This is a genomic window from Actinopolyspora lacussalsi subsp. righensis (assembly GCF_900116555.1).
Classification (GTDB): domain Bacteria; phylum Actinomycetota; class Actinomycetes; order Mycobacteriales; family Pseudonocardiaceae; genus Actinopolyspora; species Actinopolyspora lacussalsi.
The window spans coordinates 1-57671 of record NZ_FPAT01000005.1 but is presented as its reverse complement, the minus strand read 5'-3'; the positions used below and the strand labels follow the sequence as shown (position 1 = coordinate 57671).

The 57671-nt window shown below is 67.2% G+C and carries 46 protein-coding genes, 1 tRNA gene and 1 pseudogene; 34 read left to right on the top strand and 14 right to left on the bottom strand.

Annotation, left to right across the window (positions count from 1 at the left end; all coding sequences use genetic code 11):
* Positions 1-219: 219 nt before the first annotated feature.
* A pseudogene (locus BM394_RS23925) lies at positions 220-525 on the top strand (hypothetical protein); the annotation flags it as partial.
* A gap of 74 nt (positions 526-599) precedes the next feature.
* Here the strand turns inward: BM394_RS23925 and BM394_RS10680 are convergent.
* Together BM394_RS10680 and BM394_RS10675 are read right to left on the bottom strand one after the other, a co-directional pair.
* Positions 600-1100 carry a SixA phosphatase family protein gene (locus BM394_RS10680; RefSeq protein ID WP_092977336.1) on the bottom strand — a complete coding sequence of 167 codons (501 nt, stop codon included), beginning with the start codon at positions 1098-1100 and terminating at the stop codon, positions 600-602.
* 94 nt (positions 1101-1194) lie between these two features.
* On the bottom strand, positions 1195-1587 hold the full coding sequence (locus BM394_RS10675) for a DUF2237 family protein (RefSeq protein ID WP_092924897.1): 393 nt from the start codon (positions 1585-1587) through the stop codon (positions 1195-1197).
* A gap of 258 nt (positions 1588-1845) precedes the next feature.
* Here BM394_RS10675 and BM394_RS10670 point away from each other — a divergent pair, with 258 nt between their 5' ends.
* The 4 genes from BM394_RS10670 (at position 1846) to BM394_RS10655 (ending at position 6665) form a co-directional block, all read left to right on the top strand.
* Positions 1846-3288, top strand: a complete 1443-nt coding sequence (locus tag BM394_RS10670) for a GH25 family lysozyme (protein WP_092977781.1) — start codon at positions 1846-1848, stop codon at positions 3286-3288.
* A 318-nt stretch (positions 3289-3606) separates the two neighbouring features.
* Complete coding sequence (locus BM394_RS10665) at positions 3607-4845, top strand: glycosyltransferase family 4 protein (protein WP_092977334.1); 1239 nt, start codon at positions 3607-3609, stop codon at positions 4843-4845.
* Positions 4846-4849: 4 nt separating this feature from the next.
* Positions 4850-5572 carry a class I SAM-dependent methyltransferase gene (locus BM394_RS10660; RefSeq protein WP_092977332.1) on the top strand — a complete coding sequence of 241 codons (723 nt, stop codon included), beginning with the start codon at positions 4850-4852 and terminating at the stop codon, positions 5570-5572.
* The gene (locus tag BM394_RS10655) at positions 5565-6665 is read left to right on the top strand and encodes a prenyltransferase (protein ID WP_092977329.1); all 1101 of its coding nucleotides are present in this window, start codon (positions 5565-5567) and stop codon (positions 6663-6665) included. The genes BM394_RS10660 and BM394_RS10655 overlap by 8 nt, the downstream gene beginning before the upstream one ends.
* Here BM394_RS10655 and BM394_RS10650 read toward each other — a convergent pair.
* Positions 6621-7259, bottom strand: a complete 639-nt coding sequence (locus BM394_RS10650; RefSeq protein ID WP_092977327.1) for a class I SAM-dependent methyltransferase — start codon at positions 7257-7259, stop codon at positions 6621-6623. The genes BM394_RS10655 and BM394_RS10650 overlap by 45 nt on opposite strands.
* A gap of 304 nt (positions 7260-7563) precedes the next feature.
* On the opposite strand from BM394_RS10650, the gene BM394_RS10645 reads away from it, so the two are divergent.
* The 4 genes from BM394_RS10645 to BM394_RS10625 all read left to right on the top strand — a co-directional run bounded on the left by BM394_RS10645 (position 7564) and on the right by BM394_RS10625 (position 18627).
* Positions 7564-8118, top strand: coding sequence for a GNAT family N-acetyltransferase (locus BM394_RS10645; protein WP_092977325.1), 555 nt, complete (start codon positions 7564-7566; stop codon positions 8116-8118).
* Positions 8119-8765: 647 nt separating this feature from the next.
* Complete coding sequence (locus BM394_RS10635) at positions 8766-10535, top strand: fatty acyl-AMP ligase (RefSeq protein ID WP_092977321.1); 1770 nt, start codon at positions 8766-8768, stop codon at positions 10533-10535.
* Positions 10528-17049, top strand: a complete 6522-nt coding sequence (locus BM394_RS10630; RefSeq protein ID WP_092977319.1) for a type I polyketide synthase — start codon at positions 10528-10530, stop codon at positions 17047-17049. The genes BM394_RS10635 and BM394_RS10630 overlap by 8 nt, the downstream gene beginning before the upstream one ends.
* A gap of 3 nt (positions 17050-17052) precedes the next feature.
* Positions 17053-18627 (top strand): acyl-CoA carboxylase subunit beta, encoded by a 1575-nt coding sequence (locus tag BM394_RS10625; protein WP_092977317.1) that lies wholly within the window; start codon positions 17053-17055, stop codon positions 18625-18627.
* A gap of 195 nt (positions 18628-18822) precedes the next feature.
* Here BM394_RS10625 and BM394_RS10620 read toward each other — a convergent pair whose 3' ends face one another.
* On the bottom strand, positions 18823-20055 hold the full coding sequence (locus tag BM394_RS10620) for a PucR-like N-terminal domain-containing protein (protein WP_092977315.1): 1233 nt from the start codon (positions 20053-20055) through the stop codon (positions 18823-18825).
* 461 nt (positions 20056-20516) lie between these two features.
* Here BM394_RS10620 and BM394_RS10615 point away from each other — a divergent pair, with 461 nt between their 5' ends.
* Positions 20517-20888 (top strand): cupin domain-containing protein, encoded by a 372-nt coding sequence (locus BM394_RS10615; RefSeq protein ID WP_092977313.1) that lies wholly within the window; start codon positions 20517-20519, stop codon positions 20886-20888.
* Between the two features lie 50 nt (positions 20889-20938).
* Here the strand turns inward: BM394_RS10615 and BM394_RS10610 are convergent, their stop codons facing one another.
* From BM394_RS10610 to BM394_RS10600, 3 genes are read right to left on the bottom strand one after another with little or no spacing between them, the layout of a single operon-like run.
* Positions 20939-21514 (bottom strand): YdeI/OmpD-associated family protein, encoded by a 576-nt coding sequence (locus tag BM394_RS10610; RefSeq protein ID WP_245780101.1) that lies wholly within the window; start codon positions 21512-21514, stop codon positions 20939-20941.
* Between the two features lie 31 nt (positions 21515-21545).
* Positions 21546-21836 carry a DUF397 domain-containing protein gene (locus BM394_RS10605; RefSeq protein ID WP_092977309.1) on the bottom strand — a complete coding sequence of 97 codons (291 nt, stop codon included), beginning with the start codon at positions 21834-21836 and terminating at the stop codon, positions 21546-21548.
* Positions 21823-22539, bottom strand: coding sequence for a DUF5753 domain-containing protein (locus BM394_RS10600; RefSeq protein WP_217643448.1), 717 nt, complete (start codon positions 22537-22539; stop codon positions 21823-21825). Before BM394_RS10600 ends, BM394_RS10605 begins: the two co-directional genes overlap by 14 nt.
* 78 nt (positions 22540-22617) lie before the next feature.
* Between BM394_RS10600 and BM394_RS10595 the strand changes: the two genes are divergently transcribed.
* Positions 22618-22923 (top strand): hypothetical protein, encoded by a 306-nt coding sequence (locus BM394_RS10595; RefSeq protein WP_092977307.1) that lies wholly within the window; start codon positions 22618-22620, stop codon positions 22921-22923.
* 186 nt (positions 22924-23109) lie between these two features.
* Here the strand turns inward: BM394_RS10595 and BM394_RS10590 are convergent, their stop codons facing one another.
* A complete protein-coding gene (locus BM394_RS10590; RefSeq protein WP_092977779.1) occupies positions 23110-23532 on the bottom strand; it encodes a nuclear transport factor 2 family protein in 423 nt (140 codons plus the stop codon).
* Between the two features lie 99 nt (positions 23533-23631).
* The gene (locus BM394_RS10585) at positions 23632-24054 is read right to left on the bottom strand and encodes a class I SAM-dependent methyltransferase (protein ID WP_092977305.1); all 423 of its coding nucleotides are present in this window, start codon (positions 24052-24054) and stop codon (positions 23632-23634) included.
* A 209-nt stretch (positions 24055-24263) separates the two neighbouring features.
* On the opposite strand from BM394_RS10585, the gene BM394_RS10580 reads away from it, so the two are divergent.
* Both BM394_RS10580 and BM394_RS22390 read left to right on the top strand, forming a co-directional pair.
* Positions 24264-24983 carry a GNAT family N-acetyltransferase gene (locus BM394_RS10580; protein ID WP_092977303.1) on the top strand — a complete coding sequence of 240 codons (720 nt, stop codon included), beginning with the start codon at positions 24264-24266 and terminating at the stop codon, positions 24981-24983.
* A 117-nt stretch (positions 24984-25100) separates the two neighbouring features.
* Complete coding sequence (locus tag BM394_RS22390) at positions 25101-25574, top strand: hypothetical protein (protein WP_139235196.1); 474 nt, start codon at positions 25101-25103, stop codon at positions 25572-25574.
* A 385-nt stretch (positions 25575-25959) separates the two neighbouring features.
* Here the strand turns inward: BM394_RS22390 and BM394_RS10575 are convergent, their stop codons facing one another.
* Entirely contained in the window at positions 25960-27213 is a 1254-nt protein-coding gene (locus BM394_RS10575) for a sensor domain-containing diguanylate cyclase (protein WP_175530054.1), read from the bottom strand.
* 169 nt (positions 27214-27382) lie between these two features.
* Between BM394_RS10575 and BM394_RS10570 the strand changes: the two genes are divergently transcribed.
* Complete coding sequence (locus BM394_RS10570; protein WP_092977301.1) at positions 27383-27760, top strand: hypothetical protein; 378 nt, start codon at positions 27383-27385, stop codon at positions 27758-27760.
* A gap of 197 nt (positions 27761-27957) precedes the next feature.
* Here BM394_RS10570 and BM394_RS10560 read toward each other — a convergent pair.
* Positions 27958-28034 (bottom strand) — tRNA-Pro (locus BM394_RS10560).
* A 120-nt stretch (positions 28035-28154) separates the two neighbouring features.
* Here BM394_RS10560 and BM394_RS10555 point away from each other — a divergent pair.
* From BM394_RS10555 to BM394_RS10545, 3 genes are all read left to right on the top strand, one after another.
* Positions 28155-28541: a DUF5313 family protein gene (locus BM394_RS10555; protein ID WP_092977775.1), complete on the top strand. Its 387-nt coding sequence runs from the start codon at positions 28155-28157 to the stop codon at positions 28539-28541.
* Between the two features lie 184 nt (positions 28542-28725).
* Positions 28726-30048, top strand: coding sequence for an aspartate aminotransferase family protein (locus BM394_RS10550; protein WP_092977297.1), 1323 nt, complete (start codon positions 28726-28728; stop codon positions 30046-30048).
* Positions 30049-30351: 303 nt separating this feature from the next.
* Positions 30352-30912 (top strand): methyltransferase domain-containing protein, encoded by a 561-nt coding sequence (locus BM394_RS10545; protein WP_092977773.1) that lies wholly within the window; start codon positions 30352-30354, stop codon positions 30910-30912.
* Positions 30913-30950: 38 nt separating this feature from the next.
* Here BM394_RS10545 and BM394_RS10540 read toward each other — a convergent pair whose 3' ends face one another.
* Positions 30951-32486, bottom strand: coding sequence for an ArnT family glycosyltransferase (locus BM394_RS10540; RefSeq protein WP_245780100.1), 1536 nt, complete (start codon positions 32484-32486; stop codon positions 30951-30953).
* Positions 32487-32669: 183 nt separating this feature from the next.
* Between BM394_RS10540 and BM394_RS10535 the strand changes: the two genes are divergently transcribed.
* From BM394_RS10535 to BM394_RS10460, 15 genes are all read left to right on the top strand, one after another.
* On the top strand, positions 32670-33290 hold the full coding sequence (locus BM394_RS10535; protein WP_092977768.1) for a TetR/AcrR family transcriptional regulator: 621 nt from the start codon (positions 32670-32672) through the stop codon (positions 33288-33290).
* A gap of 802 nt (positions 33291-34092) precedes the next feature.
* Positions 34093-36009: a 2-oxoacid:acceptor oxidoreductase subunit alpha gene (locus tag BM394_RS10525; protein ID WP_092977293.1), complete on the top strand. Its 1917-nt coding sequence runs from the start codon at positions 34093-34095 to the stop codon at positions 36007-36009.
* A gap of 23 nt (positions 36010-36032) precedes the next feature.
* On the top strand, positions 36033-37067 hold the full coding sequence (locus BM394_RS10520) for a thiamine pyrophosphate-dependent enzyme (protein WP_092977766.1): 1035 nt from the start codon (positions 36033-36035) through the stop codon (positions 37065-37067).
* Between the two features lie 90 nt (positions 37068-37157).
* Positions 37158-37898 carry a polysaccharide deacetylase family protein gene (locus BM394_RS10515; protein ID WP_217643442.1) on the top strand — a complete coding sequence of 247 codons (741 nt, stop codon included), beginning with the start codon at positions 37158-37160 and terminating at the stop codon, positions 37896-37898.
* 104 nt (positions 37899-38002) lie between these two features.
* Positions 38003-39427: a nucleotide sugar dehydrogenase gene (locus BM394_RS10510; RefSeq protein ID WP_175530053.1), complete on the top strand. Its 1425-nt coding sequence runs from the start codon at positions 38003-38005 to the stop codon at positions 39425-39427.
* 11 nt (positions 39428-39438) lie between these two features.
* Positions 39439-40794: a carboxylate--amine ligase gene (locus BM394_RS10505; protein WP_217643441.1), complete on the top strand. Its 1356-nt coding sequence runs from the start codon at positions 39439-39441 to the stop codon at positions 40792-40794.
* A gap of 12 nt (positions 40795-40806) precedes the next feature.
* Positions 40807-42036 (top strand): NAD(P)-binding domain-containing protein, encoded by a 1230-nt coding sequence (locus BM394_RS10500; RefSeq protein WP_092977291.1) that lies wholly within the window; start codon positions 40807-40809, stop codon positions 42034-42036.
* Complete coding sequence (locus BM394_RS10495; protein WP_092977289.1) at positions 42033-43487, top strand: sugar transferase; 1455 nt, start codon at positions 42033-42035, stop codon at positions 43485-43487. Before BM394_RS10500 ends, BM394_RS10495 begins: the two co-directional genes overlap by 4 nt.
* Positions 43487-44638: a glycosyltransferase gene (locus BM394_RS10490; RefSeq protein WP_245780099.1), complete on the top strand. Its 1152-nt coding sequence runs from the start codon at positions 43487-43489 to the stop codon at positions 44636-44638. The genes BM394_RS10495 and BM394_RS10490 overlap by 1 nt, the downstream gene beginning before the upstream one ends.
* Positions 44635-45639 (top strand): NAD-dependent epimerase/dehydratase family protein, encoded by a 1005-nt coding sequence (locus BM394_RS10485; RefSeq protein WP_092977285.1) that lies wholly within the window; start codon positions 44635-44637, stop codon positions 45637-45639. Before BM394_RS10490 ends, BM394_RS10485 begins: the two co-directional genes overlap by 4 nt.
* Positions 45640-45660: 21 nt before the next feature.
* Positions 45661-46809, top strand: a complete 1149-nt coding sequence (locus BM394_RS10480) for a glycosyl hydrolase family 18 protein (RefSeq protein WP_092977760.1) — start codon at positions 45661-45663, stop codon at positions 46807-46809.
* 42 nt (positions 46810-46851) lie between these two features.
* Positions 46852-48264, top strand: coding sequence for a glycosyltransferase family 2 protein (locus BM394_RS10475; protein WP_092977283.1), 1413 nt, complete (start codon positions 46852-46854; stop codon positions 48262-48264).
* Between the two features lie 137 nt (positions 48265-48401).
* A complete protein-coding gene (locus tag BM394_RS10470) occupies positions 48402-49088 on the top strand; it encodes a response regulator transcription factor (RefSeq protein ID WP_092977281.1) in 687 nt (228 codons plus the stop codon).
* A gap of 5 nt (positions 49089-49093) precedes the next feature.
* Positions 49094-50224, top strand: a complete 1131-nt coding sequence (locus tag BM394_RS10465; protein ID WP_092977279.1) for a glycosyltransferase family 4 protein — start codon at positions 49094-49096, stop codon at positions 50222-50224.
* Positions 50225-50489: 265 nt separating this feature from the next.
* Positions 50490-51158 (top strand): LuxR C-terminal-related transcriptional regulator, encoded by a 669-nt coding sequence (locus BM394_RS10460; RefSeq protein ID WP_092977277.1) that lies wholly within the window; start codon positions 50490-50492, stop codon positions 51156-51158.
* Between the two features lie 98 nt (positions 51159-51256).
* On the opposite strand, the gene BM394_RS10455 is transcribed toward BM394_RS10460, so the two are convergent.
* Both BM394_RS10455 and BM394_RS10450 read right to left on the bottom strand, forming a co-directional pair.
* A complete protein-coding gene (locus BM394_RS10455; protein ID WP_092977275.1) occupies positions 51257-52327 on the bottom strand; it encodes an aldose 1-epimerase family protein in 1071 nt (356 codons plus the stop codon).
* 120 nt (positions 52328-52447) lie between these two features.
* Entirely contained in the window at positions 52448-54304 is a 1857-nt protein-coding gene (locus tag BM394_RS10450; protein WP_092977273.1) for a glycoside hydrolase family 2 protein, read from the bottom strand.
* 1208 nt (positions 54305-55512) lie between these two features.
* On the opposite strand from BM394_RS10450, the gene BM394_RS10445 reads away from it, so the two are divergent.
* Both BM394_RS10445 and BM394_RS10440 read left to right on the top strand, forming a co-directional pair.
* Positions 55513-57210: a glycine/sarcosine N-methyltransferase gene (locus BM394_RS10445; RefSeq protein WP_092925115.1), complete on the top strand. Its 1698-nt coding sequence runs from the start codon at positions 55513-55515 to the stop codon at positions 57208-57210.
* Positions 57211-57276: 66 nt separating this feature from the next.
* On the top strand, positions 57277-57671 hold a 395-nt coding region (locus BM394_RS10440), incomplete at its 3' end, for an S-adenosylmethionine synthetase N-terminal domain-containing protein (protein ID WP_281246436.1).

Sequence of the window (57671 nt, the reverse complement as noted above, 5' to 3'; positions counted from 1 at the left end):
AACTCGCCGGACCGGACGCCTGACGGCGGGCTCCGGAACGCGTTGCGGCCAGCCGCGCACTCAATACTCCAGCGTCACTTTGTGATCTTGCTGGTGAGAGGGGTGGTGAGATGGGGGCTGCCACCGCGTGATCACGAGTGTGTGACGACGCATGAGCACGTGGTGGCCGTGGGCCACACGGTAGCCCCGGCCCGCGGTAGCGCGGTATTCGAGTCGATGATGGACCGAGTGGCCGGGTGTTTTCGCCGAGTGGGAACTCGGAGCACGGCCCGAGCGTTGGTGTCCGGGCTGGTAGCGCCGATCGAACGCAAGACCTGTTGGCAGCTGGCCGAACAGGCCGGGTATGCCCGTCCCGAACGGATGCAGCGGCAGTACTCCGGCACCGCCGGGCGCATCGAGAACTGCCAGGTCGGGGTATTTGCCACCAACCCCGAACTCGCCCAGCAGATGATCGCTCGCGCCCGGCAGGCCGGCCTGGCGTTTTCCCGGGTGACCGCCGACGAGGTCTACGGACAAAGCCCCAGCTTCGGGGCTGGGTGGCCGAGCACGACATCGGCTGTATCACGAACTATCGCTGGAGTACTAGTCGTACCGGTCGTTCAGGACGTTTCCGACGGGCGCGGTGTGACGTGCGACTCCAGCGAGGCCCACCCGGCGTCGGCATCGCTCCACCCTCCGGGGGCGCTCAGCACCGCGATTCCCGAGGTCTTCAGCTCCACGCTCGTGCCGGTCAACAGTGTGACCAGCTCCTCCAGCCCCGGATTGTGCGCGATCAGCAGCACGGTGCGGTCCTCGTCGGGGAGCTCGCGGACCAGGGCGAGCAGCTCGCCGATGTCCGCCCCGTACAGTCTCGGCTCGTGCTCGACCCGCGCGGCCGCGGCGAGTTCGGGAAGCAGCAGCTCCCCGGTCTCTCGAGCCCGGACGGCGGTGGAACAGCGGACGAGGTCGACAGGACCTTCGTGCTCGCGCAGCCATCGGCCCGCCGACGGGGCTTCGCGTCGGCCCCGAGCGGCGAGTGGCCGATCGTGGTCGGCCACCTCGGCGGTGCGGTCCGACTTGGCGTGCCGGACTGTGACGAGTCGGCGTTGTCGGTCCCGCATCGCCGTACTCCTTCCTCGGTCGAAAGGCCCGTGGCAGAGCCCGCTCGAGTGCTCGACCGGCCAAGGCCCTCGGGAGACGTATACCCGGTGGGCCTCAGCTCAACGCGCTCGGGTCGGCCGGGACATCCACCCCGTGTTCGCGTAGTACGTCCAGGGAGACGACCTCGACGGCACGCTCGTGCGTGGCGGCCAGCACCACCGGAGGGGCCACTCCCGCGTGGTATGCCTCGAGCCAGCGGGAGGCGCAGACACACCAGCGGTCCCCGGCCTGCAGACCGGGAAAACCGAACTGGGGCAGCGCGGCCGTGAGATCGTTGCCCGACTCGCGTTGCTGCTCCAGGAATTCGTTGGTGACCACCGCGCACACCGAGTGGTTTCCGGTGTCCTCCGGGCCGGACGCGCAGCAGCCGTCGCGGTGGAAACCGGTAAGCGGATCGGTGCCGCACTCTTCGAGAGGCTCGCCGAGGACGTTGCGCTCGTTGCTCATACCCCCAGCATGGCAGCCACTGCGACACGGATCACCGCCCGCTTCGACGGCCGCGGTGGAAGGTATAGGGTCGATGTGGTGTGGTTCGGACCTCTGTTGCCTTACTTCGTGGGGGTCGATTCCGACGCTTCGGGGCGATGTCGACACGCTGAGTGACTTATTGGCCCTCTGAGTACTACCTACGAGGGCAATCTAGGTAGTCGTGTACGTGTTTTCCGGTGGTTACGTGCACGCTCAGTGCTGGGAGTCTGGGGACTCGTGAATACCCCCGGCCAACACAACCCCGAAGAAGAACCCCGTGAACCGGTCGGCTCTTCCGAGTCGGCAGACGCCAGCGAGCGTCGAGCGAACCCGGAGCGGCCCTCGAACGCACCGGGTGCTTCCAACGGTTGGCGGCGTAGCGCGCGCGGAACCGAACAGTTCGCGCGTGACACCGCCTACCGGCTGCGCCCCGTCGCGCGTCGAACCACGGATCGGATCATCCGGTGGTTGCGGCAAGTGCTGGCCGCACTGGCGACGCTGACCCAACGTGTGGTGCGCTGGGCCGCTCCTTACGCGCGGCGCGCGCACGCGTGGCTGATCCCCGCCATCGAGGGGGTGCAACGCCGAATCGATCCAGTCGTGCGGCGCGTGCGGCAGCGGCTTTCGCCGGTGATCGAACCGGTCCGGCAGCGGCTGGCCCCCATCGCACACCGGATCCGCGACGAGTTGCGTCCCCGCGTCGCCAAGCTGCGCGCGAGGTTGCCGGAGAGCTCCGGCCGCCACCGGGCGCAGCTGCGCAGCCGTTCGGTGCAGCTGACCGCGGCTGCGGCGGCCTTCGGCGTGCTGGCGATCCTCGTCGGCACCGCGGGACCCGACACCGGCGAGCGGACCACCCCGGCGGCCCACACGGTCGAGCTGCGTTCCCCCGACCAGGCGCAGTCCGACCAGGGCGGAACCCAACAGGACTCCTCCTCGGAGCAGGACTCCGCTTCGGACCAGGAGCGGGCCCAGGCGCGGGCCGAGAACCCCGACTCGGACAGCGCCCCCGAGGCCAAGAGCTCCCCCGCGAAGCCCGCCGTCGACATTCCGCCGAACGCGCACGGCATCGACGTTTCCAACCACAACGGCCCCATCCAGTGGAACGAGGTGGCCGCCTCCGGTGAGCACTACGCCTTCGTGCTGGCGACCGATGGCGGAAACTTCACCAACCCGATGTTCGACCAGCAGTTCAATGGCGCCAAGAACGCCGGAATGCTCGCCGGTGCCTACCACTTCGGCAGGCCCACCGGCTCCGCTGTCGGACAGGCCGATCGGTTGCTGAATACGATGGGCTCGACCGACGACGGAAAGACCCTTCCGCCGGTGCTGGACCTGGAGGTCTCGCCCAACGGAGGCGGCTGCTACGGCAAGACTTCCGGCCAGCTGCACTCCTGGACCCAGAGCTTCCTCGACAGGGTGAAGTCCAAGACCGGCGAGGACGCCATCGTCTACGCCAGCCCGTCGTTCTGGAGCAGCTGCATGGCGGGCTCGCAGGCATTCTCGGAAAACCCGCTGTGGTTGGCCTCCTACGGGGTCCCGCAGCCGAGCCTGTTCGGTGGGTGGGACGCCTACTCGTTCTGGCAGTACACCAACAAGGGCAGCATCCCCGGTATCACCGGTCCGGTGGACAGGAACCTGTTCCAGGGCAGCGGTTCCGACCTGCTCGAACTCGCCCGGTGAGTACGACCGTCCGCTGAGCGACACGGTGCGGTCGACAACAGAACGATCGTGACAACAGCGCGGTAGCGACAACAGGGGCGTCCACCCGGGTGGACGCCCCTGTTTCGTGTTCGGTGGGGGCGAGACCGGTCGGCACCACTCGGTCTCCCGTTGTCCGGTGGTGCGCTCCGCCGTGTGCAGCTGTTCCGATGTGCTGCGCCCGCTGCGGCCAGGAGGGTGCTCGGCTCGAGTTACTACCGGGTAAGCTTACGCGGAGCCGGAACCGAAACATGTCTCAGCCTGCTCGTTCCGCGATGTTCCGGATGCGTGAGGTGAATCGTGCGAATTGCGCTGCTTTCCTATCGAAGCAAGCCGCACAGCGGCGGGCAGGGTATCTATGTTCGTCACCTCAGCAGTGGACTCGCCGAACTCGGACACGAGGTCGAGGTCCTGTCGGGACAGCCGTATCCGGAACTGGACGAGGGAGTGCGGCTGACCCGGGTTCCCAGCCTCGACCTGTACCGGGAGTCCGACCCGTTCCGAACCCCGCACCCCCGTGAGTTGCGCGGCCCGCTCGACCTGGCCGAACTGGGGATCATGTGGTCGGCGGGCTTTCCCGAACCGTTGACGTTCAGCCTGCGTGCCGCACGGATACTGCGCTCCAGGGCGGGCGAGTTCGACGTCGTGCACGACAACCAGTCCCTCGGTTACGGCCTGCTCAACCTGCGCCGCTCCGGGATTCCGCTGGTGGCCACCGTGCACCACCCCATCACCCACGACCGGCGTGTCGAACTGGCGGCCGCCCGGGGGTGGCGCAAGCTCGGGGTTCGACGCTGGTACGGCTTCCTGCGGATGCAGCGCCGAGTGGCCCGCCGCGTACCGCGAGTGCTGACCGTCTCGGAGTCCTCAGCCGAGGACATCGTGCGCGACTTCGCCGTGGACCGGGCGAACCTGCGGGTCGTGCCGCTCGGGGTGGACCCCGAGGTTTTCCGCCCACCTCATCGCCCCAGGGTTCCGGGTCGAATCGTGGCCATGGCCAGCGCGGACACCCCGATGAAGGGCATCGGCACGCTGCTGGAGGCAGTGGCGAAACTGCGCACCGAGCGCGCCGTGGAACTGGTGCTGGTCGCCAAACCCACCAAGGGTGGGCCCACCGAGCGGTTGATCGAGGAACTGGCCATCGGTGACGTGGTCCGAACGGTCAGCGGACTCACCGATGAGCGGCTCGCCGAGCTGTTCGGCTCCGCCGAGATCGCCTGCGTTCCGTCGCTGTACGAGGGTTTCTCGTTGCCGACGGTGGAGGCCATGGCCTGCGGTACCCCGCTGATCGCGAGCCGGGCGGGTGCGATTCCCGAGGTGGTGGGGCCCGACGGAACCACCGCCGAACTCGTGCCGCCCGGCGACGCGGAAGCACTCACCGCCGGGTTGGGCACGCTGCTGGCCGATCCCAGCCGCAGGACCGCGCTGGGCGAAGCGGGCAGACAGCGGGTTCTCACCCGCTACAGCTGGTCGTCGGTGGCCGCCGCCACGGTCGACTGCTACGCCGAGGCGATCGAAGCAAGCAGAAAAGGGCGGTGAAGCGTTGCTGACGGTGGATTTCGACACGCTCGGAGTGCGACAGGGCCAGCGAGTGCTGGATCTGGGTTGTGGTGCCGGTCGGCACGCGTTCGAACTCTATCGGCGCGGGCTGGACGTGGTTGCCTTCGACCACGACGAATCCGATCTGGCCGACGTGGCCGCGATGTTCGGCGCCATGGAGCAGGCGGGCGAGGTTCCCGCCACGGGGGCTGCCACCACCGTGCAGGGCGACGCGCTCGACCTGCCGTTTCCGGACGAATCCTTCGATCACGTCATCGCCTCGGAGATCCTCGAGCACATTCCCGAGGACGACAAGGCGATGCACGAGGTGGTGCGGGTCCTCAAACCGGGTGGGCGCGTCTCCGTCACCGTTCCCAACCGGTTCCCGGAACGGGTCTGCTGGGCACTGTCCGAGGAGTACCACCGCGTCGAGGGCGGCCACGTTCGTATCTACCAGCGACAGCAGTTGTTCGGCAGGCTGCGCTCGGCCGGGCTGCGACCGGTTCACCACCACTACGCCCATGCGCTGCACTCGCCGTACTGGTGGCTGAAGTGCGCGGTGGGGGTCGATCGTGATCATCCGCTCACGCGGTTGTACCACCGGCTGCTGGTGTGGGACATGCTCCGGGCACCGTGGTTGACCCGGAGCCTGGAGCGCGCCCTCAACCCGGTGCTGGGCAAGAGCATCGTCACCTACCTCTACAAGCCCGGGGTGACAATTGCCTGAGGTCCCGGCGGTCGACGGAGTGCTGTCGGCGACCGAGGTGGCCACCACCGTCGAATCCGTCCGAGCCGTCCAGGAACCCTCCGGGGCGATCCCCTGGTACCCGGGTGGACATCTCGATCCGTGGGATCACGTCGAATCGGCCATGGCGCTGTCCGCGGGTGGTCACTTCGCCGCCGCCGAGCGGGCCTACGAGTGGTCGGCCCGCAACCAGCGTGCCGACGGATCCTGGCCCATGCGGTTCCGGAACGGCGGGATCGAGGACCACGGCGCGGACACCAACTTCTGCGCCTATCTCGCGGTCGGCGTCTGGCACCACTTCCTGATCACCGGTGATCGTGAGTTCGCGGCGCGGTTGTGGCCCACCGTACGAGCCGGGGTCGATCTCGTGCTCTCGGCCCAACTGCCCCGCGGCGAGATTCGCTGGGCGGTCGGCGTCGACGGGAGCACGCTACCGGAGTCGCTGCTCACCGGGTGTTCCAGTATTCACCACAGCCTGCGCTGCGCGTTGGCGCTGGCCGAGTCGATGGGCAGTCCCCAGCCGAGCTGGGAGATCGCGTTGGGACGGTTGGGCCACGTGCTGCGTGCCCACCCGGAGGCGTTCACGAGCAAGGACCGCTACTCGATGGACTGGTACTACCCCGTCCTAGGCGGTGCGGTCCGCGGTGAGCAGGGTCGCGAGCGGTTGCGTGGCCGCTGGTCCGACTTCGTGGTCGCCGGTCTCGGTGCCCGTTGCGTGTCCGACCACCCCTGGGTGACCGGTGCTGAGACCTGCGAACTCGTGCTGAGCCTGGACGCGCTCGGCTGGCACGCCGACGCCGTTCGACTGTTCCGCGATATGCAGCACCTGCGTGAGACCGACGGTTCCTACTGGACCGGCTTCGTCTACAGCGACGCCAAGAACTGGCCCGTGGAGCACACCACCTGGACGGCGGCCGCCGTGGTCCTGGCTGCTGACGCGCTTTCCCGGACCACACCGGGGAACGGTGTTTTCCGTGCGCGAGGACTGCCGGACGGGCTGCTCGGCGAGAACGAGTCCGAGTGCGGTTGCCTAATCGAGGCAGACCCCGCCACTGACGCGCTGCAGCACCCGTAGCGAGCCGGTGACCGAGACCTCGCGGAACTCACCGCTGTCCAGGGCTCTTCGGTAGATCCGGTACGGTGCTCGGCCGCCGTCGGCGGGATCGGGGAACACGTCGTGCAGCACCAGTGCTCCCCCACGGTGTATCCAGGGGGACCAGCCCTCGAAGTCGGCGCTCGCCGCCTCGTCGGTGTGCCCGCCGTCGACGAACAGCATCGAGATCGGGGTGCGCCAGATCGCGGCGAGTGCGGTCGAGCCGCCCACGACCGCCATGACCCGATCCTCGAGTCCGGCATCGGAGATGGTCCGGCGGAACCGTCCCAGCGTGTCCAGCCGCTCGTCCGCGGGATCCACCAGTTCGGGGTCGTGGTACTCCCAGCCCGGTTGGTGCTCCTCGGAACCCCGGTGGTGGTCGACCGTCACCACCAGGCCACCGGTGGCGGCGGCAGCGGCTCCCAGGTAGATCGCCGATTTGCCGCAGTAGGTACCGATCTCCACGGCGACCCCGTCGGCGAGGTACGCCATCGCTGTTTCGAACAACGCCGTGCCCTCGGAATCCGGCATGAATCCGGTCGCGGAACGGGCTGCTTCGAGCAACCGCGGTGGCATTCGGTGCCGCGGTGTGTCGGCTGTGGCGTCTGTCGGCGAGGCTGCGGCCACCCTGGTTCCTTCTCGTGTCGCTGGACTGCGGACTGGCTGTCGAACGTGATTCTAGTAGGACCGCCCCCGGTGGAGTTCCGCTGTTCCCGCTCGACGGGACCTCCCGTGGGCTCCCGCGTGCCGGGGCGGCAGGACAGCCGGTGATGGAACTCCCCGGCCATGCCCTTTCCCATCTCGATCCCGCGCGGGTTGGTGGTTCGCATCCCCACGTCGTCGATCGGCCGAATAAGGCGGAAACGGGTAGCGTGGCCGTATGGCGTCACTCTCGCTGACCACCGAGCGGTTGTTGATACGCGACTGGAGGGTCGAGGACGCCGATGCGGCTTTCCGTATCTACGGCAATCCCGAAGTCGCGATGTGGCTGGCCCCCATGATGCAGCGCGTCACCGATCCGAGTGCGATGCGCTCGGTGTTGGAGGCGTGGGTGGAGTCCGCCCCCAATCTGGCGCCGCCGACCGGGCGCTGGGCGATGGTGCGCCGCTCGGACAACGTGCTGATCGGTGGGCTCGCGCTACGCCTGCTCCCGCCCTACGAGGAGGACATCGAGATCCGGTGGCAGGTCAGTCAGCACGAGTGGGGGAAGGGCTATGCCACGGAAGGTGCACGGGCGCTGCTCGGGTGGGCGTTCACCCAGGACGTCGACGAGGTCTTCGCGGTCGCGCGTTCCTCCAACGCGCGTGCGGTCTCCACCGCGCGAAAGCTCGGCATGGAGTGGGTCGGTGAGACCACCAAGTACTACGGCCTGCTGTTGCAGGTGTTTCGCGTCCGACGAGCCGACTTCGACGGCCCGGTTCCGCCACGGGAGTGACACCGGCCGCGTTCGGCGCTCCCACGGTCGATCCACGCGTTTTCGCCCGCTTCCGCCGGACTGTTCTCGGTAGTGGTGGGGAATTCGTTCGGGATTCCGCTCGAAAGCGAAAATTCGGTTGTGGTCCGGTTCGAGGAAGAAATGTTTCTGTCTTCCGACACGGATGCCGCCATCCGCAGGTGGAATCGTTCGCCGCTCTACCTTTCGCTCTCGAATCGGATTTTCGTTTTTCGGTTCGCGACGACATCGGAAGGTTCGGTCTCGCGTGGTGCCGCTGCACGGCCGCTTCCGGCGCGGGGCGCGGTTCTCACCGCACGCCCGGGGTTCCGTGACTCCGTGCTCGCCACGACAGGCTGCTGTTGGGCGAGTGCGATGCCGGTCAGGTTCCGCCGGTTCGGCGACGAAAGCACGGCGATTCGGTCGCCGTTTCGGCGTTCGATCGTAATTATCAGACAGGTGACAAGAAGATCGTCCGTCATGCGCACCGGAATGCGTGTTGTTTCTTTCCCGGTGTTTCGTGCGTTCGTTCGTCTTGACACCGCCTGTCCCGCGTGAAAAATTCGCTCCGTTGCGGGATCCGATGCTTCGTGCTTTTCGTTTCGTTCGTTGTCGGTATTCGTGTTTCGCTCCCAGCGTGGGAAGGTGTTATGGAATCTACGGCCGCGGAGTTCGTGCCGCACGACGGGGCGGCGACTCTGACCGGGTACCTGGACCGCTCCGTGGCGGAGCGACCGGATGCCACCGCGATCACCTTCGTCGACTACGAGGCGAGCAAGGACGGTCTCACCACTTCGTTGACGATCTCCGAGCTGCATCGTCGTGTTCACGCGGTGGCGGCCTGGACGGCACACCGCTGTGATCCGGGAGAACGGGTGGCGATCCTCGCTCCGCAGGGAATCGAGTACGTCATCGGTTTCCTGGGAGCCATCCGGGCCGGTGCCATCGCGGTTCCGCTGTTCCAGCCGGACATGCCCGGCCAGGAGGGCAGGCTCGATGCCGTACTCGACGACTGCGAACCGGCGTGCGTGCTGACCACGAAGGACGCGTTCGACCGGGTTCGGGAGGTGATCCGGCAGCGCGGTGCCCGTGCGCCGCGTGAGTGCCTGGCCGTCGACACCCTCCAGGAGGAGTGGTCGTCCGAGTCGCTTCCGCCGACCGCCGCACCGGACGATGTCGCCTACCTGCAGTACACCTCAGGTTCGACGCGGGTGCCCGCAGGCGTACGGATCACGCACGCCAATGTGGTCGCCAACGCGCGACAGGCCCTGTCGGCCTACTTCGGCGAGCGTATCGAGGGCGGGGCCACCGTCAGCTGGCTACCGCTGTTCCACGACATGGGGCTGGTGCTGTCCGTGGCCGCCCCCGTGGTGGGTGGCATAAAGTCCGTGTTGCTGGATCCCGCGGCGTTCCTGCGGCAGCCGGGACGCTGGTTGCGCCAGCTCGCGGCGAACCCGCGCTGCATCACCGCCGCTCCCAACTTCGCCTTCGACTACACCGCGGCCAGGGTGACCGATCGGGAGAAGGCGTGGACGAGACTGGACCGGGTGGTCGCGATGATCAACGGCAGCGAGCCCGTGCTGCCGTCGACCGTGGAGCGGTTCAACCGGGCGTTCGAGTTCTGCGGTCTGCGTCCGGAGACCCACCGTTGTTCGTTCGGGCTGGCGGAGGCGACCGTGTTCGTCGCCACCAGTCCGGCCGGGACCGCTCCCCGGAGTGTTCGGTTCGACCGCGATTCCCTCGGTAGGGGAGCAGCGGTAACGGCGGACGACGATGCCCCGTCGAGCACGCTGGTCTCCTGCGGCAGCCCGCTCGGGCAGCGGGTGGCCATCGTCGATCCCGATTCCCACCGCCCGCTCCCGGAGGCGGCAGTGGGTGAGATCTGGGTGAACGGCCCCAACATCGGACAGGGCTACTGGAACTGGGACGGTGCCGCCTCCGACGAGGTTTTCCGAGCTCGATTGCACGAAGCCGGTGAGCTACCGGAAACCGGCTGGCTGCGCACCGGTGATCTCGGGGTTCGTTACGACGGTGAGCTGTTCGTGACGGGCAGGATCAAGGACCTGATCATTCTGGACGGTCGGAACCACTATCCGCAGGATCTGGAGCAGACCGTGGAACAGCGCTCCGAGGTGCGCAAGCACCACACCGCGGCGTTCTCCGTCAGCGTCGACGACACCGAACGAGTGGTGATAGCCGCCGAGTACTCCCGCTCGCTTCCGCTCGAAGGACGGTTCCCCTCGGACATCGAAACGGCCCTGCGCAAGGACATCGCCAACGCGCACGGCGTGAGCGTGCACGAGCTGCTGCTGCTCGAACCGGACACCGTCCCCCACACGTCCAGCGGCAAGGTCGCGCGCCGCGAGTGCAGGCGGCGTTACCTCGATGGCGAACTGAGCTCGGAGAAGGCCCATGACTGATCGCTCGGAACTGGGCGAGTGGCTCGTGCACCGTATCGCCGAGCGCACCGGGACGCGCCCCGCACGGATCGAAACCGACCGGCCCTTCGACGAGTTCGGACTCTCCTCCCGGGACGTCGTGGCGCTGTCGGGTGATCTGGAAACCCTGCTGGGCAGATCACTACCCGCCACGCTGCTCTGGGAGTTCCCCACGATCGAACGGCTGGCCGAAGCGCTGGCCGGTTCCGGTTCGGCCGGTTCGACCGTTGTCGGAACCGAACCGGCCGAACCGGTCGCGGTGATCGGTCTCGGGTGCCGTTTCCCCGGAGCCGACGGCCCCGAACGGTTCTGGGAGCTGCTGCGCTCGGGAACCGATGCCGTCGGAACCGTTCCCGACCGACGTTGGCAGGACTTCGCCCCCGGGCAGCGGAGCGTGCTGGACGATCTTCCCACCGCCGGCGGATATCTGGACGACGTCGCCGCGTTCGACGCGGGGTTTTTCGAGGTTTCCCCGCGTGAAGCCGAGGTCATGGATCCGCAGCAGCGGTTGTTGCTCGAAGTGAGCTGGGAGGCGCTGGAGAACGCGGGTGTGGTTCCCGAAGGCCTGCGGGGATCGAACACCGGCGTGTTCGTGGGGGCCGCTGCCACTGAGTACGGCCAGCTGACCACCAGGGATCTCGGGGCGATCGACGCGTGGACCGGCACCGGCGGCGCGATGAGCGTGATCGCCAACCGCCTGTCCTATCTGCTGGATCTGCGCGGCCCCAGCCTCGCCGTCGACACCGCTTGCTCGTCCTCGCTGGTGGCGCTGCACCAGGCGTGCGCCAGCCTGCGCACGGGGGAGAGCCGCACCGCCCTGGCCGGCGGGGTGAACCTGCTGTTGTCCCCGGCGATAACCGCCAATTTCCACAGTGCCGGTGCACTGGCCGCCGACGGGCGGTGCAAACCCTTCGACGCCGCCGCCGACGGCATCGTCCGTGGCGAGGGCTGCGGCGTCGTCGTGCTCAAACTGCTGTCCGAGGCCAACCGGGACGGTGACCGGGTGCACGCGGTGATCCGCGGCTCCGCGGTGAACTCCGATGGCCGTTCCAACGGACTCATGGCCCCCAACCCCTCCGCCCAGGAAGGGCTGCTGCGTTCGGCCTGTGCCACCGCCGATCTCGATCCCGGCGTGCTGGACTACGTGGAGGCCCACGGCACGGGAACCCTGCTGGGAGATCCGATCGAGGCGACGGCGCTGGGCGCGGTCTTCGGTGCCGATCGCACGGTGGATCGGCCGCTGCTGCTCGGTTCGGTCAAGGCGAACCTCGGGCACCTGGAGGCGGCCGCGGGCATCGCCGGGATCATCAAGGTGGTGCTGGCCATGCGGCACGGCCGGTTACCTGCCACACCGCACTACCGGACTCCCAACCCCCACATTCCCTTCGAACGCGCACGCCTGGAAGTCGTGGGGCAAGACCGCCCCTGGCCGGAGTACTCCGGCGTCGCACGGGCCGGTGTCTCCGGTTTCGGATTCGGTGGCACCAACGCGCACGTGCTGCTGGAGTCCTGGCCGGACCCGCCCGAGAGCGAGCGGGAAGTCGCCGGACCGCACACGCTGTTCCTGTCCGGAAGCACCGATTCCCACCTGCGGCGGACGGCGGCGCGGTTGGCCGAACGGCTGCGAGACCCCGAACACGCGGACACTCCGGTCACCGATATCGCCCACACCCTGCTGCGGCACCGCAGGCAGCACGTGCGGCGCGGCGCGGTCGTCGGTCAGGACCGTGCTCGGCTCGCGGAGGGATTGGATGCCCTCGCCACCGAGGACACCGCGGCCGGAGTGGTGCGCGGGCACGCCGGATCGGCGGGCGAACCGGTGTGGGTGTTCTCCGGATACGGTTCACAGTGGCCCGGCATGTGCCGTGAACTGCTGCGGGACGAGCCGGCTCTCGCGGAGTCGTTGCGGCGGAACGACACCGAGTTCAGCGCCGTGACCGGGTTCTCGCTGTACGAGGCGCTCACGGCGGGATCCGAACTCGACGGGTTGTACCGAACCCAGCTCGGACTGTTCGGTACCCAGCTCGCGCTGGCGGAACTGTGGAAGTCCCACGGCGCACGACCGGGCGCGATCATCGGGCACTCCATGGGGGAGGTGGCCGCCGCCGTGGCGGCCGGTGCGCTGGACCACGGCACGGGACTGCGGGTCATGGACACCCGCACCCGACTGCTGGCCGAGATGGAAGCCGCCGGCGGTGGGGCCATGGCGGTTCTGGAGGGATCACCCGATGAGGTCGCCGAGCTGGCTGACTGGTTTCCGGGGGCGGTAGTGGCGGTGCACACCTCCTCCCGCCGTTGCACCGTCGCGGGCCCTGCCGACGAGATCGAGCTGCTGGCCGCGCACTTCCGGCGTCGTGACCGCGTGGTGCGGGTGCTCGACGTGACCGGAGCCGGACACACCTCCGCCGTCGATCCGCTGCTGGGCAGGTTGCGGGAAGAACTGGCCGACCTCGCCCCGGCCACCCCGGCGATTCCCGTCTACAGCACCGTCGAGCACGAATCCGGGGTCACACCGACGTTCGACGCCGATTACTGGGCTCGGAACCTGCGTCGCCCGGTGTTGCTGGATCGCGCCGTGCGGGAGGCGGTGACCGGCGGGTTCGACACCTTCGTCGAGATCGCCCCGCATCCGATAGTCACCTCCGGTGTCGAGGAGACGGCGGTCGACGCGGGCGTGCGGGATCCGCTGCTGGTGTTCGCCTCACGACGGGACACCGACGAGACGGCGACGTTCCGCGAGAACCTCGCCCGACTGCACGTCCACGGACGACTGCCCGAACCGCCCGGCCTTCCCACGGGCAACATCGCCGAGCTGCCGTTGCCCGTCTGGGAGCACGAGCGGTACTGGATCTCCGTCGCCGGGGCGAGCTCCGTCGGAGGAGAGCACCGGCTGCTCGGACATCACGTGGAGCTGCCGGACGGGCGACACGCCTGGCAGGGCGAGATCGGGACCGGCTCCCTTCCCTGGTTGGGCGACCACCGGGTGCACGACACCGAGGTCCTGGCCGGTACCGGGTATCTGGAGATGGCGCTGGCCGCCGCCGGCCGAGTGCTGGACCTCCCACCGGACAGTCTGCTGCTCGGCGGGCTCGAACTGCACGACATGCTCGTGCTCGCTCCGGAGCTGACGGTCACCACGGTGGTCACCCCGCACGAGCCCGAGCCGTACGGCACCGCTGGTGTGACCGTCGAGGTGCACAGCCGTTCCGCGAACGGCGGTTGGCACCGACACGCCGTCGCCGAGGTGGTTCGCACGACGCCCGAGGAGCGAGCCGAGCGCGACTCGGCCGGTCGTGACTCCACCGTTGCCGCGGACGGGGGCGAACAGGTGCGGCTGTACCCAGCGCTGCGCGCGGCGGGCCAGGAGTACGGACCGGCCTTCCGACCCGTGCAGCGGGCGCACGCCGGTGACGCGAGCGCGGTGGCCGAGCTGGCGTTGCCCGACGAGGCGGGGAGCCGCCAGGAGTTCCTCGCGCATCCGGTGATCACCGACGGCTGTCTGCAGACTCTCGTCGCGGCCGCGATGGGTACCGACGGCTCCGCGGAAGTCGAGTTGTTCGTTCCGGTCGAGTTGCGCGACGTGCGGCTGTTCCGTCGCGTGCCCTCCCGGGTTCGTTGTCACGCCAGGCTGGTCACGAGTCCCGGAGAGCCGGAGGTGACCGGATCCGTGTTCGTCACCGACGAGCACGAGCGCGCGGTGTTGCGGATCGGCCTGGTCCGCGCGCGCCGCATGGGGGCCACTCCCGTACCGCGTGATCCTGCCGAAGCCGGATTGCGGCTGTGCTGGGAGGAGTCCGACCTGCCGGAGCCCGCCCCCGACGGCGGTGACTGGCTGCTGTTCGGTGCGGCTCCGGAACTGGCCCAGCGGTTGCGGGACCGTGGTCGACGCGTCACCAGCGCTACGCCGGGGCCGGACGACGGGCTGCCGCGGCGCTTCGACGAGGTCGAGCGCTTCCTGGACGAAGCCGTAGCTCCCGCCGGAATGGTCGTTCTCGTCGGGGAGGAGGACACCCTCGAAGCCCACTTCTCGGCGGCTCGGGAGCGGTTGCTCCGGCTAGCGGGGCTGGTGCGGGTCCTGGAGACCCACGACGGTGCTCCCGCGCGGCTGTGGCTGGTCAGCACTGGCTCGGCAAACGCGGAGCTTCGGGCGTTGGTTCGGGTGCTCACCTTCGAACACCCCCGGGTGCGCGTTTCACTCGTCGAGGCGGCCGGGGCGGACGCGGAGTCGTTGGCCGACGAGCTGTGCGCCGACTCCGCCGAGGACGACGTACGTCACGAGCAGGGGCGTCGGCACGTCGCCAGGTTGCACGGGGTCCGGCCGGAGTCCTCGGTCGCCACACCCGCGGTGCGGCCGCAGTCCTATCTGATCACCGGTGGGCTGGGCGGTCTCGGCCACACCTTCGCCCGGTGGCTGGCCGAGCGGGGGGCCGCTCGGGTGGTGCTCAACGGCCGCCGCGATCCCGCTCCGGACATCGAGCGCGACATAGAACGACTCCGTGCGGGTGGAACCGAGGTCGTCGTGGTCACCGGTGACATCGGCGAAGCGGGCACGGCCGAGCGGCTGGTCGCGGCCGCCACCGATGGCGGGCTCGCGCTGTGCGGGGTGCTGCACGCCGCCGGAGCCCTGGACGACGGTCCGTTCACCGAGTCGACCGAGCAGGGGCTGGAACGCGTCTGGCACGCCAAGGTGGAGGGCGGCCTACGACTGCACGAGGCCACCCTCCGCTCCGAACCGGACTGGTGGGTCGCCTTCTCCTCGGCGGCGGCACTGCTCGGCTCACCGGGCCAGGCCGCTTACGCCACCGCCAACGCGGCCCTCGACGACCTCGTGCGGTGGCGCCGTGCACAAGGGCTCGTCGGCACCAGCGTGCAATGGGGAGTGTGGGGCCAGGTTGGGGGCGCGAGCGAGTCGTTCACCGGTGTGCTGCGGCCGTTGTCCACTGCCACCGGCACCGAGGCGTTCGAGATTCTGCTGGGAAGCGAACAGCCGGTCACGGGAGTGGCGTGGCTCGACGGGAACCGGGCCGGTCGGATGTTCCCGGAACTGTCCACGCGCCCGTTCTTCCGGCACGTGGTCGGCGAGGAACCGGGTGCCGCTGTCGGCACCGACTCCGAACAGCTCCGCGCCGTCGCCCCGGAAGAGGCGCTGCGCACGGTGACTTCGACGCTGACGCGGCTGCTGGGGGAGATCATCGGCACGGCCGCGGCCGATGTGGACCCCGACCGACCGTTGACCGGGCTCGGACTCGACTCGCTGATGGCCATGCGAGCTCGCAACGCGGTCGAACGCGAGTTCGGGGTCGGTATAGCCCCCGCCATGCTGCTGCGGGGGTGCAGCGCCGCCGAACTGGCGAACCAGTTGCTCGTCGACCTCGGCGTCGATTCCCCCGGTGCCCAGCGGGTGAACGCCGAACCGACAGCCCCTCGTGCGATCGGTGCGCGCGATGCCACGGAACGCTGGCTGGCGCACCTGTGGCGCGAAGTCCTGGGGCTGGACAGCGTGGGAGTCGACCAGGACTTCTACCGGATCGGTGGTGACGAGCTCCTGGCGGAGAAGGTCACCGCGGCGGTGCGGGAGCGGTTGGGGACCGAGGTCCCGGAACTGTTCGGACAACCCACGATCGAACGGATGGCCGATCTCGTCCGGGACTCCTTCGAGTTGGCGGACGGGCCGGTACGGACGCTCCGCGCCGAGGGGAGGGCCACGCCACTGTTCCTGTTCCATCCCGCCGGTGGTCCCACCAGCGTGTACCAGCCACTGGTCGAACGGCTCGGCGGGGAGCAGCCCTGTTACGGCATGGAACGGTTGGACCAGTACGAGACCGTTCCCGAGAAAGCCACCCGCTACATCGAGCTGCTCCGCGAGATCCAACCCGAGGGGCCCTACCGCCTGGGTGGTTGGTCCTTCGGCGGATGTCTGGCCTTCGAGACGGCGCGTCAACTGGCCGACCGTGGCGAGGAAGTGGAAACGGTGCTGCTCATCGACTCCATCCTGCCGCTGCCCGCTCCGGAGTTCTCGGACGAGGAACTGATAACCCGCCGCTTCCGGCGATTCGTCGGACACATCGAGCACACCTACGGGGTCTCGCTGCCGGTTCCGGTGGACGAGTTGGACGAGTTCGACGAGCGGGAACAGATGGAACGGGTCATGTCGGCGCTCGCGGGCGACGAACTCGGTATCGGCGCCGGTGTGCTGCGGCACCAGTACACATCCTATGTGGACGCCAGAATCGCGGAGCGCTACGAACCGGGTCGTTACGAGGGGCCGGTGGTGCTGTACCGCGCCGCCGCGGCCGAAAGCACCACGACCACCCTCGATCCCCGCTACCTGCGCTCGGACGACTCGCTCGGTTGGGACGACTACGCCGCGGACCTGGAAGTCGTGCGGGTGCCCGGTGACCACCTCTCGATGATCGACCCCCCGCACGTCGACGTCATGACCGACCACCTCCGGCGACTACTCGGCATCGGTGACAGCAGTGAAGCCAGGGAGTGACTCATGGCGGACAACGAACCCAGTGGTACGTCCGAACGCATCGACGATCTCGAACAACGGCGTGTCGAAGCGGTTCCCCGGGCAGACGAGTTAGCGGCGGCCAAGCAGCACCCCAAGGGCAAGTACACCGCACGGGAACGCATCGAGCTACTGGTCGACGAGGACTCCTTCGTCGAGGTCGGTGAGTTCACGCTGCGGCGCCCCACCTCGTTCGACACGGGCGACGACCGCTGCTACGGCGACGGGGTGGTGACCGGTTACGCGACGGTGGACGGCAGGCGAATCTGCCTCTTCTCGCACGACTTCACCACCTACGGCGGAAGCATGGGTGAGGCATTCGGCGAGAAGGTTCTCAAGATCATGGACATGGCCACCAAGGCGGGGTGCCCCGTCGTCGGTATCAACGATTCCGGCGGGGCGCGAATCCAGGAAGGGGTGGTCTCACTCGCCTACTACGCGGAGCTGAGCAGGCGCAACTCGAAGGCATCGGGGGTGGTTCCCCAGATATCGGTGGTCATGGGGCCGTGTGCGGGTGGCGCCGTCTACACGCCCGCGCTGACCGACTTCACCGTGATGGTCGACCGGACCTCGCGCATGTTCGTGACCGGCCCCGACGTCGTACGTTCGGTGACCGGGGAGAACATCTCGGCCGAGGAACTCGGGGGAGCCGAGGTCAACGGCAGCGTGACCGGCAACGCCCACTACGTCGCCTCGGACGAGGTCGACGCGCTCGACTGGGTGCGGACGCTGCTGGCGTTCCTGCCGGCCAACAACATGGCCGTGCCGCCGGAGTATCCGGTGTTGGAGCCCGCCGCTGCCGCGTCCGAGCTCGACACCGTGGTGCCCGACTCACCCAATCAGTCCTACGACATGCGGCGGGTACTGGCGGCGGTGCTCGACGACGGCGAACTGCTGGAGGTGCACGCCTCGTTCGCCCCGAACGTGCTGTGCGGTTTCGGCCGAGTGCGGGGACGAACCGTCGGAGTGGTCGCCAGCCAGCCACTGCGGCAGTCGGGGATAATGGACATCGACGCCTCCGAGAAGGCCGCACGCTTCGTGCGGTTCTGCGACGCGTTCAACATCGCCCTGCTCACGTTCGCCGACGTGCCCGGTTATCTTCCCGGCAGGGAACAGGAACAGCGGGGGATAATCCGACGCGGTGCCAAGCTGCTCTACGCCTACTCGGAGGCCACCGTTCCCAAGGTGACCGTGGTGACCAGGAAGGCCTACGGCGGCGGTTACGCCGTGATGGGGTCCAAACATCTCGGTGCCGACGTCAACCTGGCCTGGCCCACCGCGGAGATCGCGGTCATGGGGGCAGAAGGCGCGGTCGAGCTGCTCTACCGCGCCGAGCTGGCCGAAGCCGAGGCCAACGGCGTCCGCGCCTCGGTCCGCGCGAAGCTGATCGCCGAGTACCGGGCCACCATGACGACCCCGTACGTGGCGGCCGAACGCGGCTACGTCGATTCGGTGATCCGGCCCGCCATGACACGCGCCCGAGTGTCCGACGCGTTGCTGATGCTCGAGGCGAAACGGGAGGAATCCCCACCGAAGAAGCACAGCACCATGCCACTGTGATCCCCTGTCGACAGGCCTCACCGTCCCGGCGATTTCGTGAGAAATTGACGCCCGGGTCGGACCGTCTTCCGGATGGAGCCGTGCTCTCGCGGGGAAAACCCGACGGCGTAGGCGTCCACTCGACGTCGGGTCTTCCGAAGTGAGGGCGGACGGAAGGTTTCCCTGATCGGGGGTCTGTCATTCCGAGCGGGGCCCTCAGTCCGCCAGCCAGTCCGCTGTGTCACCGGAGAGCATGTTCGAGGCCCGCAACACTATCTCCATGTCGAAACGGGACTCCGGATCGTGCAGTGCCTCGCCGAACAACTCTTCCAACTGCCGTAACCGGTAGCGGACGGTCTGCGGGTGTACCCGCAACCGCTGGGCGATCTCGGGGGCACCGCCACGGGTCTGCAGCCAGCTCAGCAGTGTGGCGGCCAACCGAGTCCGCTGTTTCGGACGCAGCCCGTTCAGCGGTGCCAGCCGTTGCCTGGCGAGTTCCCTGATCAGATGTTCGTCCTGCAGCAACAGGATGCTCGACAGGTCCTCATGGCACCGGTTGATGTGCTGGTCCGGCCATACGCCGGAGCGGATCAGTCCCATCATCCTCCGGCACCAGCGCAGCGACTTGCCCGCCTGGTCGAGCGCGACCGGGGAACCCACCACCACCCGCCACCCGGCCAGTTCGGTCTCCCAGTCGATCTCGTCCGGTTCGCCGTGGTCACTGGGGAGCAGCACGTGCGGTTCGACGCACTCCAGGTCGACCAGGGCGTTCCAACGGGACAACGGCGTGCCGGTTCGGGAGTGGGTTTCGTCGTACTGCTCCAGTGCCGCCACGGTCACCTGGCGCGGCACCCGCCACTGCGCGGTAACGGCCGACTCCTCGATGGTGCGCTGCGCCGGTTGTGGTTCCGACACCAGCAGCTCCAGCAACCTCCTGCGCCTGCGAGCCAGCGTACCCGCGGCACGCGCCTGGGCGGCCGCGTAGCCTTCCACCGACAGGGCGGTCAGCTCGTCGATGTGGGCGAAGATCGCCTCGCCGAGCAACAGCGTGGTGCGGGGTGCCAGCCGTATCCGCTCGCCGATACCCGCCACCCGTCGCCAGGCCAGCCTTGCGCCGATCCGGTAGGCGGCCTGCAGGCTGTCCAGGCTGCGGCCCTCCCGCATCTCGGCCTTGCCCAGCGCACGATGCACCTCGGCGCAGCGTCGCAGCGGTGTGCTCGGGTCGGCGATCCGGTCGACGAACCTGGTCAGGGCTTCCTCGATGCCGCGACGTATCGCGTGTACGTAGTGCTGGTCCAGCGGGCGGGCGTACTCGGGGATCTGTCGTTGGATCTCGGTGAGGATCTGGGTCGCCAGACTGGGTATCTCGGGCCGCAACAGGGTCGCGAGGTTGTCGGGGAGCGCTGCCCACAGTCTGGTGGACTCGGTACTGTTGGCCAGTTTCGGCATAACCCTCCCTCGTGCAACGGAGGCGAGGAGAACCGGTTCGCTACTCCGGTTCTTGCTCCGCAGTTCGTGCTACTGATGAGTAATCACTCTAGTGACAGTTTCCCGGGATGCTTAATAGCCCGTTTGGGTGAGCGCGTTGTGCCATTTATTAGTAACACGTGAAAAATGGATATATTTTGCGTTGCGTGCGGTTTTCGCGTGGGCAGGGCGAATATGCATCTGCAATCGCACGAATACGCGTACGGCGATTTTCCCGGGAGCGGGAGTTTACCGGTTCGTACGGTTCGGGGTGTTCGACGGCTCGCGGCGCCAGGACAGGGCGTAGTGCCGGGAAGCCCGTAGTGCCAGGGCAGTGCGGATCCAGCCGCTCGATGTCGGGGCGTGCTGAGCGAGAATTCGCGATGGATTCCGCCGGTCGGAACGGGGAGGCCGAGTCGACGAGCTCGCACTAGACTCGGGCCATGACTGATCATCCGGTTGATATCGCCGACAAGCTCTCCCGGGTTTCCGAGCACTGGGCGCCGAAAGTGGTGGCCCGGCTCAACGACTACGAGATCAAGGTGGTCAAGGTTCAGGGTGAGTTCGTCTGGCACACCCATGAGGACACCGACGAACTGTTCCTGGTCGTCGACGGTGAACTGACCATTCAGCTGCGGGACGGCGACGTTCGGCTGCGCGCCGGGCAGTTGTACGTCGTTCCTCGCGGGGTGGAGCACTGTCCCGTGGCCGAGGGAGAGGTGCACGCGGTGCTCATGGAGCCGCGAGGAGTGGTCAACACCGGTGACGCGACGGACAGTTCGCTTACGGCCTCCTACGACGACTCACTGGCTTGATCGGCGGTTTCTCCGGGTGCGTGAGGAAAGCGATGGGGACGGCCGGTTCTTCAGTGCAACTTGCGGTGCTCGGCCAGCATGGCGACGAACCGCGAGATCCGGCGAGCGCGGGTCTCTGCGCGCTTGGCGTCGGCCACCCGGTGCAGGATCGCGTACCGGTTCTGACTGTCGAGGTTGTCGAAGAACTCCTTGGCCGTCGGGTTGGCCTCCAACTCACGCCGCAGGTCGTCGGGTACCGTGGCCGTGCGCTGCGGCTCGTAGGCGGCCTGCCACCTGCCGTCCTGTTTGGCCTTCTCGATCTCGCGGTGTCCGGGCTCGCGCATCCGCCCCGCTTCGATGAGGCGCTCCGCGTTGTCCCGGTTGATCCGCGACCACTTGCTGCGGGACTTGCGCGGGGTGAAGCGCTGCAACCAGGAGCTGTCGTCGTGGGAGCGTTTCACGGCGTCGATCCATCCGAAGCACAGCGCCTCGTCCAGGGCTTGCGCGTAGGAGACGGAGGTCGTCGCCGCGTTCTTCTTCGCGATGCGCAGCCACACCCCCGACGAGTCGTCGTGATTGTCCGCCAACCAGTCCCGCCACTCCGCACCGGAGGCGAATTCGAGCACCGGTTCGTTCTCGGCCGTCACGCCCCGATCCAATCAGAACCGGTTCCCGCTCTCACTCGCGCTCCAATGCACCCTGCCGTACGGCGGTCAGGAAGCTGTTCCAGTGCGAGCGTTCGAAGACCAGCACGCCATCGTGCGGGTTCTTCGAGTCCCGCGCGGCGACCCCGCCGGCCGGGTAGGCGACCTCGACGCAGGACCCTTGATCCCCACTGTGGCTGCTCCTGAGCCAGCTTGGCTCTCCCGGCACTGCTGCCACTTCCACGCAGTTGCCGCCTTGGTCCGAGCTGCGGCTCGACTTACGCCAATACAATGAATCCACGTCGAATAATTCAGTGCTCGTCATCCGAGAACTCCTTCGCGATGGTTCGGATCATGCTGACCGATTCGTCCGGCGGTAGAGCGAGGGCACAGAGGTGTTCGAAAGCCACGGTGTGACTTTCGATCGCATGAGCTTCCTCGAGGTAGAGCGCACCCGAACGGTATTCCAGGAAAACCATGCCGGGGTCGTGCTCCCAGGGGAAGCCCAACATGGTGAAGGGGCCTGTCATGCCTGGATGCGCTCCAGTGGAGAAAGGAACCACCTGGATGGTGATCTTGGGGTCATGGGTGGCGTTCGCGAGGCGTTCGAGCTGGAATCGCATGGTCTCCCGGCTGCCTACGAGGCGTCGCAGGACGGCTTCGTCCAGTACTGCCCACAGACGTGGCGGGCTCTTGCGGTCGAAGATCGACTGGCGAGACATCCGAAACCGGGCCGAGGTTTCCAGCTCGTGTTCACTGCGCTCCATCGTACTGCGGCGTAGCAGTGCATTCGCGTAATCGCTGGTTTGCAACAGTCCGGGCACGAGCTGGGCCTCGTAGGTTCGTATCCGGGAAGCGCCCTGTTCGAGCCCGACGAACAAGGAGAACCAGTCGGGCAACGTCTCCGAGCCATAGCTTTCCCACCAACCTTTCCGGCGGGAGTTGCGGGCAGCTTCGAGGTAGGTCGGCCAGCGTTCCTCCGGAACTCCGTAGAACGGAAGCAGGACCTCTTCCAGGTCCCGGAGCACGACGGGGCGTTCGGCGGTCTCGATGTAGGAAACCTTCGCTTTGGTGCACGTCGGAAGCTTTCAGGTCAGGAGGTAGCCATGAGCGACAACGAGATTCTCGCGGCGGAGCACGCACCGGCCGAGCCACTGGGAGACGAAGCCGAGTTAGCCGCGCTGGTGGAGAGCTTCGTTCGCGAGCAGGCGCCGCGCGTGTTCGCGCTGGTCGAGGAGACAGGGGAGCGCGGCGACGCCGAGATCTTCGCGTGGGGCCTCGCCCTGGCAGAACATGCCGAAGTGTTCGGTGCGGCGGGGCGGATGCGGGGAAGTTTCGGCTCCGCCGAGAGCGCGTGCGAGGTGTTCGGGATGGTTCGCGAGCTCCGGCTGGTCTGGTTGCCGGAAACTTGAGCCGATGTTGCTTCGCCGGGCGAACGCGTCGTCGCCGCGGATTCGTGCTCGACGACGCGTTCACCGGTAGCTGCTCAGGGGAGGTTCAGGACATGCGGGGGCAACCTTTCGGGAAAATCACTGTTCGGTCCACAGTGACCCTGGCCGCGCGGTTGTCCGTCCCCTCGCTCGGAGGGCGGTTGGTACTCAGTCGTGCGGCTCGACGATCGGCGTGTTCTGCGCGGCGGCCAGCCACCACCGCCCGTCCCGTTCGACCAGGGTGTACAGCGCCATCTCGGAGAACCCGGTCTCGTCGAGCGCCCGGCGGCGAATGTGAGCGATCGCCACGCCGGGAGCCGGAGCGGTGACCCGCACGACCTCGAACCGCGAGGGTGGCGCCGCCTCCGCCGCCATGAGCACGCGATGCGTGTCGAGCAGCTCCTCGACGTCGTCCAGCGTCTCCCCGTAGGGACTTCCCCACAGCACGTCCGCCGCGAAGTCGTGGTCGTAGAGCTCGGCGTCATAGGTGTCCAGTCCCCGCTGCAGCTGTGCGGTGAAACGCTCCACCGCTTCCTTCGCGGCATCCTGGGAAGCCGGGTCGCTCAACCTCGGCCGTACCTTCGTGGTCATGCGCTGCTCCTTCGAACGGAATCGAACCGAGAATAGGACTTCGATCGAACTGGAAGTCAATCTCGGAAAGCGTGCTCGTCTTCCGCTCGGACGACTCGGTCAGCGGCGGACTAGTAGCCCGATGTTCTGGCCGAGCAGCAGGATCGTGTCGAAGCCGCCGACATCGTCCGGCAGGGCGTCGGCACGACCCACCATCGCGGCTGTGCCTCGCTCGCGTGCCACGTCCACGGCGCCGGGCGAGGAGTCGATCCCCAGCACGTCGAAGCCGTCGCGGGTCAGCGGAACGGCGTGCCTGCCCGCCCCGCAACCGAGGTCGAGCACCCTGCCGGTGATCCCCGATGCGGCACGCTGATCGATCGCGGGCCAGTCGGCCCGATCGGCGAAGTAGGGAGCGAGGTCGTTCACGCCGATCAGACCGTCGTCGCGCTCGACGATCTCGAAGGACCTCCGGCCCTCGTGGTGCTGCCGAAGAGCAATGCCGAACGCGTCACCGAGCCCGGATCCCCCATCCGTGTCCCGCATGACCACGCAGCCTCCCAGACACCGTCCTCCGACGCGATCGGATCTCCGGGCGGGCTGCGCCGGGTGCACCCGCTTTGTCCCGGGCTCGTGCGGCGGTTTCTTCCACCAGCCGGTGGTGGGGGACCCGGAGGAACGGGGATCGGGCGGTGGGATGCTCCGGAAAGCGGAGCTCGCCGCGAACACCTGCCAGGCGGAGGAGGGGCACCACGATGGGCGATCGCGACGCGGAGGTACTCGACGACCCCGTCGGCGAGTCGTTGCGCGGGCACCACGCGCACCTGGCTCGCCTGGTCGGCCGGGCGGCCACCTACACGCCGGAGGTCGCCACCTTCTGCGCGCTGCCCGCCGAGCCGGACGAGGACTCGTGGTCGGAGCTGGCGGAGCTGCTCGGTCGTGGCGAGCTGGCCGACATGTTCAGCTGCCCGGCGACCCCGCCGTCGGACTGGGAGCCGGTCTTCTCCCTGGAAGGTCTCCAGATGATCCGTCCCGCCGACAGTCACCCCGGTCACAACCCACTCGAGCACGACGCCTGCGAGCACGGTCCGGCCGTGGTCGAGCTGGGTGTCGAAGACGTTCCGGAGATGCTCGACCTCACCGCGCGGACCGCCCCGGGTCCGTTCCGGCCCCGCACGCACGAACTCGGCACCTATCTGGGCATCCGCGAGAGCGGCACGCTGGTCGCTATGGCGGGCGAGCGGCTCCGCCCAACGGGCTGGTCCGAGATCAGTGCCGTCTGCACCGCTCCCGAAGCGCGCGGTCGAGGTCACGCCGCCCGGCTGGTGCTCGCGATGATCGAACGTATCGAGTCCCGGGGCGAGCGTCCGTTCCTGCACGTGGTCGCTGCCAACACCGATGCCCGCGCGCTCTACGAACGGCTCGGTTTCGTGGTCCGCAAAGCGGTTACCTTTCGCGGATTCCGGACGCCGTGATAATTTCCCGAAACGAAGAAATATTCCCGACCGGTCGCATTGCGTCAGGCTGGCGGAGAAAGAGCGGGGGGGGCGTAAGCACTTCAGGTCGTCAGGTCAAGCAAAAGGGTGGTTGTTTTGTCCGAAAATATTCCTCGTGTCACTTGGGTTGAGCGGATGTTCGATCGTCTTTCAGGGGAAGACAAGGATTTGATATCATCAATTGATTACAGTGATGCCTTGTCGAGGTTTCCTGGTGTGAGTCCGATTGTGTTCGAGGGTCTTCGTGGTGTCCATTCGACGAGAAATCGTTTGCGTAATTGGGAGATCTTGATGGAAGTTATGGAGAGTGATTGGTCGCCCTATGACTGGTATATGGTATTCGAATACCATAACGATCTCGACATCAGGAGCGGAATTCAGGAACTTATTGATCGTGTTGGGGTGAATTTGTCCGGCGCCTTGGAGAGTATCGTCGATCCTGTCGATCGAAGGTTTTGCAGGGTTACCGTACACGACGGAGGTGCCGAACTTAAAAGACAAGGGATTCGTTTCCGTGGGGATTATTGGTGGTATTTTCGTTGCCCGCGGGTTATTCCTTGGTCGGACTAAGTCATGGTTTCTGGTTGAATTTTTGATATTTTATCCGTTCGGGAAGCGTGGGGATTGAAGCTGTGGATGAGTGGCGGATCCACTGGCTTGCGTAGTTGTCACCTGGAGTCTGATGGGGATGTGTGGAGCGAAGAACATCCCTGAAAGGTGGTTTGCGGATCGTGGTGCTGACTTCCTCATTCGGCAGACTTGCTGTGTGAGCCAAGCGGAGGCACGTGCCTTTCTCTCTTGCCGGAAGTCGTACTAGCCCCTCGAAGCCGTATCGGAAAATTTCCGGTGAAAGGAAGATCATTCGAACCGTAGCCGAACTCGGTTTTCCCGGACCCGGTAGGATCGTAAAAGCGGGTCCTGTGCCCGGATTCGGAGCCGTCGCTGGGTTGTCGAGCTACAAGCTGTAATTGTGCTTGCGAACGTACATGTCCTGATCGGCCTCGTTCTTCAGGTCGCGGTAGGAGGTCGACGGATCGCGGGTGGTGGACATGCCGACGCTGGCCGTGACTCGGATGTGTCCACTCGTTGTGGCGGTCGCGGTATTGAGTCGGTACTCGACCCTGTTACGCAGCTCGACAGCCTCCGCCTGGTTGTCCAGATAGGCGAGGACGACGAACTCGTCCCCTCCGATGCGGGCCACTGTATCGCCGGAGCGTACGGCGTTCGACAGTTCGTGCGCCACGGCTCGCAGGATCTCGTCGCCCGCGTCGTGGCCGTATTGATCGTTGACCTCTTTGAACCCGTTGAGGTCGACCAGCAGTACGACCAGTACGCCGTCGGATTTCGACAGCGTGCGTACTTCCTGCTGGAATCGGTCGCCGAGCAGGGAACGGTTGGCTACGTCCGTCAGCGGATCGTGCAGCGCCATGCGGGTCAGCTCTGCCAGGCGTTCCTCGTCGACCTGCGTATCGTCGCCGATCGGCTCGTACTGGCCGATGACATAGACCGGCTGGTCGTCGAGTCCTCGAACAAGACCCAGCCTGCCCAGGACCCACAAGGTATGGCCGTCCCGGTGTCGCAGGCGAATCTCGACTGTCCCCGAGTCGGTGCTTCCGTTACGGAACTCGGCGTTCAGGGCATCGACCTGTGCCTGGTCCGCGTCGTAGATCAGACCGGTGCACAGTTGACCGATTAGTTCTTGCCTGCCCAGACCGACCAGTTCGCAGAACTTGCCGTTGGCCTCGGTGAGACGTCCCTCCAGATCCATCGATGTCACCCCGACCGGCGCGTTGACCAGCGTCTGCTGCCACAGTCGTTCCGACTCCCGGCGCGCGGTGATGTCGTGAAACTGGGATACGATCATCTCGGGGGAACCGTCCGCCGTCCTGATCAGCGAGCTGTTGATGAGGACGAGGACGGCGCGGCCGTCGGAACGCAGTAGCCGCTTCTCCGAGGTGAAGCAGTCGATCTCCTCCCGTACGAGGCTGTTGATCGTCTCTCGTTCCAACGCGTAGTCGCCCGGGTACGTGACTTCCGCGGGTGACAGCCGCAGCAGCGTCTCCCGGTCGTAGCCGAGGAGATCGCACAGGGCGGGGTTGACGTCCAGGTGGCATCCCGACAGGTCGACGAGCGCGATCGGGCCCGCTGCCTGATTCCACAGGGCTTCCCACAGCACGTGTTCCCTCGCTCGCCACGCTCTGGCCTCCACGGCATCCACGCTAACCGCCGGGGGCCGGATTCACCGCTCGTCTCTCCGCTGGTAGCTGTCGCACTCTACGCTCCGCGCGGGCCCGGTGGGAAAGGTCGACGAGCATGTCCTCGGCTCTGTCGAGCAGCGAGCACGGCCTCGGCTATCGAGATAGAATGAATTCGTGAGTATGCCGGACCACCCGTTGGAATCGATCTACAACGCGCGGACCGAACTCGAAAACGCGGCACAAAGCCAGCGCCATACCCGTCTCGACGAGATGGATTGGACCGCTTACGGTTCGGCTCTGGTGGGAACGCTGGGTGCGATGGCCGCGTTCGCGGGTGAGTTGGTTTCCCAGATCGACGAGGACGATCGCGAACGCCTCTACCGTCATGCACTTCAGGATCACCCGCACGAAGCGCTCGATCGGGCCGTCGAACATCTCAGCAATCTGCGGCAGGTGCTGAATCAAGCCTCCGAGCAGGCCCAGGGCTACTGGGCGGAGGTGCAGCATATCCAGGAGACGACCGCACTGCCTTCCGACGAAACCGGTGAATCCCGGTAATTCGGAGGTTGTGCCGGTCCGTTCCGGGTACTCCGATCCTGTCGCGTTCGAAATCACGGTGAATTGTTCGAGCACGACGAGCTCCCTGCTGTGCGATGCGCTCGTATCGTCGTACCGAATCGAGACCAACACGGGGAAGGGACCACGAAGAGCCCCGCTCACCCAGGGCGACGTGCCGGGTGAGCGGGGCTGAGTTCTGGTCGGGACGGCGGGATTCGAACCCACGACCCCCTGACCCCCAGTCAGGTGCGCTACCAAGCTGCGCCACGTCCCGCTCTTCTGTTGAACTGTGATCAGCTTACACCACCTCCCATACCCCCGGAGCACGGGGGTGGCGGTCATGTTCACCCGCCGGTGGCGAGCGAGCCGCGGCAGGCGAGCTATCGTCGAGACGATGGGGAAGCACCGGCCCAACCCTCCGCAGTGGGTCTGGTACACGTTCGGCGGCAAGCTACCCGCTCACCTGGCCGAATGGGTACTGCACGACGTGACCTGCCGTACCTGGGTGCTCCGTCATCTCCTCCGCGCCCTGACGCAGCTCGCCCCGTTCTGCGTGGTGGTGCTGCTGTTGCCGGGTCCGCTCTACATCCGGTTGTCCTCGGTCGTCCTGGGCCTGCTGGTGGGATTGTTCTACTCGATCAGCGCCATGGGCGAGAGCTGTGAACACCGCGTGATCAAACACGGCTATACCCCGGGGATCGGACGTGAGACCCGCGCGATGTACCGCGAGGTCCGCAGGGCGACCCGGGACGAGGCGCGCAGGCGTGGACGACCCGAATGAGTCCACCCGAACGAACCCGACCACCGGGCCGGTCGGATACCCCCGGGCCGGATGAGCCCCTCCCGAAGCCCCTCCGTTCGCGCGCTCCGGTATTGCCCCGCCCACGATTCGCCCATAGGTTCGATGCCACGCTGGTCCGAAAAGCGGTCCGGCGGTATCAACGGCGTGGCTGACAGGAGTGACGATGAACGCCGAAGCGGGCTTCGAGCAGGGCGGAGAGCACGCACGCTTGGCGCGGCGGCGTGCCGCGGTGATGCCGTCCTGGCTGTCGGCCATGTACTCCGAGCCGATCGACATCGAGAGCGGATCCGGCAGACACGTGTGGGACGGCGAGGGAAACCGCTACCTCGACTTCTTCGGCGGCATCCTCACGACCATGACCGGTCACGCCGTGCCCGAGGTGACCAAGGCCGTGGCCGAGCAGGCGGGCAGGATCCTGCACTCCTCGACGCTGTACCTGAACCGGCCGATGGTGGACCTGGCGGAACGGATCGCCGAGTTGTCGGGCCTGGACGACCCCAGGGTCTTCTTCACCACCAGCGGCACCGAGGCCAACGACACCGCTCTGTTGCTGGCCACCGGTTACCGGGCCTCCAACCAGATCCTGGCGCTGCGCAACAGCTACCACGGCCGTTCGTTCGCCTCGCTGGCGGTGACCGGCAACCGGAGCTGGTCGCCGAGCAGCCTCTCACCGGTGCAGACCAGCTACGTCCACGGCACCCGAAGGCGCGGCACCATGCTGGAGGGGCTGAGCGACGAGGAGTTCACCGAGGCATGCGTGCGCGATCTGGAGGACACCCTCGATCAGCTGCACGGCAACGTGGCGTGCCTGATCGCCGAGCCGATCCAGGGCGTCGGTGGGTTCGCCGCGCCCCCGGACGGCCTGCTCGCGCGGTTCAGGGAAGTGCTGAACCGGCACGGCATCCTGTGGATCAGCGACGAGGTGCAGACCGGCTGGGGACGCACCGGCGAGCACTTCTGGGGCTGGCAGGCGCACGCCGCCAACGGCGCGCCGGACGTGGTCACCTTCGCCAAGGGGATCGGCAACGGTCTTCCGATAGCCGGGGTGGTGGCCCGGGGTGAGGTCATGGACAGCGTCGCCGCGAACTCGATCTCCACCTTCGGCGGCAGTCCGCTGACAGCCGCCGGCGCGCTGGCGAACCTCGACTACCACCAGCGCCACGACCTGCGGGAGAACGCGCGTCGGGTCGGTGCGGTGCTGCGCGACGAACTGCGGTCCGCCGAGTCCCTGAGCTCGGTTGCCGAGATCCGCGGCAAGGGGCTGATGCTCGGTGTCGAGCTGGCGCGAGCGGACGGAACCCCCGCCCCCGAGACCGCGGCCGCCGTCACCGAGCGGGCGCGGGAACGCGGGGTGCTGATAGGCAAAGGGGGACTGGAGGGAAACGTGCTGCGCATCGCCCCGCCGCTGAGCGTCACCGAGGAGGAGGCGACCGAAGGGGCTCGGGCGCTGGTCGAGGCGTTGCGCGCCGCGACGCCCGCCTCGTGACTCCCGAACGGGCGTAGCAGCGGCCACGGCCGCGCTCCCGCATCACCGGGCGCTAGGCTGGTTGCCAGTAGGGGTGGTTCGCTCCGGCGTGGCCGTCCCGAACCCCGTGACGCCCGGAGTCAGACATCGTGCCGGGTTTCCGGTCGAAATACCGCCACGATCGGTGACCCCGGCGTGGACAGGACCGAACGAGAAGGCCATTCGTTGACACGATCCCAGCAGCACCGATCCGGTGACCCCGCCGGACCGGCATCCCGCAGCAGTTCGCTGCTGTCCGAGTACCGCACTTTCGTGAACCGGGCGGTGCGCGAACCCTCCACCGTCGGTGCCGTCCTGCCGAGTTCTCCCGTGCTGGCCAGGGAGATGGCAGCCGTCGTGCCGAGCGTCGAACGGCCGGTCGTCGTCGAGCTGGGTCCCGGAACCGGCGCGCTCAGCGGTGCCATCGCCGAGCGCGTCCCCGAAGGGGGACGCCACGTCGCCGTCGAGGTCGACCCCGGTATGTGCGAGCACCTGCGCACCGAGGCGCCCTGGTTGGAGGTCCTGCAAGGGGACGCGATGCGGCTGGGCGAGTTGCTCGCCGAGCACGGGATCGAGTCGGCGGACGCCGTCGTCAGCGGGCTGCCCTGGTCGTTGTTCGCCGCCGAATCGCAGCGGCGGATCCTGCGCGAGATCGGTTCCGTACTGGCACCCGGCGGCGGATTCACCACCATCGCCTACGCGCACGCGCTGGGGATGTCGGGTGCCCGGCGATTCCGTGATCGGCTGGGAGCGGCGTTCGACGAGGTGATCACCTCGCGCACCGTCTGGCGCAACGTGCCGCCCGCCCGCGTCTACGTTTGCCGCAGGCCCGTGTCGCGTCGCTGAGATTCCGGGCTGAGCTTCCATTCGGCGGGGTGAGACACTCACATCCCGCGGATCCGGGGCCACAGCTCGGACCAGCTCAGCTCGGGCCCGGTGTAGAGGGTGACGGCGACACCGCGCGCGATGTTGACCACGTTGTGCTCGGTTCGCACGGTGTCCAGCTGCCGCCGGTCGCCGAAGTGGGGCGCGAGCGGGTGCTCGCTGCCGACGTAGAGCATCGCGTGCGCCGAGTCGGGCGGGGCCCCGAAGAACCAGTACCCCCGGTGCGGGCTGTAGACCCGGGGTATCCCGAGTTCCCGCCCGTGCACGTCCAGTGCCGCCGCGACCGGGTAGCTCTCCGCGACCACCACGGTGTCCTCGCGCAGTTCCGCGGGCAGCTCGCGGTAGGCCCTCGCGGTGGTTCGCGCCAGCGCTCGCCATCCCGTCTCGTACATCCTGCTGTAGCTGGGCAGCTCGGGGTGGGCGGCCAACAGCGGCAGGGGATAGATCGGCAGCAGCGCGATCGGCAGCAACGCCGACAGCGGATAGACCACCCACGGGACCCAACGGGCCCTGTTGTGCCCGCGTAGTTCGCGGTGGCGCCGCAGTCCCACCGCGCCCGCGGCGAACAGCAGCCCGAACGTTCCCGCCGGATAGTTCGGTCTGCCACTGGCCGCGAGGAAGAACAGCACCAGGCCCAGTACCGTCCACCCCAGGAACCGGTACTCGGCGAATTCGGGAGCTCGCAGCAGTTGCCACAGCCCGTAGCAGCACAGCGCCGCTCCCACCACGACGCCGGAGTAGAACAGCGCGTTCGGCACGAACAGCAGGCGCCGCGTCTCACCCGCCACCACCGCGCCCATGTCCAGGGCGGGCCATCCGTTCCGGTGCTGCCACAGCAGGGTAGGCACGGACGTGACCAGCACCGCTCCGGCGCCGAACCACACCGCCGGCCTGCGCAGCATCCGACGTGGCCCGACGGCGAGCACCGCCAGTAGGACCGCCACGCACAACAGGAGCACCTGGAACTTGGTCTGCACCCCCACGACCGCGACCGCCGTCGTGCCCCACAGCAGCCTGTCCCTGCGAAATCCGGCTCGGTGCCACCGGGTCCAGCGGATCAGCAACCACAGGATCAGACCCCACTCCAGCGGTGCCAGCGTGGCGGCGGCCAGCCAGTGGCCGCTGAGCAGCAGCCACGGTGAGATCGCGTAGGCAGCGGCCGCCAGGGTCTGTGCCCGGTGATCCCCACCGAGATCCCGGGCGATCAGGGCGGTGAGCACGATTCCGCCCGCGGTCACCAGGGCGGGGACGAACCGCAGCACGAGCAGTGAGTCCGGAGCCAGCGCGTCGGCCCACCGCGCCAACAACGGGACCAGCGGCTGCTGGTCCATGTATCCCCAGTCCAGGTAGTACTTGCCCGCGGCCAGGAAGTACAGCTCGTCCGAGAGGTAGCCGTAACGAGGGCTGAGCACCAGCAACAGGGCTGTGATCGTTCCCGCGAGCAGCAGTACCGGCACGCGTGCGAACGAGGTGGTCTCCATCGCCGCACGCGTGTTCGGGTTCCGCCGCTCGGCGGTGGACAGGGACGCGGACACCGAAACTCCTCCAAGCGAACTCGACCACGATCAGCCTAGGTCCCGCCCAGGCGGTGCGGGATCAAGTGCCCGAGTCCGGTCGCTCCCGGACAAGGCCGGACCGCGAGTACGGCGGAGTTCCAGCCGTCGGGCACCACCGCTGCTTTCGGGCGAACTCCCGCGTGCGCCCGGACAATGTCGTTGATGACCGGTGGGAATCGGACGAGCGGCAAGGAGCGTGGTTCCGGGCGCAGGGCGGAGCTGCTGTCCATGGCGGCCCGGATGTTCGCGACCCGCGGGGTAGCGGCCACTACGATGCGTGAGATCGCCGACGAGGCGGGGATACTGTCCGGCAGTCTCTACCACCACTTCGACTCGAAGGAGGCGATGGTCGACGAGATCCTGCGGGAGTATCTGAACGCGCAGCTGGAGCGATTCCGCCGAGTGGTCGACGCCGGCCACGACCCGCACACCACGGTGGGCGAGTTGATTCGCGAGGCGTTCGCGGCGTTGCACCGCCATCGGTGGGCGATGGCCGTCCTGCACAACGAGGCCGGATACCTCGCCGGGTTCGACAGGTTCGGCTACATCGACACCGCGAACCGCGACTTCGAGCGCATCTGGGTACGTGTGCTGCGGCAGGGCCAGCGGACGGGGGTGTTTCGCGCCGAGCTCAGTCCCCGGCTGGCGCACCGGTTCATCCGGGACTCCGTCTCCGCCGCCGTGCGCTGGTACAACCCCAGCGGCCGCATGAGCGTTCAAGGGATCGCGGAGCAGTACACTCGTATCTTCCGCGACGGCATGGTGGTATCCGGCCGAGATTGAATCGCGAGAACCGAGCCAGGGGTCTCGCCTCCACCACGTGATCCGTGCCGCGCGAGGACACACCGGCTTCCCCGAACCGGTGGGGACGCCCGAGCGTCGTGGTCGCGGGTGTTGTGGCTGCCGCCCGGTGACGGCGGAAAAGTCCCGCCATTCGATATGGTGGAAATCACATCTCTTTTTTCGGTCGAGTAATGGGAAATCGCGTCGCCGATCAGGTGTCGTCCGGAATGGGCGTCCGCTGTTTCGAATGCACGGGCGGAACGGGTCATCCGCCACCGGGCCGGCATCCGCTCGCGTGATCGGGCTCGAGGTGCACGACGGCACCGTGCCGAGCCGTTCGTGCCGTGCTCACGGATCCGACGTGCGGATCGGGACACACGTGCCGCCGGAACGCGGAACCGCTGCCGTGGGGCTGGTTGTGGGATGCGCAGTGGTGATGCCGTGCTCACGGTCGGCGCGCCGGAGGCGCGCCACCCATACCCACTTCGCTCGACCGTCGCCGAGCGGGTGCTCGCCACGTGCTCCGAGCCAGTCGTGGCGGTTTTCACTGTCGTGGGAGGTGTTCGAATCGGTCACGTCGATTCTCGTTTCCGTCGTCGACCGCGCCTCCTCCCGTGCCGTGCGGAACGGGGTTTCCCGGAAAACGGAATGCGATGACTGCCGAGTTCGTTGTGCCACGAGTATGCTGCGGACGGGTTGCGACTTGATCGCCGGACGCGGCTCAGGGTACGAACAGCGGCGGTGGACGAGTCGCCCATTCCGCGATGGGGGCTTCCTCGCACGGTGAAAGGGAACTGGTCAAGTGGTGGCGACGAACGGGCAACAACCCGCTGAGCGAGCGGGAGCCGGGGCTGACGAACAGCAGCCGGACACGCAGCGCAAGGTGAACCGCGTCGTGATCCGGTTCGCCGGGGACTCCGGCGACGGTATGCAGTTGACCGGCGACCGTTTCACCTCGGAAGCCGCCGCGTTCGGCAACGACCTGGCGACCCTGCCGAACTACCCGGCCGAGATCAGGGCCCCCGCGGGAACCCTCCCCGGAGTCTCGAGCTTTCAACTCCACTTCGCCGACTACGACATTCTCACACCCGGTGACCGGCCGGACGTGCTGGTGGCGATGAACCCGGCCGCGCTCAAGGCCAATCTCGGCGATCTTCCGCACGGCGCGACCGTGGTGGTCAACACCGACGAGTTCACCAAGCGCAACCTGAAGAAGGTGGGCTACGAGCAGTCTCCGCTGGAGACCGGTGAGCTCGACCGGTTCACGCTGCACCGGGTGGCGATGAGCGAGCTGACCAAGGGAGCGGTGGCCGAGACGGGGCTGACCCGCAAGGAGGCGGAGCGCTGCAAGAACATGTTCGCGCTCGGGCTGCTGTCGTGGATGTATCACCGTCCCACCGAGAACACCGAGCGCTTCCTGCGTGAGAAGTTCTCCGGCAAACCACAGGTGGCCGAGGCGAATCTGCTCGCGTTCCGGGCGGGATGGAACTACGGGGAGACCACCGAGTCGTTCGCGGTGACCTACGAGGTTCAGCCCGCCAGCCTGCCCGAGGGGACCTATCGGCAGGTCACCGGCAACCTCGCGCTGTCCTACGGTCTCGTGGCGGCCGGGCAGCGCAGCGAACTCCCGGTGTTTTTGGGCAGTTATCCGATCACGCCCGCCTCCGACGTGCTGCACGAGATGGCCAAGCACAAGAACTTCGGTGTGACGACCTTCCAGGCCGAGGACGAGATCGCGGGTGTGGGGGCCGCGTTGGGGGCCGCCTTCGGTGGTTCGCTCGGCGTGACCACCACCTCCGGGCCGGGGCTGGCGCTGAAGTCGGAGACGATCGGACTGGCGGTGGCCCTGGAGCTGCCGATGCTGATCTGCGACATCCAGCGTGGCGGGCCGTCGACCGGGCTGCCCACCAAGACCGAACAGGCCGACCTGCTGCAGGCGCTGTACGGCCGCAACGGGGAGTCCCCGGTACCGGTGCTGGCGCCACGTTCACCGGCGGACTGCTTCGACATCGCCATCGACGCCGCACGGATCGCGTTGACCTACCGCACCCCTGTGCTGCTGCTGTCGGACGGGGCCACGGCCAACGGCTCCGAACCCTGGATGATCCCCGAGGTGGCGGACCTTCCCGACCTGCGGGTCGACTTCGCGACCGAGACGAACGCAACCGACGGTTCCGAGGAGTTCTGGCCGTATCTGCGTGACCCGCGGACCCTCGCCCGACAGTGGGCGATTCCCGGTACGGCCGGTCTGGAGCACCGCGTCGGCGGGTTGGAGAAGCTGGACGGTAAGGGCAGCATCTCCTACGACCCGGACAATCACGACGCGATGGTGCGGCTGCGGCAACGCAGGATCGACGGCATCGAGGTGGACGATGTCGAGGTGGATGATCCCGGCGCCGACGCGCGAGTGCTGGTGCTGGGATGGGGTTCGTCCTACGGGCCGATCGGCGCGGCCTGCCGCAGGCTGCGAGCGCGCGGAATGTCGATCGCGCAGACACACCTGCGCCATCTCAACCCCATGCCGGGCAACCTCGGCGAGATACTCCGGCGTTACGAGCGAGTCGTGGTACCGGAGATGAACATGGGGCAGTTGGCGATGTTGCTGCGATCGCGGTACCTGGTGGACGCTCAGTCCTACACCAAAGTGGCGGGCTTGCCGTTCCAGGCCGAGGAGTTGGAAAACGTGCTGTCCGATGTGGTTCAGGGAGTCGAGCTGTGACGACGAATCTGGGACTGCCCACGATGGGTGGCCTGGCCGAGGTGCCCACCACCGACGAGGAGTACTCCGCCAAGGACTTCACCAGTGACCAGGAGGTCCGCTGGTGCCCCGGCTGTGGTGACTACGCGGTGCTGGCGGCGGTGCGCGGCTTTTTGCCCGAGCTGGGCATCAAGCGGGAGAACACCGTGTTCGTGTCCGGTATCGGCTGCTCCGCCCGCTTCCCGTACTACATGAACACCTACGGGATGCACTCGATCCACGGCAGGGCACCGACGATCGCCACCGGGCTGGCGACCACGCGGCCGGATCTGTCGGTGTGGGTGGTCACCGGCGACGGCGACGGCCTGTCCATCGGTGGTAACCACCTGATCCACGCGCTGCGGCGCAACGTCAACATCACCGTGTTGTTGTTCAACAACCGGATCTACGGGTTGACCAAGGGGCAGTACTCACCCACCTCGGACCAGGGCACGGTCACCAAGTCCACCCCGGTCGGTTCGGTGGACACCCCGTTCAACCCGGTGTCGTTGGCGCTGGGAGCCGAGGCCGGGTTCGTGGCCCGCACCCTGGACTCCGACCGCGCACACCTGACCGAGACCCTGCGGGCAGCGGCGGCCCACCGCGGTTCCTCGCTGGTGGAGATCTACCAGAACTGCCCGATCTTCAACGACGGCGCGTTCGACGTGCTCAAGGACAAGGACGAAAAGCAGCGCAGGCTGATCCAGCTGCGTCACGGTGAGCCCGTCACGTTCGGTCCCGAGGACGAGAGGTTCGGGGTGGTCCGTGACGAGCGGGGCGAACTGCGGGTGGCCAAGCTCGACGAGATCGACGAGCGCGACCTCGTGATCCACGACGCGCACCGCGAGGACACCGGTCACGCCTTCGCGCTGTCCCGGCTCGGCGGGCAGGACCTCGATCCGACGGTCACCGGTGTCTTCCGCGCCGTCGACCGTCCCACCTACGACGACCAGGCCAGGCAGCAGCTCGACGACGCGGCCCGGCAGCGTCCCGCCGACCTGCAGCGGCTGCTCACCGGCCGCGACACCTGGACAATCTGAGGTAGGCGCGATACCCGCCTTGACGGATCCGTCGGGGCGGGTCGCCGGTTACCGTCGACCCCGCACGAGTGCCCGTCGCGGGGGAGGACGATGATCGGCTCGGAAACGACAGGCACTGCTCAGCGGTTGTCGGGTGACATGCCGCCGGTGCTGATGTATCACTCCGTGCAGGAGTACACGACTGACCCTTACCGGGTGACGGTTCGCCCCGAGCGTTTCCTGCGGCAGTTGCGTTGGCTCCGCCTGCGCGGCTGGACCGGGGTGGGGGTGGGGCAGCTGCTCCGCGCGCACCGGCAGGGACTCGCGCGTGGGCTCATCGGGCTCACCTTCGACGACGGCTATGCCGACTTCGACACCACCGTGGTGGGCGCGCTGCGTGAACACGGTTTCACCGCGACCGTGTTCGTGCTCGCCCGACGGATCGACGGGCACAACGCGTGGGACGGGGACGGTCCACGCAAGTCCCTGCTGAGCGCCGAGCAGATCCACCGCGCCGCCGAACTGGGGATGGAGATCGGCTCGCACGGTCTGCTGCACCGCCCGCTGTCCACGCTCTCCCGTGCCGAGATGGCCGAGGAGGTGCACCGCAGCCGTTCCGAGCTCACGGAGTTACTGCATCACCCGATCGAGGGTTTCTGCTATCCCTACGGTGACCTCGACCGGAACACGATGCGCGAGGTCCACGAGGCCGGTTACGCCTACGCCTGCGCCGTTCGGCCGGGTTCGCTCGCCTGTGGATTCGCCATACCACGAATCCACGTCGGTGACCGTGACAACGGGCCGCGGCTGGAGGCCAAGCGGTGGCGCGCCCGGTTGCGCCCGAGCCGTTGACGGCGAGTCCGGTGCGGCGTCCCGTCGAGTGGTGGAGGAGTCCCCTCCTGCCGGGAGGGTAGACGCTTTTCCCCACTGCGGAGGAGGAACGCGGGGTCCTGCCGATGGCATGGTCGAACGGCATCGGCAGTGATACGGCACCGTCGATCCTGGGAGGAATCGTGGGGGAACTTCCGCTCTCGCTGGCGGTCAACGGCCGGGAGTACGAATTCAACGATCGGTTGGTGACTCATTCGCCGCTCGGGGACGGCGAAGACGGACTCGCCGGTTCCGCTCCCGCCAGGGTGGCGGTGGTGGGATTGGGCTACGTGGGTCTGCCGACCGTCGTGGAGTTCCACTCCAAACGAATCGACGTGATCGGAGTGGACACCAGCGGTGAGCGGTTGCGCACCATACTGGACGGCGACGTCGAGTTGGCCGAATCCGACCGGGAGGCGCTGCGGCACGCGCTCGGTACCGGAGGGATCCGACTCACCTCCGACAGCGGAGCCATCGCCGAGGCGGAGGCGATAGTCATATGCGTTCCCACGCCGGTACGTGAGGACGGCACTCCCGAGCTGGCCGCGCTGCGGGCGGCCTGTACCGAGGTGGCATCGCACGCCCGTCCGGGCCAAACCCTGATCCTGACCTCCACGACTTATGTGGGCACCACGCGTGAGCTGCTGGTCGAATCCCTCCGGCGACGTGGGTTGCTGCCGGGCAGGGACGTCCACGTGGCGTTCAGCGCCGAACGGATCGATCCGGGAAATCCGGACCACCGGCAGCAGGACACGCCGCGTGTCGTGGGTGGGGTCACCGAGAGCTGTTCGGTGCGGGCGGCTGACGTGATCAACCAGGTGACCGACTCGGTGTTCCTGGTCAGTTCCCCGGAAGCCGCCGAGCTGACCAAGTTGTACGAGAACATATTCCGCGCGGTCACGCTGGCGTTGGCCAACGAGTTCGCCGAGGTGTGCCGGAACCTCGAGCTGGATCCCATCGAGGTCACCCTGGCCGCGGGCACCAAACCCTACGGGTTTCTGGGTGGGTTCCCCGGCCCCGGTGTGGGGGGCCACTGCATTCCCTGCGACCCCTACTACCTGCTGTGGCAGCTGCGCTCCCAGGGAGTGTCCGCTCCGTTGCTGGAGCAGGTGATGCGTGTGATCCGTGACCGTCCGCAACAGGTGGTGGCGCGGGTCACCGAACTGCTCGACGAGGCCGGGCTCACCCCGGAGAGGGCGCGCGTTCTGCTGGTAGGGGTCAGCTACAAGGCCGGCGTGGCCGACTTGCGGGAGTCGCCCGCACTGCCCATTCTGTCCGGGCTCGCGGAACTGGGGGCCGAGATCGGTTACTACGATCCGTTGGTTCCGCGAGTCCGACTCTCCGAGAGCACCGAGCTGGCCAGCGAGCTCAGCCCCGCCGACGGACATTGGGATCTCGTGCTGGTGCACACGCCCCATCCGGAGTTCGACTACCGCTGGGTCGGCCGCTTCCCGCTGGTGCTCGACGCCACCTACCGGTTCGACCACGCGCCGCATCGCAGGCTCGTGTGAGGAGGTGTGCCGTGCCCGGTTCACGAAACACACCGTCGCCCGCCGCGGGGGCGTTCGACACCGCCACACCAGTGGTGGTGCTCAAACTGGACGACAACCCGCTGCACCACGGTGGTCTGGGGATCATCCGCGGTCTGGGCAGGCTGGGAGTGCCGGTCTACGGGGTCTGCGAGGATCCGCTCGTTCCCACCGCTCACTCCCGTTACCTGCACGGCCACTGGCGATGGCGTGCCGGGGAGGGCACCGAACTCGACGTCGTGGACGGGCTGGCACGGATCGTCGAACGCCTCGGACGGCCCACGGTGGTGTTGCCGACCGACGACGCCGGGGCCATCCTGCTGGCCGAACACGCGGCCGGACTGCACCCGTGGTTGTTGTTCCCCCGCCCTCCCACCGACCTGCCGCGGAAACTGGCGGGCAAGGATTCGCTGTACCGGCTCTGCCGGGATCACGGAGTTCCCGCTCCCCGAACCGAGACGGTCACCACCTGGCCGAGAGCCCGTGCGTTCGCGGCCTCGGTCGGTTATCCACTGATCGCCAAGCTGGCCAGTCCCTGGCGCCGCGACGGCCACCGCCTTCCCAGTACAAGCGTGGTACGCACCCCGAATCAACTCGCGGAACTGCACCGCGCCGCGGGGCAGCCGATCGTGTTGCAGGAGTTCCTGCCCCACGCGACGACGCCGGGACGTGGCCAGGACTGGTTCCTCCACGGTTATCTGGGTGACGATCCGGCACAGAGCCCGGTGTGCACCGGGGTCAAGGAACGCTCCTATCCCGCGGCGGCGGGACTGACCAGTTTCGGTCGCTGGGTGACCAACCACGAGCTCGGGCGACAAGCCGTCGAGCTGCTGCGCCGAACCGGCTTCCGCGGTCTCGTGGACATGGACTGGCGTTGGGATCCCAGGGACGGCCACTACAAACTGCTCGACTGCAACCCCAGGCTGGGCGCTCAGTTCCGACTCTTCAGCGACCGGGCCGGGCTGGACCTCGCGGTGACGGCCTATCTGGACCTGACCGGACAGCGTGTTCCACGCATAGCGCACGGTCCCGAGCGTCGTTTCGTGGTGGAGAACTACGACCCGCTGGCGGCGTTCGGAGGGTGGCGCGGCGGTCGCCTCGGTCTCCGGGAGTGGATCACCTCGCTGCGTGGCACCGAGGAAACCGCCTGGTTCGCACGGGACGACCTCGCTCCGTTCGGGCTGATGTGTCTGCGGATGGGATGGCGAGCGCTGTCGCGTCGGATTCCGGTGTCGCGTCGGCCGCAACGGGCGCGCGCACCCGAGTTCCGTTTCGGACGAGCGGGGGCCCGTCGGGGCTCGCCCACGGTGAACGAGTCGACCGAGTCCAGTACTTCAGTTCCGAGTTGAGGGGGTACAGCGATGAACGAAACAGTCGACGTCGCCATTGTCGGAGCAGGTCCCTACGGCCTGTCGTTGGCGGCCCACCTGCGAACCGCCGGAGTGAGCCACAGACAGTTCGGAGTTCCGCTCAACCTCTGGCGTACCGCCATGCCTCGGGGGATGTACCTCAAATCGCAGGGATTCGCCTCCAACCTCTCCGATCCCCATGCCAGCCACACACTCGAAAAGTTCTGCCGCGAGACCGGACGGGCCTACGCCGATATCGGAATCCCGGTTTCGCTGGAGACCTTTCTGGAATACGGTGCGTGGTTCGAGCGCCACCACGCTCCCGACGTGGAGCAGGTGCTGGTCGAGGACGTTCGTAGCGCCGGGGACCATTACGAACTGGAGCTGACCGACGGCAGGAGCGCGACCGCCCGAAACGTCGTGATAGCCACCGGCGTCGAGCACTTCACCCGGGTTCCCGACGTGCTCGCCCAGCTACCCGCCCACCTGGCCTCCCACAGCAGTGCTCACGTGGATCTCGGGGTCTTCCGGGACCGCGAGGTGGCCGTTGTCGGTTCCGGACAGTCCGCGCTGGAGACCGCCGCGCTGTTGCGGGAGTCCGGTGCTTCGGTCCGGATCATCGCCCGAGCCAGTGACATCGTGTGGAACGGTCTACCACCCACCGACGACAAATCACTGCGCCGCAGAATCCGCGAGCCCGAAGCGGGACTCGGTTCGGGCTGGGCGACCTGGTTCTATTCCGAACACCCCGACCTGTTCCGCAGGCTGCCGGTGAGTACTCGGGTGCGGCTCGCCCGCACCGCGATGGGGCCCGCCGGCGCTTGGTGGTTGCGGGAACGCGTGGACGGCCGCATCCCGATGCTGCTGGACCGCCAGTTGGACTGGGCCGATCCCACCGGGGACCGGCTGAGGCTGGGATTGCGCCGAGGCGGCGAGACCACCACGCTCACGCTGGATCACATCATCAGTGCCACCGGCTATCGACCCGACCTCGGGCGGTTGCCCTTCATCAGCCCCGAGCTGCGCGGCAGGGTGGGAACGCTGGACCGGGCGCCGCGTGTCGATCCCGGATACCAGTCCACAGTGCCGGGACTGTACTTCATCGGACCCGCCGTCACTCCGACGTTCGGTCCGGTGATGCGGTTCGTCTACGGTGCCGATCACGCCGCTCGCGCCGTCACCGGCCGGATCTCGCCCGCCAGGGAGCGCCGCGCGTTCGCCCTGCCGGGGGTGGGTAGATGAATTGGCAACCGGTGCGCGATCGGCACCGGGCGGTGCCCGCTCCACGAGCGGCGGGACCGGGGGAGACGCGGCGACCCGGTGAGTCGGAGGGACTCACCGGGACCCTCGGGACCGACTCGCCGCTGCCCGCGAGCTGGACGCCCTCGCTGCTACCGCGGCTGTTTCCGGCGGTCGATCTGCTCGTGCTCGGTGCGGTGGCGATCGTGCTGCGACTGCCGGGACCCGCGGCGTTGCTCTACGTACCCGCGGTGCTGCTGTCGCTGGCCGTTCGGGGGACGCAACGTCTCCCACTGCGTAGCAGGATCTCCGACGACGCCGGAAGCCTGCTGACCGCCGCCGGTCTGCCGCTGCTGGTGTTGTTCGCCTGGTTACCGGTATCCCGTGTGCTGCTGCTGGGAGCCTGCTCCGCCACGGCGCTGCTGTTCGGCAGGTCGGTCGCCGTGTTCGTGCTCCGTAGTGCCCGCAGTCGGGGAAGGCTGCTCGAATCCGTGGTGATCGTCGGACGTAACGAGGTCGCGACCGAGCTGGCCCACGCCATGACGCGGCGCAGTGAACTCGGCCTGCGGTTCGTCGGGTTTCTCGATCACCCCGACGCGGCGGAGGAGGTGGGGCGGGACGTACTGGCCCGCCCGGAAGAGCTGACCGAGGTCGTTCGACGCCACCGCGTCACCCGGGTGGTGCTGTGCTGCACCGACGAGCGGAGCCCCGAGATCACCGGTGTGGTGCGTCGGTGCCGGAGTTCGACGCTGGACATCTGCGTGCTTCCCCGGATGCCCGGGCTGGGGCTGGCCGCATCACGGGCGTCGCTGGACGAGGTGTGGGGGATACCGCTGCTGCCGCTCCGCCGCGGCGCACACGCCCCCGGCGGGGGCTTCGCCAAACGAACCCTCGATCTGCTGCTCGCCCCGGTGCTGTCGCTGTTGACGCTGCCGGTACTGCTGCTGCTGAGCATCGCCGTGCGTTGCCGGAACCCCGCGGCGTTCTTCCGGCAGGAGCGGATCACCGCCGCCGGAGCTCTTACCCGCGTCACCAAACTCCGCACCGTCAACGCGACCGGTCATACGGAGTGGACACCGACACCGGGGCAGTGCGGAAAGCTGGGTGGCTGGCTGCGCGGCAATCATCTCGACGAGTTACCGCAGCTCTGGAACGTACTACGGGGTGGTATGTCCCTGGTCGGGCCACGTCCCGAGCGGCCGTACTACGCGATGCGCTTCGCGGCGGCGATACCGAGCTACTCCGACCGGCATCGCGTCGTGGGAGGGATCACCGGCTGGGCACAGGTACACGGGTTGCACGGTGACACCTCGATCGTCGAGCGGGCCCGTTTCGACAACCAGTACATCGAGTACTGGTCACTTTGGTTGGACCTGGTGATTCTCGTGCGCACGGCCGGAGTCGTGCTCACGGGACTCATCGGGTCGCGCCACAACCGGCAGAGGGGGCAATAGTGCGAGTCCTACACGTGATCACCGGACTGGGGATCGGCGGAGCCGAACTGCAGGTTTACGAGCTGGTACGCCGTAGCGGACACGAATGCGAGGTCGTGACCCTGTACAACGCGGGCGAGGTCGCGAACATGATCTCCGGAGCCGGGATTCCGGTGCACGATCTCGGCATGACCAGCAACACCGAGCTGGGCGCGTTGTTCCGGCTCCGCTCCCTGATGCGTTCCGGCGGGTTCGACGCCGTGCACACGCATCTCTACCGCTCCTGCGTCTACGGTCGGACAGCGGCGCGACTCGCGGGCGTTCCCGTGGTCGTCGCCAGCGAGCACTCCATCGGCGAAACCCACCTCGAGCGCAGACGCATGAGCGCGGGTGTGCGGCTGCTCTACCTGGGCAGCGATCTGTTCTCCGACACCACCATAGCGGTGTCGGACACCGTGGCAGCCCGGTTGCGTCGGTGGGGTCTGCCCGCGCGCAAGGTGCGTGTCATTCCGAACGGCGTCGACTTCGACAGGGTCGCCTTCGATCCGGACGCCCGTGCACGCACCAGGAACGAACTCGGACTCTCCGAGCGACACCGGGTGGTCGGAGTGCTCGGCAGGCTCGACCCGAACAAACGGTTCGACCTGCTCATAGAGTCCGCCACTCCGTTGCTGGACGAGGACACCAGGCTGTTGCTGGTGGGCGACGGTCCGGACCGGCAACGGCTGGAGGAACTCGCGGAAGCCAACGGGGTCTCCGACAAGGTGATCTTCGCGGGCAAGCGAAGTGACGTGGCGTCCGTGCTGTCGGCGCTGGACCTCTTCGTCGCCTGCTCCAAGCAGGAGACGTTCGGGCTGTCGGTGCTGGAGGCGCTGGCCAACGGGCTCGTGGTGCTCTACACCACCTGCCCGGCACTGGACGGGGTCAGCACCGACCGCGCGATCGAGGTGGCGGGCGAGGTCAAGGAGCTGCGGTCCGCGCTGCGTGCGGAGCTGTCGGCAGCTCGGCCACGCACCCAGGTTCCCGAGTTGCGGGAGCTGTACGGGATGGACGCCGTGACCGAGCGGATCGATCAGCTCTACGACGAGCTGCTGAGCGGTCGTCGTGACGGACGGCGTGTTCGGCAGCAGGGCACCGTCGGTGATCCCGCGAGTTCGGGGGTGAACCCATGAGGGCACTCGTCACCGGGGCCGCGGGTTTCGTGGGATCACACCTGGTTCGGTATCTGCTCGCGGCGGGACACACGGTCGTCGCGCTGGACGACGGCAGCACCGGGGACTGGGACAATCTCGCCGGGGTGGCCGAGCACGAACGGCTGTGCCCGGTTCCGGGCAGCGTTGTGGACGGGGACACCGTGGAGCGGGCCACGGCCGGCTGTGACGTGGTGTTCCACCTGGCCGCCGCTGTCGGGGCATTCGTCATCCGAGACCGCACGTTGGAAAGCCTGCTCACCAACATCCACGGCACGCACCGCGTGCTGGAGGCGGCCCACCGGCACGGCAGCCGGGTGCTGATCGCCTCCACCAGCGAGATCTACGGCAAGAACGACAAGATCGGCCTCACCGAGGACGACGACAGGATAGTCGGTTCGCCGTTGAAGTCGCGGTGGTCCTATTCGGAGGCCAAGGCCGTCGACGAGAGCATGACCAGGTCCTTCGTGGACGAACAGGGGTTGTGGGCGGTCATCGTGCGTCTGTTCAACACCGTCGGGCCCGGACAGAGCGGGCGCTACGGCATGGTGCTACCCCGTTTCGTGTCGATGGCGCTTCGCGGGCACCCGCTCACGGTGTTCGGGAGCGGCGAGCAGATCCGCTGCTTCTGCCATGTGGACGACGTGGTTCCCGCTCTGGTCTCGCTGGTGCACAGTGACTCGGCACGTGGTCGTGCGGTCAACCTCGGCAGCACCGAGCAGGTGTCGATCGAGGAACTCGCACACCGGGTGATAGCCACCACCGGCTCCCCGAGCGATATCGTGCACAGCTCCTACGAGGCCGTGTACGGCTCCGGCTACGAGGACATGTCGCGGCGTGTGCCCGACTGTTCGCTGGCGCGGGAGTTGGTCGGTTTCCGGCCCGCTCACGATCTGGATTCGATCATCAGATCGGTCGTCGACGAGCACACCCGCATCGGGGAGGGCGTCACTGTCAGGTCGGGTCGTGTTGACACCGGCTGACGCGCGGTTGGGGGTGTGCTCATGCGTGGGAAGCCCGTAACCCGGTGGTTCGCCGTGCTCGGATCCAGGGTGCGGCGCATCGCCCTCGTGGGAGGTGTGGCGGTGTTGTGTCTGGCGTTGATACTGGTCGTGCTTTCGGTGCGACGCGATCCCGCTCCGCGCCCCACCGCCGGCTCCGGTGAGGTGGTCGCCGCCCTGCCGTTCTGGAACTTCCAGGGCGGGACCTCGGAGCTGATGCGGCACACCGAAGGGTTCACCGAGGTCTCGCCCTGGATGTACGGGCTCGATCCCGAGGGGAACGTGGTCAGCCAGATCCCCTCGGACCGAGCCGGGCGGACCCGTGAGGCCCTGAACTCCCTGCGGGGAACCGAACTGCGGTTCACCCCCAGTGTGGCGAACATGACCCACGGTGCCTGGTCCTACGACTCGGTGGCTCAGATCCTGCACGATCCGCGGCGCATGCGACAGCACGTACGGGAGATCGTCGACCTGGTGCTTTCCAACGACTACGCCGGTATCGACATCGACTACGAGGACCTCAAGGCCGAGGACCGCGATGAGTTCAGCACGCTGGTCCGGGAACTGGCGGACGCGCTGCACGCCCACGACAGAACACTGTCGGTGGCGGTGTTCGCCAAGGCCAGCCGGCGTGGTTACGACGAACGCAACGTCGCGCAGGACTACGCGGCCATCGGGCGTGCCGCGGACCAGGTGCGTCTGATGGGGTACGACCGGCACTGGTCGACCTCGCCGCCCGGGCCGGTGGCGCCGGTCGACTGGATACGAGACGTGCTCGACTACGCACGTGGCACCATGCCGCCCGAGAAGGTAGTGCTGGGGATACCGCTCTACGGATACGACTGGTCACAGGGCAAGGGGCAGCCGGTGACCTGGGGCGAGGCCACTCGAATCGCGCGGCGGCACGACGTGCGGATCCGGTTCGACGAGGACAGCCGTACCCCGTGGTTCCGCTACACCGACACGGACGGGACACCGCACGAGGTGTGGTTCGAGAACGCGGCCAGTTCGCACGCCAAGTTCGAAGTGGCGGACCGGTCCGGTATCGGTGGTGTCTACCTGTGGATGTACGGCCCGGCCGATCCCGCCACCTGGCCGCGACTGCGCCAGACCTTTCCCGTGGCCCGTCGTTCCGTTCGGGCACGCCGATGACGTCCGTCCACGCGGTGGTTCGGGTGTTGAGGAGGTGGCCAGTTGATTCCGTGGTGGCTTGTGGCCGTGCTGATTTTCGGGGCGAATTTCGTGCTCTGGGGAAGTATGGGACTGCTCCGGATGATCACTACGAGCTGCGCCGCGTCTTACGACCGCGTGGCACGCCGGATCCGCCCACCGTTCTCGCGCCGCGGCTCCGGTTGCTTTCCCGGTGACGTCGACCTCGGACGGAGACGGGGTGCCGGTGGCGAGCCCCCCTTCGGCGCCGATCGGGTAGCAGTGCTCATGGCCGCCCACAACGAGGAGCTCGTGATCAACGACAGTTTGGAGTCGGTGACCGAACTCGTGCCACGCGACAACGTGTACGTGGTTTCGGACGGGTCCACGGATCGAACCGTCGAACTCGCCGAACGGGCGGGCGTGAACGTGATCAGCACCTGGAGCAACGTGGGGAAGGCGGGCGCGCTGCAGCAGGCGATCGAGCGGTTCCGCCTCGTCGAACACTATCCGGCCGTGCTGCTGCTGGACGCCGACACCCGGCTCGACAGGAACTACTTCCGGGCGGCCCTGCCGTTGTTCGGTGATCCGCGGGTCGCCGCGGTCGCCGGCTTCGTACGCACCGACTGGGACCGCGGCGGGCTCTCTCCACTGGGCAGGTTGCTGGTGTCCCACCGGCAGCGGATCTACGCGCTGAGCCAGTACCTGCTCAAGTTCGGTCAGACCTGGCTGCGGTGCAACGCCACACACATCGTTCCCGGCTTCGCCAGTATGTACCGCACCGAGGTGCTGCCCCACATCGAGATGAATCCACCCGGTCTGGTCATCGAGGACTTCAACATGACCTTCGAGGTGTATCAGAAACGGCTCGGCAAGGTCGGTTTCACGCCCGCCGCGGTGGCAGTGACACAGGATCCGGACAACCTTCATGACTACGTCCGGCAGACCAAGCGCTGGGCGCTGGGACTGTGGCAGACCGTGCGCCGACATCGTCCCAGGACCAATCTGTTCACCTGCATGCTGTTGCTGCTGTTGACCGAACTGCTCACCAGCGGTCTGTTGATGGTCGCGCTGCCGCTCGTCCTCCTCCTGCTGCTGTTGCCGCTGCTCTTCCCCGGCACGGCCGATCTCGCCGTGCTGGGACCACTGCACGACGCGGTGTCGAGCTACGTCAGCCTGTCCTCGTTGCTGCTGGGCGTGGTGATAGTGGACCTGTCCCTGACCTTGCTGGTGGCTCTGGCGCTTCGCAAACCACGATTTCTCGTGTTCGGCGCCTTCTTCCTGTTCCTGCGGATACTGGATGCCGCCCTGTCGCTGTACACCCTCCCGCTGGCATGGCTGACCAGGTCGACGGGGCGGTGGCGGAGTCCGGGACGGCGTGCTCCCGCGCCATCGCCGGTGGAGCCGAGCCCTTCGGTCGGGGCCGATGTCACCACATCGAGTGGTTCAGGAACGTGAACATCACGTCATTCGGCTCGGAACGTCTCGTGCGCCCGCCGGGGCGGCGCGTTCCCCTCGTGCTGCGCGTGCTGTGCGGCTACTGCAGAATTCGCCGGTACGGGAGGTAACCGCGCCGGCCGTGTCCTGGGGGAAGCATGCTCCGCCTGTTGCTCGTGGACGAACAACGCATGTTCGTCGAGGCTCTCACGCAGTACCTGTCCACCGAGTCGGACCTCTGGGTGTCCGACAGTGCGTATCCGAGCGAGACGGATCTGCTCGACCGGGCACGAATCGCCTGGCCCGACGTCGCTGTCGTCGACATCGCGATACTGCGAAATCGCGTGCACGAAGTGCTGCGAAGACTCGAAGAAGCGTGTCCCGACGCGCGGGTGGTGGTGCTGAGCTCGACCCTCGACCCGGAGCCCGCGGTGCGTGCCGCGCGGGCCGGCGCGGCCGCCTGGCTGCCCAAGGAGCGTGGCATCACCGAACTGGTCGAGGTCATTCGGCTGGTCGGTCGCGGACACGCCTGGTACCCCCCTGAAGTGCTCGCTGAGGTACTGTGCGCGTTGCGGCAGGAGGCCGGCCCCGTCGGGACCGGCGATGATCCGCTCGCCGTCCTCAGTGTGCGCGAGCGCCAAGTGCTGGGCGTCATGGCGGAGGGCAAACGTGGTCGGCAGATAGCCGCCGAACTCTTCATATCGGTGCAGACGGTTCGCAAGCACACTCGCGGCATCCTCACCAAGCTCAACGTGCACACTCAACTCGAGGCGGCCATGCTCGCCAACTCCGGGGGAGAGACGCCCGTCCTCTCGGAAACCACCGTGCGTGCTCTGCCGCGGTAGACGAGATGCGCGAGCACCCACGGGTAGCCACCGTCATCACGCGTCTGGAGGGCGGGGCCGGATTGGTGGCCCTGCGCTGCGCACTCGCGCAACATGCCGACTCCTGGCCGGTCACCCTCGTCACCGGCAGCGATGGGGAACTGGTGAGGCACGCGGAACGGGCCGGACTCGACGTCGTGGTGGAACCGGCACTGCGCAAGCCGATCGTCCCCTGGTGGGACCTCGTCGCGCTGTGCCGGTTGACCGCGTTGTTCGCCCGGGCAGGGTTCGACGTCGTGCACACCCACACCGCCAAGGCCGGGGCGCTCGGGCGGGTGGCCGCCCGGCTGTCAGCGGTGCCGCGAGTGGTGCACACGTACCACGGGTTCCCGTTCCACCGGTTTCAGGCGCGCTGGTTGCGACTCTGCTACGCGGCGGTGGAACGGCTACTCGGCCGACTCACCGACGATGTGCTGTGCGTGGGGGAGGGAGTCGCGAACGAGGCGACGCGGCTCGGGCTGGCCACCCCCGACCGGATCCGCGCCGTCGGCGTTCCCGTTTCGCTGGAGCCCCCACGCGCGGACGCCGAGAGTCGACGCCGAGCCCGTCGTGCGCTTCGCATCCCCGACGACCGGCTGGTCGTCGGTGCTGTCGGGAGGCTGACCTACCAGAAGGCGCCGGAGGACCTCGTCGACGCACTGGCCCGGCTGCCCCGAACGGATGTTTGTGGTGTCTGGCTCGGCGAGGGGGAGCTGCGGGAGCGGATCGAACGTTTGGCACGGGAGCGGCTCGGTGACCGCTTCGTGTTCGCGGGGCATCGTTCGGATGTCGCCGAGCTGCTGCCCGCCTTCGACGTGTTCGCCCTGCCCAGCAGGTACGAAGGGCTGCCGCTGGCGGTGATCGAGGCCATGCTGTGCGGTCTCCCCGTCGTGGCCACGGCGGTCAACGCTGTCCCGGACCTCGTAGTGACAGGGCACAACGGGGTGCTGGTTCCGCCACGCCGCCCCGATCTGTTGGCCGGAGCGCTCTCCGACCTGCTGGAGGACCCGGCCGAACGGGCCCGCATGGGAAGTGCTGGTAACCGCGGTATCGACGGCGAGCGGTTCGGCATCGCGGCGGTCGCCCGCGAGCTGGAATCCGTTTACCGGGGTAAATGAATCGTTTGCTACTTAACGGATTCGAACAACGACAGAGCGTGCGCGTGCCGTCCGCAACGGGTATAACACCAGTGTGGCGACTGTGGTGCTCTTTCGAACCCGAGTCGGCGGTGGGGCCGCCCGAGCCCGGCCGCACTGAAACGCCGGTGGAAGCGTAGGGGACGCGTCCACATCGGCTTGTCGAGGCCGTGAGCGTGAGGTCGGGATCCGTGGTGCACCGCGAACGGGCTCCGGCGGGATCACGGCTGACCACGAGGGGGAAACAATGGCTGACCTGGTGCTGGGGGACAATCACACGGTGTTCGTGGAGGCACTGGTGACGGTGCTCCCACAGCGGGGACTCAACGTGCTGGACACCGCGCACAGCATCACCGAGACCGTACGCAGCGTGCGTCGCAACAAACCCGACGTGTGCGTGCTGGAGAGGTTCTTCACCGATGGCGACTCCCTGAACCGCCTGGACGAGATCACGGCCGCCGGAGGACCACGAATGCGGGTGCTGCTGCTCACCGCGGACTCCGACGCGGATGGTATGCGCCGCGCGATGCGGGAGGGGGCCATCGGTTACGTCACCAAGATGTGTGGACTGACCGCCCTGGTGGAGGCCGTGGGCAAGGCCGCGGCAGGGGAACCGGTCACCCGCCTGCCCCGTCTCCCCGAAGGTCGCAGCACCAGTGTCAGCCTGCCGAACAGCCACGACCGCGCCTCGCCGCGGATGTCGTTGACACCCCGGGAGCAGGACTGCCTGCGCCTGCTCGTCTCGGGGGCTCGTACCACGACCATGGCCAAGCAACTGGGAGTCTCCAGCACGACGGTACGCACCCACGTGCAGGCGTTGCTGGGCAAACTCGGCGTGCACTCCAGACTGGAAGCCGCCACCTTCGCGGTGCGGCACAGTCTGCTGGAACCTCCTGACGAGGACGAGGCGAGCTGACCGGACCTCGTCCATCACCGCTTCCGTGCGGAAGCGGTGATGCCGGTGAGTCGGGTGCTTCCGGCACGAGCCGACAGCTCGTGCCGGAAGCACCGCCTTCACCGGGGTACCAGCAGGCCCCACGTTCCGGTGTGTCGCTCACCGGGACGCAGCACTCGTACGGCCTCGCCGGTCACGAACGCGTTCGGCGGGCAGGTGTTCGGTTCCACCGTGATTCCCGAGCGGGCCGGCTGCGGGCGCTGTTCGCTGGGAGCGTCGTCGGTGTAGACCTGGAGGTAGCCGTAGGACTCGTCCACCCACAGCAGCACGTCGGGTCCGTCGGTGCGCCCGAATCGTACGGTCGCGTGGCCGCGTCGATTCCGCGCCAGATCCTTGAAGGCCGTGTCCATACTGGTCGAACCGATGGTCCTGCCGCTCCGGAAGTCGTACTCGGTTCCCGCGACCGAGGCGGTACCCGTCGGGATGAGCCGTTCGTTGGTGCGGTAATAGGTCGCCGCGGGCAGCCGGAGCTCCATGCTGTCGGTACCGCCCGTCCCGGCGGCGATGTAGGTGTGATTCGCCCATCCCACGGGTGCTTCGTGCTCGCCCGCGTTCTCGGCGGTCAACGTGCACCGCACACCGTGGCGGTCGACGCTGTACTCCACCAGGAACGCCATGCGGAAGGGATAGCCGTACTGCGGGTGCAACAGGTACCGCAGCGACACGCTGTCGGCTCGGTGCCGCACCGGTTCCCACTCCACGAAGTTCATCAGCCCGTGCAGTGCCGCCTGCCTCGAGGGTTCGTTGATCGGAACCCGCAGCCGCTCACCGTTGAACTCGTAGGTTCCCCGGTCGATCCGATTGGGCCAGGGCAGGATCGTTTTGCCCTGGAAGCCCTCGCCCACCTCGTCCGAGGGATGGGTAAGCAGCATCTCCTCGCCCGACACCCGCCAGGAGAGCAGGGTCGCCGCCACCCCGCCCACGAGCGCACGGTGGTGCCCCGAGCGGATCTCGTAGAGCCTGCCACTCGCGCTCTGTTCCCCACCACCGTGACCGGGCAGGTGGTGCCCGCTCCCGGAAGATCGCGCGGTGGCTCTGCCGCCCAGCGCCGCGGCCGCGCTCGTCGCGGTGAGAGTGGTCAACGCGACGCGCCTGCTCCAGCCACTCCTCGTCGGTCCGGCATCGGTCATGGGAGCTCCCTTCTTGTCGAAGCCCGCGGAGTTCTCCGAGCGGGTTCTCGGGATCTTCTGTCGGAGAGCACCGGGTGGGGGAACGCGCGGTTCCGCCCACCCGGCCGGAGCACGAGGAGCTCACGGGCTGCCGGCTTCGATGATCGCCTCGTTGTCCGCCCGGATCGAGGCGACATCCGGCTTGGTGACCCTCCTGTCGTAGGTCATCAGACCGTTGACCTCGTTCTCCACGTCCGAGACCTGGGTGTAGACCGCGGCCGACAGGCCGTTTCGCTCGATCGCGCCGATCAGGTCGTCGCTGAGCTGGCCGTAGCGCTCGGTGAGTTCGGCCCGAGTGTCGGTCATCTCGTAGGCTTCCGGCCGGCCCGGCCAGAGGTGTCCCTGCTCGACCAGTCCGAGGCCGCCGTACTCGCCGTCGACCGCCGCTCGTTCGGTGGTGGCCTCCGGGGTGCCCGGACCCACGTAGGTGTGATTGTCGTAGATGTCGCCCGCTCCCGTGTCCGGCAACGAGTTACAGCAGTTCACGCCGCTGGCGGCGTTCACGAGCCTGCTGGGGTCCTGCCGCTGGATCCGCTCCGTGACGCGGGCGGTGTCGAACTCACCCCATCCCTCGTTGAACGGCACCCAGGTCACCAGCGAGGTCACGCTGTCGAGCTGATCGACGACGGCGGTGGTCTCGGCCTCGAACTTCGTCCTGGCCTCCTCCGACGGCACGCCGTTGGTGCCGCCGGTTTGGGCCGTAAGGGAGGGCATGTCCTGCCAGACCAGCATGCCCATCCGGTCGGCCCAGTAGTACCAGCGCTTCGGGGCGACCTTGATGTGCTTGCGGAGCATGTTGAAGCCCATCCGCTTGGCCTGCGCTATGTCGTGACGCATCGCCTCGTCCGCGGGCGGGGTGTGCAGTCCGTCCGGCCAGAAGCCCTGATCGAGCATCCCCTGCTGGAACAGGATCTTCCCGTTGAGGGCGATTCGTTGTCTGCCCTGCGAGTCCTCGATCAGTCCGATCGAACGCATCCCCGCGTAACTGGCGACGCGGTCCAGTTCACGGCTGTCGGCGTCCAACAGGCGCACTGTCAGGTCGTAGAGGTACGGATCGTCGGGACTCCACGTTCGCGGGTTCGGAACCGGCGCCCGCACGGTCGAGCCCGCTTCCGTGGTGGTCCGGGAGACCACCCCGCCATCCGGGCGCGATACCACCGTTTCCACGCTCGCGGCCCGGGAGCCTCGGATCTCTGGTTCCAGCTGGAACGTCTCCGCCTCGAGCCGCGGTGTGATGTTCAGTTCCGCCAGGTGCGTCCGCGATACCGGCTCCAGCCACACCGTCTGCCAGATGCCGGAGGAACCCGTGTAGAAGATCCCGCCGGGATTGTCGGTCTGCTTGCCGACGGGGTACTGCCCCCGCTCGTTGGTGTCCGTGACAGCCACGGTCACTCGTTGCCGTGATCCCGGCCGCAGCGCATCGGTCACGTCGACCGTGAACGAGGTGTAACCACCCCGGTGGGAACCGACTCGCTCACCGTTGACCCAGACCGTCGCCTCCTGGTCCACGGCCCCGAAGTGCAACAGCAGCTCGTCGCCGCGCCAGTGGGGCGGCACCCGGAAGTCGCGGCGGTAGAGCATGTGGTCGTCGTGCCGCTGAATGCCGGACAGCGCGGACTCGACCGGGTAGGGGACCAGGATCCGTTCGCCCAGGTCCTGTTGGTTCCGGTCCGGAGGGCTGACACCGCCCGCGTACTCCCATTCGCCGTTCAGGTTCTGCCAGCGCTCGCGTTTCAGCTGGGGGCGCGGGTACTCGGGGAGTGCGTTGTCCGGTCCCACCTGATCCGTCCACGGCGTGGTCAGTGGTGCTTCAGCCGGTGACCTGTGCTCGACGGGATGAGCTGCCGCCGCCGGAGCGGCACCCAGCGCCAACGCGGCGGCCATCGAGAGCACACCCAGGTGCCCGGCCGTCACACGACGCGGTGGTCGTGACTGCATCGATCCTCCTCACACGGTGTCGGGCGATCCTCATCCGTGTTGAGAGCGTCGGAACCTCCACTTAGGAGGCACATACAACAACAAAGAGCAACACAATCGGACTTAAATCACCACTAACAAACATTAATGAGCCAGAACACATCTCACGTCAACATCGGTGCACGAGATTGCTCCGTCCGGTACAACGCTGTGAACTCGAACGGCGGCACAGTGTCAGTTTGCGAGGTCGTTCGCGTGGCATCCGGCAGACGCGCCGAGCGGGCGTCGACGGCCCATGCCGGGCCACACCGGCACCCGGCCACGAGCAGTGGTTCCCGGCCCTCGCGAAGCCGTGTAGGTGGCGGGGCGCGGCTAGCGACCGCTCGTGTGGTTCGAAGGGACGAACGACTCGGGGCCGCTCAGCCGGCCGGGGCGGGCCTCCCGGCTCCGCGGCCTCCGGTCGATTGCCCTCCGGACGGCGGAACAGGAATCCAGCACAATCGATTAGAATGATTGTCGACAATAATAAAGTGGGAAAAGGGTCGATTTCGCGGATCTCGCGAAGGACTGTCGACGGGTTCGTGAGTCATTGATCATTCTTCTCGTCGAGAAGTGGTGTTGACCTGGATGAACAGCGTCTTCGTAGCGGAAGAGTGGGGTATCACACCCCGGGGTGGAGTGGGGCGTAACATCCGGGGTCCCTCCTTCGATGGAAGGGGCACAGGCGAATAAAGAATCAGTGCGGCACCGCGGTCGCGTTGTTCATTTCATCGGATCGTACGGTTGCACCATTCGTCCCCGTTGTGGTATGTGGCGCACGCGCATTGTACTGCATCTTTAGCTTGATTGCCTTTGCCGGATCGTGACCCCTGGTGCGGAAAACTAAATTCCCCCTGGTGACGGCCTATTTTTTTACTTAGGGTAACTGTGCGAATCACGCGATCATCCTATTTCTATGATTAGGGTCACAGCTGAATGTGCTTGCATTTTTCGTGAATGCGAATAAGTTGGGTTCTCGGCGTACGGAATCTGCGTCGGGATCGGGCGGCAAAGGTGCCGACCGAGTGTGCTGACCGGTGCCAGTGCGCGGCCCGCCAGTTGGCTGCCCGCACCGGTGCGGTGTGCCCCTTGTGAGGTGCCCCGGCGCGCCCGTGAAGGCTCGGGGCGGTGAATTCACCGTGGTTCCGAGCGATGCAGTGGCGCTTGACCAACGCGAGTGGGAGCTGAGTATGACCAAGAGCGTGGACGATCTTGCACGTGGTGACCAGGGGTCGAACGACCAGGACTCGGTGCACCTCGAGGAGCAGGCGTTCGGCGACAATCCGTTGGAAGTACGCGACACTGATCACTACACTCAAGAGTATGTCGGTGGATTCGTCGACAAGTGGGACGATCTGATCGATTGGAAGGCCCGCTACGAGAGCGAGGGAACCTTCTTCATCGATCAATTGCGTGCCCGTGGTGTCAAGACCGTGCTGGACGCAGCGACCGGGACCGGTTTCCACTCGGTCCGGCTGCTCGAAGAGGGTTTTGAGACCGTCAGCGCGGACGGCAGTCCGCAGATGCTGGCCAAGGCCTTCAGTAACGGACTGGAGTACGGTGGTCACATTCTGCGTGTGGTCAACGCGGACTGGCGCTGGCTCAACCGCGACGTGCACGGTGAATACGACGCGATCATTTGCCTGGGTAACTCGTTTACCCACCTCTTCTCGGAGCGGGACCGCCGCAAGACGCTGGCGGAGTTCTACGCGATGCTCAAGCACGACGGTGTTCTGATCATCGACCAGCGTAACTACGATTCCATTCTGGACACCGGCTTCTCCAGTAAGCACACCTATTACTACGCCGGTGAGGACGTTTCCGCCGAGCCTGACCACATCGACGACGGTCTGGCGCGGTTCAAGTACACGTTCCCGGACAAGTCCGAATTCTTCCTGAACATGTACCCGCTGCGGAAGGACTACGTCCGGCGGCTCATGCGTGAGGTCGGTTTCCAGCGGATTGACACCTACGGTGACTTTCAGGAAACCTACGGTGACACGGAGCCGGACTTCTTCATCCACGTGGCGGAGAAGAACTACCGCACCGAGGACGAGTTCCTGGACATGTACTCCAACGCGGTCCACACCGCGCGGGACTACTACAACTCCGAGGACGCGGACAACTTCTACTACCACGTCTGGGGAGGTAACGACATCCACGTCGGTCTCTACCAGACCCCGCAGGAGGACATCGCCGCGGCGAGCGAGCGCACTGTCCAGCGGATGGCGAGCAAGGTCGACATCGACGCCAACACCACCATCCTGGACCTGGGCGCCGGCTACGGCGGTGCCGCCCGCTACCTGGCGCGCACCTACGGCTGCAAGGTGACCTGCCTCAACCTCAGCGAGGTGGAGAACCAGCGCAACCGCGAGATCAGCCGTGCCGAGGGGCTCGATCACCTCATCGAGGTGGCCGACGGCTCGTTCGAGGACATTCCCTACCAGGACAATGCCTTCGACATCGTCTGGTCGCAGGACTCCTTCCTGCACAGCGGTGACCGCACCAGGGTGATGGAGGAGATCTCCAGGGTCCTCAAGCCCAAGGGCTCGGTGCTGTTCACCGACCCGATGGCCGCCGACTCGGCCGAGAAGAGCGCTCTCGGACCGATCCTGGACCGGCTGCACCTGGACTCGCTCGGGTCCCCCGGCTTCTACCGCAAGGAGCTGACCAGGCTCGGGCTGCAGAACGTCGAGTTCGAGGACCTCAGCGAGTACCTGCCGCTGCACTACGGCCGGGTGCTGGAAGTTCTGGAAAGCCGGGAGAACGAACTCGCCGACTTCATCGGCGAGGAATACCGGACTCGCATGAAGACCGGCCTGCGCAACTGGGTGCAGGGCGGAAATGGCGGGAACCTTGCCTGGGGCATCATCCACGCCAAGGCATGACAGGCCGTCGAGTACGAAGAATAATCGAAGCAACAAGCAGTGAGGTGAAGATCAGCCGTGACTGAGATGAACCGCAGGTTGTTTACCAGTGAGTCCGTGACCGAGGGCCACCCGGACAAGATGGCCGACTCGATCAGTGACGCGATCCTGGACGCGATGCTGGCGCAGGACCCGCGTTCGCGTGTGGCCATGGAGACCATGATCACCACGGGCCAGGTGCACCTGGCCGGTGAGGTCACCACCGCCGCCGACGTGGACCTGCCCGCGATCGTGCGGGAGAAGGTCCTGGAGATCGGGTACGACAACTCGGCCAAGGGCTTCGACGGCGATTCCTGCGGCATCAACGTCTCGATCGACGCGCAGTCGCCGGACATCGGTCAGGGTGTCGACAGTGCGCACGAGTCCCGTGTCGAGGGTGTCATCGACGAGATCGCCCAGCAGGGTGCCGGTGACCAGGGGCT

What these genes read in the sequence shown, in the direction of transcription:
- BM394_RS10630 (WP_092977319.1), top strand. Translation starts at nt 10,528, where the DNA reads ATGACTGATCGCTCGGAACTGGGCGAGTGGCTCGTGCACCGTATCGCC.
- BM394_RS10625 (WP_092977317.1), top strand. Translation starts at nt 17,053, where the DNA reads ATGGCGGACAACGAACCCAGTGGTACGTCCGAACGCATCGACGATCTC.
- BM394_RS10580 (WP_092977303.1), top strand. Translation starts at nt 24,264, where the DNA reads ATGGGCGATCGCGACGCGGAGGTACTCGACGACCCCGTCGGCGAGTCG.
- BM394_RS10485 (WP_092977285.1), top strand. Translation starts at nt 44,635, where the DNA reads ATGAGGGCACTCGTCACCGGGGCCGCGGGTTTCGTGGGATCACACCTG.
- BM394_RS10445 (WP_092925115.1), top strand. Translation starts at nt 55,513, where the DNA reads ATGACCAAGAGCGTGGACGATCTTGCACGTGGTGACCAGGGGTCGAAC.
- BM394_RS10590 (WP_092977779.1), bottom strand. Translation starts at nt 23,532, where the DNA reads ATGACCACGAAGGTACGGCCGAGGTTGAGCGACCCGGCTTCCCAGGAT.
- BM394_RS10535 (WP_092977768.1), top strand. Translation starts at nt 32,670, where the DNA reads ATGACCGGTGGGAATCGGACGAGCGGCAAGGAGCGTGGTTCCGGGCGC.
- BM394_RS10515 (WP_217643442.1), top strand. Translation starts at nt 37,158, where the DNA reads ATGATCGGCTCGGAAACGACAGGCACTGCTCAGCGGTTGTCGGGTGAC.
- BM394_RS10510 (WP_175530053.1), top strand. Translation starts at nt 38,003, where the DNA reads ATGGCATGGTCGAACGGCATCGGCAGTGATACGGCACCGTCGATCCTG.
- BM394_RS10555 (WP_092977775.1), top strand. Translation starts at nt 28,155, where the DNA reads ATGGGGAAGCACCGGCCCAACCCTCCGCAGTGGGTCTGGTACACGTTC.
- BM394_RS10680 (WP_092977336.1), bottom strand. Translation starts at nt 1,100, where the DNA reads ATGCGGGACCGACAACGCCGACTCGTCACAGTCCGGCACGCCAAGTCG.
- BM394_RS10520 (WP_092977766.1), top strand. Translation starts at nt 36,033, where the DNA reads ATGGGTGGCCTGGCCGAGGTGCCCACCACCGACGAGGAGTACTCCGCC.
- BM394_RS10675 (WP_092924897.1), bottom strand. Translation starts at nt 1,587, where the DNA reads ATGAGCAACGAGCGCAACGTCCTCGGCGAGCCTCTCGAAGAGTGCGGC.
- BM394_RS10460 (WP_092977277.1), top strand. Translation starts at nt 50,490, where the DNA reads ATGGCTGACCTGGTGCTGGGGGACAATCACACGGTGTTCGTGGAGGCA.
- BM394_RS10500 (WP_092977291.1), top strand. Translation starts at nt 40,807, where the DNA reads ATGAACGAAACAGTCGACGTCGCCATTGTCGGAGCAGGTCCCTACGGC.
- BM394_RS10570 (WP_092977301.1), top strand. Translation starts at nt 27,383, where the DNA reads ATGCCGGACCACCCGTTGGAATCGATCTACAACGCGCGGACCGAACTC.
- BM394_RS10450 (WP_092977273.1), bottom strand. Translation starts at nt 54,304, where the DNA reads ATGCAGTCACGACCACCGCGTCGTGTGACGGCCGGGCACCTGGGTGTG.
- BM394_RS10585 (WP_092977305.1), bottom strand. Translation starts at nt 24,054, where the DNA reads ATGCGGGACACGGATGGGGGATCCGGGCTCGGTGACGCGTTCGGCATT.
- BM394_RS10495 (WP_092977289.1), top strand. Translation starts at nt 42,033, where the DNA reads ATGAATTGGCAACCGGTGCGCGATCGGCACCGGGCGGTGCCCGCTCCA.
- BM394_RS10595 (WP_092977307.1), top strand. Translation starts at nt 22,618, where the DNA reads ATGAGCGACAACGAGATTCTCGCGGCGGAGCACGCACCGGCCGAGCCA.
- BM394_RS10480 (WP_092977760.1), top strand. Translation starts at nt 45,661, where the DNA reads ATGCGTGGGAAGCCCGTAACCCGGTGGTTCGCCGTGCTCGGATCCAGG.
- BM394_RS10635 (WP_092977321.1), top strand. Translation starts at nt 8,766, where the DNA reads ATGGAATCTACGGCCGCGGAGTTCGTGCCGCACGACGGGGCGGCGACT.
- BM394_RS10470 (WP_092977281.1), top strand. Translation starts at nt 48,402, where the DNA reads ATGCTCCGCCTGTTGCTCGTGGACGAACAACGCATGTTCGTCGAGGCT.
- BM394_RS10465 (WP_092977279.1), top strand. Translation starts at nt 49,094, where the DNA reads ATGCGCGAGCACCCACGGGTAGCCACCGTCATCACGCGTCTGGAGGGC.
- BM394_RS10615 (WP_092977313.1), top strand. Translation starts at nt 20,517, where the DNA reads ATGACTGATCATCCGGTTGATATCGCCGACAAGCTCTCCCGGGTTTCC.
- BM394_RS10455 (WP_092977275.1), bottom strand. Translation starts at nt 52,327, where the DNA reads ATGACCGATGCCGGACCGACGAGGAGTGGCTGGAGCAGGCGCGTCGCG.
- BM394_RS10620 (WP_092977315.1), bottom strand. Translation starts at nt 20,055, where the DNA reads ATGCCGAAACTGGCCAACAGTACCGAGTCCACCAGACTGTGGGCAGCG.
- BM394_RS10550 (WP_092977297.1), top strand. Translation starts at nt 28,726, where the DNA reads ATGAACGCCGAAGCGGGCTTCGAGCAGGGCGGAGAGCACGCACGCTTG.
- BM394_RS10605 (WP_092977309.1), bottom strand. Translation starts at nt 21,836, where the DNA reads ATGACGAGCACTGAATTATTCGACGTGGATTCATTGTATTGGCGTAAG.
- BM394_RS10645 (WP_092977325.1), top strand. Translation starts at nt 7,564, where the DNA reads ATGGCGTCACTCTCGCTGACCACCGAGCGGTTGTTGATACGCGACTGG.
- BM394_RS10650 (WP_092977327.1), bottom strand. Translation starts at nt 7,259, where the DNA reads ATGCCACCGCGGTTGCTCGAAGCAGCCCGTTCCGCGACCGGATTCATG.